This window comes from Mucilaginibacter sp. GW822-FHT03E02, assembly GCF_058801545.1.
The window spans coordinates 173,014-230,684 of record NZ_JBXANJ010000003.1 but is presented as its reverse complement, the minus strand read 5'-3'; the positions used below and the strand labels follow the sequence as shown (position 1 = coordinate 230,684).

The window sequence follows — 57,671 nt, the reverse complement described above, 5'->3', positions numbered from 1 at the left end:
GAATTTGCCTGCCGAACTACCAGTTAGTTAGCGATAGCAAATGGTTGAAGTCAGCTGTTTATAAAATACTCGATACAGTCTTAGGCGAGAAGGTATTTGCTTTAGATATAGATTATATTGAAATTAACGGAATGCCGCCGGGTAAGCCGGAAGATTTCGGATTAATTGAGCTTAAGGATTTATCCGCTTTTGTTAAATGGAAAAAGAAAAAGCTTGCTGCTTTGTAAGCGTTTCCTAATCGGCTCAAATTTATTACATCCCATATCCCCAATTTAATTAATTTTGCCGCATGGATTTTATTATTGAAGCGGCCGTTAAAGCCATTAAACATTTGTACCAAACAGATGTAGCCCCGGTCGCTATAAGCTTACAGGAAACCCGTAAAGAATTTGAGGGACAAATTACCATAGTCACATTTCCGTTCACCAAATTTTCCCGAAAAGGCCCCGAACAAACCGGTACCGAAATTGGCGACTACCTTAAAAATGAGTTAAAAGAGGTTGCCGCTTTCAACGTGGTTAAAGGTTTTTTAAATATTTCGTTAAGTGACGAATATTGGATTGGCCAGCTATATAACCAGATATTACCTGATGATTTTGCTGTTGCTAAGCCTAATGGGCAAAAGGTAATGGTGGAATATTCATCGCCAAATACCAATAAGCCGTTGCACCTGGGCCATATCCGCAATAACCTTTTAGGCTTTTCGGTAGCGCAAATTCTGGCAGCTGCCGGCTACGACGTTGTGAAGGCGAACCTGGTGAACGATCGTGGAATCCACATTTGTAAATCTATGCTGGCATGGCAAATGTTTGGCAATGGCGAAACACCTGAGTCATCCGGCCTGAAAGGCGATCATTTGGTGGGTAAATATTATGTGCTGTTTGATAAGGAACTAAGAAAACAATTAGTGCCGATCCTGGAACGGGTTTACGAGGAAAACGATCTAACGCCATTTAATGATAACCAAAGAGAAAAAATACAGGCGCTGCTTACCAGTATCGATAAACTAAAAGCAAAGAAATACGCTACATCCGAAACTGAAACCAAACTTATTGCTGAGTTAACAGACAAAATTGGCGCCGAGGAAGATAAGATTAAAGAAATAGCAAAAAATGTTACCTCGCTGATGGTTGAAACTCAGCAGATGCTCCAGAAATGGGAAGCCGGGGATGCCGAAGTTCTCGATCTTTGGAGAACCATGAATGGCTGGGTTTACGTCGGCTTTGCCGAAACGTATAAGCAACTGGGTGTTGATTTTGATAAGTATTACTACGAATCGAACACCTATTTGTTAGGTAAAGATATTATTGATGAGGGCCTGGAAAAAAGAGTTTTCTTTAAAAAACAGGATGGTTCGGTTTGGATAGACCTGACTGCCGACGGGCTGGATGAAAAACTGGTTTTACGCGGAGACGGAACGTCGGTTTACATAACCCAGGATTTAGGTACGGCCCAATTAAAATATAACGACTTCCACATGAGTAAATCCATTTATGTGGTGGGTAACGAACAGGATTATCACTTTAAAGTACTTTTCCTGATCCTGAACAAATTGGGCAAAGCCGGAGCTGATGGGCTGTTCCACCTGTCGTATGGTATGGTTGATTTACCTTCCGGCAAACTGAAATCGCGTGAAGGAACAGTTGTTGATGCAGATAACCTGATAGCCGAGATGAATGCTACAGCTAAACAAAAAACCGAGGCCATGGGCAAAGTGGATGGTTTTAGCAACGAATATAAGCTGCAACTATACCATACTATAGGCATGGGCGCGCTAAAATATTTCCTGCTGAAGGTCGATCCTAAAAAACGCTTGTTATTTGATCCTAATGAATCGGTAGAGTTTGAGGGACATACCGGGCCGTTTATTCAATATACCCACGCCCGTATCAAATCGGTTTTAAATAAAGCAAATTATCAGCGGGCGAATCAGGTATCAATATCTGAAATTGAAGGGGTAGAGCGCGACCTGATTGTACTATTAACCCAATTCCCAACGGTAATAACAGATGCCGCCAATGGCTATAGCCCTGCAATTATTGCAAACTATGTTTATGAATTGGCCAAAACTTACAATAAGTTTTACCACGAAAAATCGATACTACAGGCAGAAAACGAGGTGCTGAAACAATTTAGATTGGAACTATCCGCTTCGTCGGCCAAAGTAATCAGCAAAGGAATGGCTTTGTTAGGAATAGATGTACCGGAGAGAATGTAGAGGCTCCGGCCCCTGGAAGGAGAATTTAAAAGCAAAACGCATAATCAATCAAATGACTATGCGTTTTGCTTTTAAAACTATTGTTCCCCCTTTAGGGGGTTAGGGGGCTTCGCTTACCTCCAATAACCCCTGTGCCATGCATAGCCATGGCGAACGGGATGCCAGTAGCCTTGTACGTAAACACGATTGGCACGCGGCCTTGCGTAGTACCCGTTTACATAAACATAGCTGCCGCCCCGCCAGGCCCATTCGCCAGGTACCCAATAGGCGCCCGGATAGGGTGCTGCCGGGCGTACATATACAGGTTCGGCAGGGCGTTCGGCCACATAGTAATCTGCTGCGCAGGATGTAAATAATGATGCTGATAAGGCTAATACCAATCCGGTTTTCGCAATTGTTTTCATCTGTAAAATGTTTAATAGTTACTTACAGATGTTTGACAGTTTCAGATATTATTGGTTTAATGAGGATTTGGTGAACTTGTTTGCTACTACCAACTCTTTACTGCCCGCTGTATATTTATAAAATCCACTTCCGGTTTTTATGCCGCGGTGGCCGGCTGTAACCATGTTTACCAGCAGGGGGCAAGGGGCATATTTTTGATTGCCGAAGCCATCGTACAGTACTTTTAAAATGGCCAGGCAAACATCCAACCCAATAAAATCGGCCAACTGTAGCGGACCCATGGGGTGTGCCATGCCCAATTTCATAACGGTATCAATTTCTGTTACTCCGGCCACACCTTCATATAGGGTATAAATGGCTTCGTTAATCATTGGCATTAAAATGCGGTTGGCAACAAAACCGGGGTAGTCGTTTACTTCAACAGGGTTTTTATCCAGTGTTCGGGCCAGTTGCATAATGGTTTGCGTAACCGAATCAGATGTTGAATAACCTCTGATTACTTCTACCAGCTTCATTAGCGGTACCGGGTTCATAAAATGCATGCCAATTACATTGCCTGGATTTTTGGTAGCAGCCGCAATTTCGGTTATTGATATAGATGATGTGTTGGAGGCGAGAATAACATCGTCCGAACAAATTTCACTTAGTTGTTTAAATAGCTTGATTTTAATTTCCCGGTTTTCGGTAGCGGCTTCAATAACTAAATCGGCGGTTGCAGCCCCCTCTTTCAGATCGGTATACGTTTTGATCCGGCTTAGGGTAGTTGTTTTACCTTTCTCATCAATACTGCCTTTTTTTAGTTGCCTGTCAAGATTATTGGTAATTGTTTGTACGGCTTTTGCCAGTGCATCGGCATTGATGTCAACCAGCGCTACCTCAAAACCATATTGCGCAAAGGTGTGGGCTATGCCGTTACCCATAGTTCCGGATCCAATAACGGTTATGTTTTTCATCATTTATCAGTTTATACAATTACTAAATTGATTCAAATTATTGGTTTTGCAAAACCTGGCCGGCTTATTATAAGCTAATAAGAGCGCAGGCATCTGTAATTGCCTTCCTGGTTAGATTCTCAAAAGTGGGTATGGTGCCCAATTCCGGCACATCGGAATAATTTAGAATATAGCTTTTTGAATAAATATCCTTGGCCCCGTTAAATATTATACCCATAACCTCTATGTTGTATTTTTTAAGCGCGTGTATGGATAGCAGGGTATGGTTAATACTGCCAAGGTAATGTTGCGATACCAGGACCACTTTTGGATTAAGCTGTTTAATCAAGTCGATCATTAAAAAATTGTCGTTCAACGGCACCATCAAGCCACCCGCCCCTTCAATCACCAACTGGTTATCTGTTTTAGGTAACAGGATATTTTCCATTTCGATAGTAACCTTATCAATTGCGGCTGATTTATGAGGTGAAAATGGCTGTGTTAAGCGATACGCTTCGGGATGAAATTTTGTGTCAGGATTAGAAACCAGCTTTTGCACTTTCATAGTATCGCTATTATCCAAATCGCCGGATTGTATAGGTTTCCAATAATCGGCTTTTAATTTTTCGGTAACAATTGCCGATATTATAGTTTTGCCAATACCGGTGCCAATGCCGGTAATAAAAATGGGTTGTTTAGCGGGCATTAATAAAATTATTTACTGTATTGCACAGCAAAGCTAATTCATTTAAGGTATTAAAACTATGCAGGCATATTCTTATACGTTCTGTTCCGGTCGCAACGGTAGGGCTTAAAATGGGCCGTACATCTAAACCGGCTGACTGTAAGGTGTTTGCTATCAGCCGCGCTTTGTCATTGGTTTTTAAAATAACGCATTGGATAGCGCTATCGCTTTGCAACAAAGGGTAATCACTATTGACGTTGGTATGGTTTTTAAAATATGCGATGTTGTTTTTTAGGTCGATAATTTCCTTTTCAACATTATTTAATAGCTGATAAGCCATCTTTATCGAAGCTAAGTGATGAAATGAGGGGGCCGTACTGTAAATAAATGGCCGGGCAAAGTTGATGAGGTATTCCTTGAGCATCTTGCTGCCCAGCACAATCGCCCCATGACAACCAAGTGCCTTACCAAAAGTGACAACGGTGGCGAATATCCGATTTTGGAGGCCAAGTTGGTTTGTTAAGCCTTTTTTGTACAAGCCAACTGCATGTGCTTCATCAACAATTAAATGCACACCGTACTTTTCTGTTATATCGGCGATATCTTTTATTGGGGCCGAATCGCCGTCCATGGAGTATATACTTTCAACAACCACATAGCAATTGCCTTTTGATACCTTTAATTTGGCCTCCAGGCTTTCAATACTGTTATGTTTGAAGCTATACCGGTTGGCGTTACTTAGCCGCGCACCGTCGATGGCCGAGGCATGTATTAATTCATCAAGAATAATAGTGTCGCCGCGTTGCGCCAGGGACGAGAGCAGGCCGAGGTTGGCGTCATAACCTGAGTTAAATAGTAAACCGGCTTCAAATCCATGAAATGCAGCAATTTCCTGCTCCAGGTCTTCGGCATATCGTGAGTTTCCTGAAAGCAGCCTTGATCCGGTTGAGCCGTTTAAGCTCAATGGATGACTATCGAATTCGGCTTTAACATCTTCTTTTAACACTGTCGACCGGGCAAAACCGAGGTAATCGTTTGAACAAAAATCGACAAGGCTGTTTTCTGGTTTCAGGCTGCGGTGTATACCGGCCTCCTTTCTCTCGTCAAGTTTTTTTTTCAGGTGTTCGCTGGCTGATGTCAATTTATAGGGTGCTTTAATAGAGTGTATCTAACGCTGAGCTTTTGCTTTACTGTGCAAAAATAAAAAAAGCGGCTCATCGCCGCTTATTTTGTAGTATTATATTGAATTAGTTTTGGGAGCCTCCTCCGCCGCCACCTTGCCTCATCCTATCCATCATATCCTTCTGCATTTTGTCAAATGCGGTAGCCTGGTCAGGTGTTAAAATAGCTTTCACTTTATCGTTGGTCGCTTTTCTCATAGGCATCATGGCACTGCGCATGGCATCCCTGTCGCCATTGGCTGCAGTACGTACGCTATCCATTTTTACTGCCTGTTCTTTATAAATGGCCGTAACTTTGGCGGTTTGGTCGTCAGTTAATTTTAACTGTGTCTGTAAGTCTTTAGCCCGGTCTTCGGGGCTCTTTCTCATACCGCCACCTTGTGCATGGCTTACAGCTGCAATCCCCATCAGGAAACAGCACATCAACAGAAATTTTTTCATAGCTCTTTTAATTTATTTACGTTTTTAATCTTAAGATAAAGATATAACGTAAAGGTTTAAGAAAGCTGTTGTAACTTAATTGTTGCTTTGCTGTAAGTTTGATATCGAACGCTGCATCTGGGCCATCATATTGGTAAGGCTTTCCATGGTTGGCTCGGGTGTAGGTTGCGGTAACTGGGTTGATATATAGCCTTTTGCCTTCCAGATTTCCAGTACGTCCTCGCCGTTTATTTCATACGGCTCATATACCGGGTTGTCTGATATCAGCTTTAGCTTTTTATTGTCTTTGAATTTGTTACCTATCCTTTTATATACAACGCCATCATCCTTTGATATTACCACGTAAGTTTCGCCGGGTTTTACATCGGCCCAGTTTTCAAGGTATTCGGCAATGATGATATCACCTGATACTATAGGCAGCATCGAATCGCCTTTTATTTCAAAAGCACGGTAGGTGCCCTGCTTAAACATCGGCAAATAAAACTTAGGCAGCTTGGCCACATATTCCGGGTCGGCGTAGCCGTTTAAATACCCGGCGCTGGCCTTAAGTGGCACCATTTCAATGTTTTCGTTATCCTCTTTATCAACAGAAATACTTAGCACGCGCAGGTTTGCCGGGTTACCTTTTGGTTTTGGCGCCCACTTTTCATTAATGGTTTCATTAATAAAATCATCAATACTAATGTCAAAGTAAATTGCTAATTGTTTTAGTAATTCATATTTCGGCTCAGCCCGCTCTTCTTCGTAAGCACCTACCAGTGAGCGTTTTATACCTACTTCATCAGCGAATTGCTGTTGGGTAATTCCCTTCTTTTTGCGAAGGAACTTAATATTTTGTGAAATTATTGACATAAAATTTGCATTTGCTAAATTTATTAGTAATTTTATGCTCATAAAGTTAGTAATATTTATTCGTTCACCAAATTTTTTATCAAAAAATGAAACGTTTTGTATATATCATCACCGACAGAAACAGGAAAAACCTTCACGTAGGCTTATGCTCAGACCTGGTAAAAACGCTGCAGTTTTACAGCGATATGCCAACTTTGTTTTTTGATAGCGCACAGCAGCTGAACCGTTTAGTGTATTTTGAAGAGATTAATACCGAAGAGCAGGCGATGGAACGCTTTAAAACTGTAAGCACCTATACAAGGCCCCAAAAAGAAAAAATGATCAGACCGGTTAACCCTGATTGGGTAGATCTGACCATTGGTTTAAAATATGAAAGCGGAATACATACCAGGCCGCAACTGCGCCCATCGGTAAACGCCAACAGGCGGGCTATTACTTTTTAATAAATTTTAAAGCACCCGAATTCATGCAAAAACGTTTGCCGCCGCGGTCGGCAGGGCCATCGTCAAAAACGTGACCAAGGTGCAGGCCAGTGCTTTTTTCGATAACTTCATCGCGGCTCATGCCGTAACTGTTATCGGTAACAATAGCAACTTTTTTGGGGTCGACGGCTTTTACAAAGCTTGGCCACCCTGTGCCGCTATCAAATTTATCCTCAGAACTGAATAATACCTCGCCTGTGGCAGCGCTTACATAAACACCCTTTTCGTGGTTGTTCCAGTATTCGTTTTTAAAAGGAGGTTCGGTGCCGCTTTCAACCATAATGTAGTATTGGTTGGGCGTAAGTGTTTTTTTCCACTCCGTAGCTGGTTTACTGAGTTTACGTTTTGCCTGGCCGTTGCTACTCTGGCAGCCAAAAGCTGTTATAACGCTTATTATAGCTATTGCAAAAATTGATTTTTTCATTACCTTATTCATTTCGTTTTTTTTGAACTATGATTTTGCCCTGTTAGTCGTGAGGTTGGATTTATCCTTACAACTAAATATAGTTAAATACGAAATTGCAGTTTAGGTGGTTTGTCATCTCATAATACAATTTATATAACTTTTGCCTTAGGTAGCAGTACCTTGTTTACCAGATGTAACATGCCGTTATTTTGCTCAATATCAAAACGGCTAATAATGCATTCTCCTCCATTTTCATCAATCAAAACAATATTACGGTTTGCATCAATCTTTGCTTTCAGTTTATAGCCCGCCAGGGTAGTAAATGTAGCTGCACCTTTACTCTTATTAATCTGTTTTTCAATATCTTTCGCTTTAAACCAACCGGCTATAGCGTGGTAACTCAAAATACTGGTAAGTTCCCAAATATGCGATGGTTTCATTAACGAATCGAGCCTTCCTGCAGGTAAATTCTGAAAGGCACCATTCACAGGGACAAATATGGTAATAGGTCCGCGGCTTTGGAAAGTTAGTGCAAGGTTGGCGGTTTTAAGAAAGTTATAAAACACAGACAAGTCCTTAGATAATGCCAAATTTTTAACAATGTCGTTTGCCGGTAACATACCATCGCCCGCCGCAACTTTTAGCGGGCCAATAGTTTTGGGGTTTACAGCCTTTGTTTGTGCAAATAATGTGGAACCTAATAAGAACAAAGCAGCAAGCAATATCCAATTTTTCATAGTGGGTTGGTTACAGGTATAACAATCAAACAGTTAACTGTTTTTGCTAATTTAGGTTTTTTAAGTCAACCTCAAATAAAAACAGATAATTAGCTTGCAGGCTTGATCTATTGCTTCTAACCCCTATTTTCTTTTACTCACTGGTTCAATAAATAACTTTCCTGGGTTTAAAGTCATTTGGTTTAGTCGTTTTTCAATATCTTTCCAATTGTAGCTGCCTCCTTTCATTTCTATCTGTTCCTTAAAATTGATATCATGGTGATAGTCTAACGCTTTTATTACCATAGCGGGATTCCTTGAACTGTATTTTTCCTGATAGGCGTTTATCATTTCTGAGAGCGTAAGTGTCGACGAAAGATAAGCGATGTCTATGAAGTCCTTTAGCCTCGTTCCGTTGCCAACAATTGCGTTAAGTTTCATGGCAGCAATATCATTAGGTGTAGCCATACGCACTCCATCAACCAGTAATAGCGGTTTTGTTAGTGGATAATTATGGGTAATGAGATCTACTTTTACCCCTTCAATTTCTCCTTTTAAGGTATTTTTTGATTGATAATCTAATTGAAAGCCATACTGATTTTCCAAAAACGAGAGCATCATATTTTCATCAAAAGAAACAATCGCAAATAAATCGAGATCAATGCTAATGCGGTGGCCTATCTGCAAAGCAAGTGCTGTGCCACCAACAAGAAAAAAATCTTTCAGGGCATCGTCATACATTAATGTTTTTAGGAGTGCCAGTGTTGGTTCACTGACTGTTTCTTTTCGTAGCATTTCATCGAAGTTAAGGGGATGCCGAACTGATGGCTTACAAAGTTCATGTCTTTATCATTAAGGAAGGGCAGGTTCTTAATAGCCAGCTTAACACCATCAAACCCATATAAATTCAAAATAAAATACCAATCATTTGGCCATCCACGCTCAACTACCCGCTGTACCACAACATCGCGCATGTTATTGTAGTCAAAATTATTAAGGTTATATTCCCATAATAATTTGGGATTCAGCGTGGCACCTGGAAACTTTTTAAAGTCATCAAAATACATTTTTCTTCATCAAGTTATTGAACAAAAATACGCAATATCGACATGAACAACAAATTATCCAAGGTAATGTGCACGTTTTCAAATGTTTAAATGGTATTTGCCTGGTTAACTATACGTTCGTTTAATATGCAAACCTCATTACCATCCTGGTGTAAAGCCCAGCCCAAACACCGGTTTTTTAACATCAGTGCGGTTAAAAGGAATGGCCAGGTAAGGCTCCAGTACAAAGGCCCCAAAAACATTTACTCTCAAAGAAATACCGGCGCTTAAAGCAGGTACCCGGCCGTAAGTTGTATTAAATACAGGGTTTCCGTTGCCATCAACCTGCTGTACACCATTCTCGTCAACAACAGCTGTCCGGCTTAAAACCGGAGGGTTTTTCTGGAAATAGATATGCTCGCCGGCATTCCAGGCCAGGCCTGCGTCAAAAAACAAGTTCAGATCGGTAAACAGGAATTTAGATTTGATTTGTGCCAGCTTTTCGGGTCCGGTAAAGGGCAGGCGTGTTTCAAAATTGAATACGGCCATCCGGCTACCCGATAATTGGTCGATATTAAAGCCGTTTGATGATTTGCTATTGTTATTGTAAAAGGTTTGCCCTTCATAGCCCCTGATGTAAAAGGGATAACCTATAAATAAGGGATAAATGCCGTTTGAATCGCCAAAGCGGCCGTAGCCATAAAAGCGGGCTGCAAATGTAACCGGCTCAACACGTACGTATTTACGAAGATCGATAGTTGGAGAGAAGAATTTGTAGGTGCCAAAATTGTAACCGGCTTCTAATCGGTACCTAAAACCATTCAAAGGAGCGGTCACCCCAAAAAAGGAGTTGTCGCCAACCAGGGCTGTCGACAGTTGGAAAAGCGCGTATGATTTTAAATTATAATTAAGCAGGGCGCTTTCTTCGGCATTAGCAATTTTCTTTTTATCCGAGTTGAGATAGGTGTAGTTTAACGTGGTATTGTTATTGGCGTCGGTTAATGTATCAATTTTATAGGTATCGCTATACCGGTCAACACGATAAGAGTTATAAGAGGCACCGGCGCTTACTTCAAAACGGTTTGTTTTATTGATAGGATAGGAGGTAAATACCCTGGCGGCATCTTCAAAATTGCGGATAATATCCGTATTCTGCGATAATACTTTTACATTTTTGCCGCCTACATTTTGTGTTGGGAAGGTTTCCGTTTGTAAACCAAAAAGGTAGGGAATATGTGATATTCCTGTACCCAAATTCCACCTGCCGGTTTGGTTTACGTATGTTACGGCAGCGCCGGAATCGTAAATTTGCCCGTTGACGGATGCTGCAGCGAATATTTGGTTACGGCCCAATATATCGCTGAACACACCCTGGATACCACTTGACAGGCTGGTACCGTAAAAACTGCTTACGCCGATGCCAACACCGCTGCCGGCCAGGTAATCAAGCTTAAACTTAGGGCGATACGGGATTTCTTTTACAGAATCGGTTGGTATTTTACGGTAGGCCAGGAAGTTGTTCAGGTTTGAATTGATCAGATCGACGCCCACGGCGCGTGGAGGGGGCAGCATAGCAGCGCCGAAATCTACAGCCTGGGGCTGTAAAGTAATTGGTTTAAACGCTGACGCTTTGGCATTGTACAAGGCGTATTTTTGTGCCCGATAATAGGAGTAAACCACATCATCATTAGCAGAGATACTTAATGCCGGCGAAAACTCAGTTATACCGCAGATTCCTGTAAACAGGTCGGTCATTTGTTCAACCTGGCCTGTGCTGATGGTGTATCGGTACATATTGCGGAAGCCATCCCGGTTGGACAGGAAATAAATTTGAGTTCCATCGGCCGAGTATTGCGGGTTTAAATTGTTGGCCCCGTTAAATATTTTTATATCGGTCACTTTGCCGGTGGCCAGGTCAAGTTCGGCCAGGTTAAAGGTGATAGCCTGCTCTAATGATTGGTCGTAAGTGGAGCGGTCACTTGAAAATAGAACCTTTTTGCCATCCCTTGAATAGGTTGGCTGGTAATCGGTATACTTATCGTTGGTGAGCTGCGTAATCTTCTTTGTATCGAAATTATAGGAGTACAGGTCGCTTTGTCCTTCAACAAGGCCGGTAAAAACAATATCCTTACCATTGGGCGACCAGGATAAGTTACTAAACTGCTCTGCCTGTTCCATTGATACATCATCAAGGATGCGCCCATTGTTGATGTCAACAACTTCCATACGGTTACGCCCTTTGCTAAACACGCTGAACGCAAACCGCTTGCTATCCGGCGACCAGGCGCCGGCCGATTCGATGAAGTTAAACTCATCTATATGTGTGTTGGATACCTTGCTGGTCAGCTTTCGTAAAATTTTACCCGTGCGGGCATCGGCCAGGTAAAGGTCGATACTGAACAAACTTTTGGCAGATAGAAATGCCAGGTATTTACCATCGGGGCTTACCGCCGGGGCTACCACAAGATCGCCACCATTGTCTTTATCTACCAGTTTTAAACCAACAGGTTTTTGTACTGTATCCTTTAAAAATGGCTTATAAGTACTTTCTATCGAGTTTTTCCACAGGCGGGATAGTGTCTTATCGTCGTACCCAAAAGTACGCCTGATGCCATAAGCAAGGCCATAGCGGGCGGTATTTTTGAAGAAGGGCACAATCACAGTATCGCCATAAGTCGATCCTAAAAACGACCAAAAGGCTTCTCCGTAGCGGTAAGGGAAATACTTGTTACTTTCTGTAAGATCGCGAACGGTGGGGATATCATGGTTAAGATAGGCATCGCGCATCCACATAGCGGTGTAAGCATCTTTTTTTCCCAAGGAAAGATATTCGGCCATACCTTCTATCATCCATAAGGGGATATTATTGATGTTCTCAAAATTCTCATTCTGATTTCCGCCTAACAGGGCGTGGTACTGAAAAGCGTGCACCAATTCGTGCCCTATTACGTGGCGTGTCATTTGGTTTGTTTCCATTACCGGCATTACTACCCGGTTTTTTAAACCTTCGGTAATACCACCTGTACCCACACCAATTTCGCCATCGATGGCTGTGGTTTGCTGAAAATCGGGATGATTGGCATATAAAATAATGGGGTTGGCTGTTTTAAAGGTATCCTTAAAAACCTGTTGATGCAAGGTGTACCACAATTCGCTTTCCTGGGCAAAGCGTTTGATCATACTATCATTTTTGATGTAATAGTAGATTTCGAAATGTGGTGTTTTATAAACTTTAAACTTGAGGTTTTTGTACCGTACTTTATTTTGACCGAAATATTGTGCCCTGGCGCTATTGCTGATAAGCATCGAGCCGATAAGGCACATCAATATAAGGCTGAACTTTTTAGTATTGTTTAACAATGAGTAGGTTTTATTCATAATTCAAACTAAATAGAATACGGCTAATTTAATGAATAATCGGCAGGCTGTGGGCCCCTGCCGACTGATATTTAAAACTTGTACATGCATATTTTTACCCTAAAATGCCTTTATTTTTGATTAGCAGGCGTTGTTTCAGGATTTTCGGGTGCAGTAGTTGGCGTTGGTATAACGTTGGTAGTATCAATTGGGTTGCTTGTGCTATCTACCTCCGTGGTATCGGCGGCAATATGCGGCGACGGACAATTGTAACTTTTAGTGATCTTGCTCCACGGTTTTGGGAAAGAACCATAAGTATATCCCAGTTTCGGATCGGCATAAACCTTCTCCATAAAGCGGCCAAAAATGGGCAATGCCGTGTGCGATCCTTCGCCGGTTTCGGACGATGTAAAGTGTACGCTGCGGTCATCGGCGCCAACCCATACACCGGTAACCAAATCTTTGGTGATCCCCATATACCAGCCGTCAACATAATCTGATGATGTGCCGGTTTTTCCGCCAATCTGGTTGTCCTTTTTCCAAAGGCCAGGGTACTCCCACAAGGCCTGCGAGGTGCCACCCGGTTCTTCCATACCACCACGGAACATGTAAAGCATTAACCAGGCGGTCTCTTCGCTCAATACTTTTTCTTGTTTCAACTCAAATTCGTCAATTACATTACCCTGTTGGTCTGTTATTTTAGTTACCAGTAAAGGGTCTATCTTTTGGCCCTTATTCAGAAAGGTGCTATAAGCCCGCACCATTTCATAAACCGAAACATCATTGGAACCCAATGATACCGATGGAACCGATTTTAAAGGGCTTTCGATACCGCATTTGTGCGCGTACTGTACAATTTTATCCCATCCAACTTTTTCGGTAAGCTGCGCGGTAATGGAGTTTACCGATTTACCCATAGCCCACCTTAGCGACATTTCCTGGTACGAAAAATGAAAATCGGCATTATTAGGCTGCCATACTTCGTCTTTGCCGTTGTCTTTATATTTTATAGTTACCGGCTGGTCTGTGAACTTATCGCAGGGGGTATAGCCGTTATCAAGCGCCGTTAAGTAAGCAAATGGTTTAAACGTAGATCCTGCCTGCCTCCTTGATTGGTTTACGTGATCGTAGTTGAAAAAACGATGGTCGATGCCGCCAATCCAAACCTTTATTTTACCGGTTGATGGTTCAAGCGTCATCATGCCGGTATTTAACAGTTTGGCGTAGTATTTAATGGAGTCAATGGTCGAAAATGTGGTATCTTGTTCGCCATGCCAGGTAAAAACGGTCATCCGTTTTTTAGTTTTAAAGTACTCGCCAATCTTAACGGTATCACCGCCAAATTTTTTATCCAGCAATTTGTAAATGGGGAGTTTTTGTTCATTTTTTAAGATGAAATCTTTTATTTCGACACCCTTCGAATCGCGCCATGGGTTTTTATTGCCCCATAGATTGTAAAAACGCTTTTGCAGCATTTTCATTTTTTCGGCAACGGCCTCTTCGGCATATTGCTGCATCCGCGAATCTATGGTGGTATAAATCTTCAACCCGTCTTCGTACAGGTCATATCCATTTTCTTTACACCATTTATCAAGCCATTTTTCAACTGCGCGGCGAAGGTAAGAGTCGCCGTGCGAATCCTCCTCTACATAACTTAAATCGAGTTTTATGGGCGATTGTGTACTTGCCGTAAACTGATCTTTAGTAATGTACCCATACTTTTGCATCTGGCTTAAAACGGTATTGCGGCGGTCTGTAGCCCGTTCGGGGTTACGAATGGGGTTGTAGCTCGATGTAGCTTTCAGCATTCCAATTAATAAAGCGGCTTCGGCCGGGTTAACCTGGTCGGGCTGTTTATTAAAGTACTTTAAAGTGGCCGTTTTAATACCGTATGAGTTATTGCCAAACGGCACGGTGTTAAAATATAGTGTAAGAATTTCCTGTTTGCTATAAACGTGCTCAATTTTAAAAGCGGTAAGCCACTCTTTACATTTATAAACAATAGTGCGTATGAACGGCACATGTTTTATAAACCCTTCTGATTTACGTTTGCGGGTTTCAAACAGGTTTTTGGCCAACTGCTGGGTAATGGTACTTGCCCCACGACGGTCGCCTTTTGCAGTAGAAAGCAAGCTTGTAAAAAAGGAGTAAAAATCGACACCACCATGACTGTAAAACCTTACGTCTTCGGTGGAGACAAGCGCATTTACAAGGTTGGGAGAGATGTGTTTAAGATCAACAGGAGAGCGGTTTTCTTTATAATACTGGCCTATTAATTTGCCATCGGCAGTATAAACTTCTGATCCTACGGACAAAACCGGGTTTTTAATGTCCTGCATGTCAGGAGAGTACCCTGATAGCCAAAGGAAGTTAAGCTCGATGGAGCAAAAAAAGATGATAACGAAGTATATGAAAATAACAAGGAATCGCAGAAACCGGTTTCGTATTTCTCTGAACATTGGGTAAAGATGTAAAATTATGGCGCTAATTCATAGCCCGAAACAAATATTAATATATGTAGTTAATATAAAGCTAAAGCTATACCAACCGCCTGCCTTTTTATTTAATAAAGGCATGAAATTTCCATGATATAATTTAATGTTGCCTCAAAGGGGAACTTATATTTAGGTTTAAACGGTGGCGTAGTACATTAGCTAAAATAAACTTTTTATTATCAACGCAATTTTAATACCTAAATTTCATGTTAACAACGTGTAAAACAAATTTTTTATCATGAATAATATCATCAGCAAGTTTAAAGTCGAAAATGGTAAAGGGTTTACACTAAAGGATTTTGATCCGGCATATTCCGACGGGTTTAAAAAAGAGGATGCCCAAAAGATATTAAAAGAGCTGATAGCCGAAACATCCGACCTGCAGACAGAGCTTTACGCAGCCAATAAATACGCCCTGCTCATTATTTTCCAGGCGATGGATGCCGCCGGGAAAGATAGCGCTATTGAACACACATTATCGGGCTTAAACCCGCAGGGCTGCCAGGTTTATAGTTTTAAACAACCGAGTGCCGAAGATTATGAACATGATTTTTTATGGCGGCATTACCGCTCGTTACCCGAAAGGGGCAGGATAGGGATTCATAACCGGTCGCATTATGAAAATGTGCTGGTAACCAAGGTACATCCCGATTTGTTGCTAAAAGAACATTTGCCAGGGATTAACGATGTAAAAGATGTTGATGGGAAGTTTTGGGATAAACGTTACGAAAGTATCCGTGCATTTGAAAAGCATCTTACCGATAACGGTACGGTAATAATCAAATTTTATTTGAATGTCTCCAAACAGGAGCAAAAGCTGCGTTTTTTAAAGCGGATTGATGATCCCAAAAAGAACTGGAAATTTTCGGCTGCCGATATTCAAGAGCGGGAAAAATGGGAAGATTACATGAATGCCTATGAAAAGGCAATAAAAGAAACCGCTACCAACGATTGCCCCTGGTATGTAATCCCCGCCGATAAAAAATGGTTTACACGAATTGCCATTTCTTCGGTTATTCTTAACACCTTAAATAACTTGAAGCTAAAATACCCGGTGCTTGAAAAGGCAGAAAAGGATAAACTTCAGGAATCAAAAAAGCTACTTGAAAAGGAGTAGCCCAATAGCTACTCCACCCTTAAGTTATTGATCGCTCAGATTCCGGAAAACAGCGACTGGGCCTTCTCGCCAATAAGCGGCATTGGTTTTTGCTCGGCTTGTAATGCCCCAATAAATCCAATTATCCAGATTATCAGCAGCCCGGTCCTCACAATCCAAAATAAAATACTTCCTAACGAGGCGCCGAGTGAAAAAAAGATAGCCCCGGCCGCATAGTAAATCACTATAGAAGCCAGGTGAAACAACAAGGTTTGCCTAAGCTGGTAACTTGCCAGGTAGGTTTTTTTATTTTGATAAAGCGCGAAGTAGGATATAAGCCATCCTAAAATAAAAAAATAACTAACGATACCTGCAATCTTGTTATCGTCATTTGATGAGTAATTGGTCATAGGGCAAAAGGTTAATGTAAGTAATAATTAAATTTTAAAGCTAACCATAATTGCGCGCAAATGTTTGCATCATTTATGTTAATTATTGCATTTTTATGCATCATAAATGTTAATATTTATTGCTTTATTTTTGAGTTTCAGCATTTCTGGCGGCACACTTGCCACGCTCTTTTTACCGGTATCCGACAGGCACTTTCAAAGTTTGACAAAGCTGGCCTCATCAACAAAGCTGCTTTTACCATTATTAACGGCTATAGCCTTAACCGTGGTGCTGCCCGAAATGATAATTGACCCGGTGTACTGCATCGAACCCGTGGTAGGGGTTGTTCCATCTAAAGTGTAGTAGATCCTCGCCTCGGTATCTGAACTTTTTATTTGTATGCTGATGGGTTCTTTGAATGATTTGGCGGGCGCAATAATGTAAGGGTTAGCCACAATCAAGCTATCGGTGATTTTTGAAGTTGGGCGTTCCAAATCCTGTACAAACAGTTTGTTGGCCAGTTTGCCTGCAAATACTTCAAACTCGCCGCCATTGGCTATATCGTCAAAATTGAGGTATAGTTTGTTATAGGTTTTCTTGGCCAGGCTCATGCCCTGCAAATAAATATTGCCTTTGCCTATGCTTGCCCCGGAGTTAAGGATGGTAAATTGCTTGCCGTTTTCTAAATTAATAACCGCTTTATCAAACTGTGGTACACCTACCTGGAAAGCCTGCTGCCCGGGCGCGATATTGTATATGCCCATTGAACTCATCACATACCAGGCCGACATTTGCCCGCAATCTTCATTTCCTGCCAGCCCATCCGGCTTATTGCTGTATTCCTCGCGTAATATCCTGTCTACATAAAATTGTGTCTTCTCGGGCGATGCGGTAAAGTTGTACAGGTAAGCCATATGGTGGCTCGGTTCGTTACCGTGTGCGTATTGACCTATCAAGCCGGCCACATCCGGGATATCGCTGCCTTTGAGCTTCGATTCTGTGGTAAACAATTCATCCAGTTTGGCTTCAAATGCTTCCTTGCCCCCCATTTTTGCCATCAGGCTTTCTACATCCTGGGGTACAAAGAAGGAGTATTGCCAGGAATTGCCTTCGGTGTAATTACCGTTAATCTCGGCAGGATCAAATGGGCTAAGCCAGCCGCCATTGCTGCGGGCCTGCATAAAGCCATTTTGGTTATTGTAAACGTTTTTCCAATACTGGGCACGTTGAATGTATTCGGTGTAATCGTTAGGCTTATCCAGCATTTTGGCCATCTGGGCTATACACCAATCGTCATAGGCATACTCCAGGGTTTTGGACACCGAAGCATCTTCCCGGTCGGATAATACCGCGCCGTTTTTACGGTAAACATCCAGCCCAAACCGGTTGCGGTTCACCGCGGCTTTCATAGCGGTAAATGCTTTTGCCGCATCAAAATCCCGGATACCTTTTACATAAGCATCTACAATAACCGGGATGGAGTGGTTGCCAATCATGCAATAGGTTTCGGTACTGGCCAGTGGCCAAATGGGCAACAAACCGCCCTGGTCATGCATCGCCAGGAATGATTTGATAAAATCGAGTGTGCGTTTTCTATCTATCAGTGCAAGCAAGGGATTTTCGGCTCGATAAGTATCCCACAACGAAAAAACAGTATAGTAGTTAAAGCCTTGCGCGGTATGTACTTGCTGATCCATACCCCGGTATTGGCCGTCAACGTCGCTATAAATGTTGGGTGCCAGCATGCAGTGGTATAAAGCGGTGTAAAATATGGTTTGTTTTATACCTGCATAGTCAATGGGTTTTGTCTTTTTACCGGCAGGGGCGGGACTATCAGGGCTGTTAACCGTCCCTTCATCATTAAGCGCTGATTGTTGTGACGAGGATGGGCCGCCGCCTTCAACCTGTATTTTATTCAACTCGGTATTCCAGGTAGCCTTGGCTGCTTTCTGGATTTTTTTAAAATCGAAATCGGGTACTTCGGCATCCAGGTTTTTTAAGGCACCTTCGGCACTTACTGCCGAAATACCTACTTTGGAAATCACCTCGCCGGGATTGTTAAACTGCAGGTACATTTTAATGTTTTTGCCCTGTACTTTGTTTTTCCTTTCCTGTAACTCGTTGTTACTGGCTATACCGTAAGTTTTAAATGGTTTAGAGAATTTGGCGTAAAAATAAACCTGCTGCTTATCGGCCCATGATTTTGATTGCCGGTACCCGCGTATCTCATGGTCATTTACAACTTCAATCCATGAATCCAGCACCTCGTCGCGGTGTTGCAGGTCTATAATAATGTTGGCTTTTTCGGCATCGGGATAACTGTAACGATGTACGCCTACGCGGGTGGTAGCTGTTAATTCGACGCCGATATTGTATTTATCCAGCAAGGTTTTATAATAACCGGGTGTGGCAATCTCATTTTTCTTTTTAAAACCAGAGCGATATTCGGTGTTTTTAAACTGCGGCTCGCCGGTGGTAGGCATAAACAACACATCGCAATAATCGGGAATGCCTGTGCCGCTTAAATGGGTGTGCGAGAAGCCATAAACCACTGTATCGGTGTAATGATAGCCCGAGCAGCCATCCCAGCCTTCCAATCGAGTATCAGGGCTTAGCTGCACCATGCCAAAAGGCATTACCGCGCCCGGGTAAGTGTGCCCGTGCCCCCCGGTACCAATAAAGGGGTTAACCAGTTGGGCGTAATCTTTATCTTTTCTTTTTTGTGCCGATGAAATATGGGATAACAAAAGGATTGCAGCGATAGAAAAACTGCTTACAATGGCGCGCGACGATGGCATATTCTTAACGTGTGGTATGATAACGCAAATTAAAACTTAAAAGCATATAAACGAAAAAAACGCCCGGTTTATTAGCCGGGCGTTTAGTTTAGCAAGGGGTATTATGCGTTACGTACAACGCCTATTTTTTTTAACAGCTTACGGTTTTCCCGGCGGTGGGTTAGACGGTGAACGATAGCATATATGATAGGTAAAATTAATAACGTTAATATAGTAGAAGTTACCAGGCCACCAATTACTACAATAGCCAGGGGCTTCTGCGTTTCGGAACCTATTCCTGTTGATACAGCTGCAGGCATTAAGCCGATAGCAGCCATTAACGCAGTCATCACTACCGGCCTTACACGGCTGATTACGCCATCTAAAATCGCTTTATCCAGCGGTATATGTTCTTCAAGGTTCTTTTTAAATACAGATACCAGGATTACACCATTTTGGATACACACACCAAATAAGGCGATAAATCCAATACCTGCAGAGATACTAAAGTTTGTGCCTGTTATATGCAAAGCCAGTATCCCGCCAATTAAGGCGAATGGTACGTTCATAATAACCAATGTGGCATCTTTGGCATTGCCAAATGTGATAAACAAGATGAGGAATATTACCAGTAAGCAAATAGGCACTACATGGGCCAATGTATTTGATGCACGGATCTGGTTTTCAAACTCACCTGCCCAAACATCAGTGTAGCCATGCTCAAATGTTACTTTCGAGTGCACTTTGCTTTGTGCTTCGGCAATGGTGCTGCCCAAATCGCGGCCGCGTACCGAGAATTTTACGGCAATGTACCGGGTATTATTATCCCTGTAAATAAAGGCAGGTCCGGTAATGGTTTTGATGGTGGCAATTTCTTTTATTGAAATTTTGGAGCCGTTAAGGGTAGGCACCATCAGGTTTTCTATTTTATCCTGGGTATTGCGGTATTGTTGCTGGTACCTAATCCTGATATCAAACCTGCGCTCGCCCTCATACAATTCAGTTGCGGCTTTACCCCCTATAGCCATTTCGATAACCGAGTTGGCATCGGCGGTGGACACGCCATAAAGTGCCATTTTGCGTTGGTCAAGTTCAATTCTGAATTCTGGTTGCCCTAAATTGCGAAGCACCCCAAGGTCTTCAACGCCCTGTACCGTTTTTAAAATTCGCAGTACGCTGTCGGCTTTTTTATCAAGCGTTTGAAAATCGGGGCCGAAGATTTTTACAGCCAGTGCGGCGTTAACGCCCGCAACCGCTTCCTCTACGTTATCGCGGATAGGCTGCGAATAGTTGAACACCGCACCCGGGATTTTACTGAGTTGCTTATCCATCTGGGCAATAAGTTCATCCTCGGTAATGCCACTGGGCCATTCCTTTTTGTTTTTAAGATCTACCTGAATTTGTACATCAAAGAAGCCTTTAGGGTCGGTACCGTCATTGGTACGGCCAACTTGTGCCAAGGTTTGTTTTACCTCGGGAAACTTATCTAATATCTGCATCATTTTTTGATTGATGCTTTCTGCTTCTGACAATGAAACACTCATAGGCAATTCAGCCTCTACCCAAAGCGCTCCTTCATTTAAATCGGGTAAAAACTCTGATCCTAAGAACCTGGCAGAGAAGAATGTGATCGCCATAAATGCAACCGCAACCAGCAAACTTAATTTTTGATTTTTATAGGTGAAGTTGAACATCCGGCGGATGCCATTCTCGAAAAAGATAACAACCGGATTATGCTTTTCCTTTACGTTTTTCTGTAACAGGATGCTGGACAGGGCAGGTACCAGGGTAAGCGTGAATATTAATGCCCCGAGTAAAGCAAAGCCCAAAGTATAGGCCAAAGGCGAGAACATTTTACCCTCAACCTTCTGGAAGGCAAAAATCGGGATTAAACAGGTGATGATAATCAACTTGGAGAAGAAGATGGCTTTACCCATTTCGGCACCTACATTTTTAAACAAGCCCAGTTTGGCAAGGCCGTTAAACTTTTGCATGCCTACTTCTTTAGCCTTATGATCAAGGGCAACAAAAATCCCCTCAACCATTACAACCGCGCCATCTATAATAATCCCAAAATCCACAGCACCCATTGATAACAGGTTGGCGCTCATTCCTTTTATGCGCATACATACAAATGCAAACAACAAGGATAGCGGGATGATAATAGCAACGGTAAGGGTTGTACGCCAGTCGGCCATAAACAGGAACACGATGACGGTTACCAGGATAATACCTTCGCACAGGTTATGAATAACTGTTTCGGTACAAAAATCCATTAGGTTTGTACGGTCGTAAAAGGTATCAATCTTCACGTCCTTAGGCAGGATGTTTTCGTTCAGGTCTTTTACTTTATCGCGGATACGATTTAGCACTTCGGCCGGATTCTCGCCTTTGCGCATTACAATGATACCTTCAAGCACATCTTTCTGCTTGTCGCGGCTTACCTGCCCTAAGCGGGGTAGGCCGGCCTCTTTTACATCGGCAATATCTTTTGCCAATATCGGTACGTTGTTTACATTTTTGATGATGATATTCTGGATTTCGTCAATATTATTGATAACCCCAATACCGCGCACTACATAAGCCTGGTCATTTTTTTCAATCACATCGCCACCCACGTTGATGTTACTGCGGTTTATGGCGGTATAAACATCCAGGGAGGTAAGCCCATACTTTTGCAATAGGGCAGGGTTAACGGAAACTTCGTAAGTTTTTTCCTCGCCGCCAAAGCTGTTTACATCGGCAACGCCGGGCACAGATTTGAATTGACGATCGAGCACCCAATCCTGAATGGCGGTAAGCTCGTGAATTGATTTGGTGCGGCTTTTAAGTGTATAACGATAAATTTCGCCGGTAGGGCCGTATGGTGGCTCAACCTCGGGTTTTACGCCATCCGGCAAATCGGCATTACCCAGGCGGCTTAATACCTGTTGGCGGGCAAAAGCATCATCCACATCATCATCAAAAATGATGCGCACGTACGATAAGCCGAAGGCCGAGGTTGTACGCAGGTTGGCCTTTTTTTGTACCGAGTTTAAAACGGTCTCCATTGGGATGGTGATCATTTTTTCAACTTCCTCGGCGCTACGGCCCGGCCATTGGGCAATAATGATGATTTGGGTATTAGTTACATCAGGAAACGTCTCGATGGGCGTATTCATGTAGCTCCACACACCAAGCACAACCAAAACCAGTGTCATAAAAAACACAAAGTAGCGGTGCCTGAGTGAAAAGTAAATTATATTTTTAATGAATTTATTCATTGGAGTAATAGTATCAAGTAGTAAGTATCAAGTAGCTGATTAGTAGTAAGTATCAAGTAGTAAGTAGTAAGAATTTCTTATCTGAGAATCTTGAATAGTGTTAAGTATCATGGTTGTGGATTAAAAAAATCTTGATACTTACTACTTGATACTAAAATTAGTCTCCCGCTAATGCGTCATATAAAAGCAGGCCGTTTTTGGAGATCACTTTGTCGCCGGCGTTTAGGCCCGATGCAATGTAGGTAATATCATCAACTGTTTTGATAACGCTTACCTCGCGTACTTTTAAATCGCATTTGCTGTTGTAAACCACCACAAAATTTTTGCTGCTATCGAAGATTACCGCTTTGGCAGGAATTGATACTGATGTTGCAGCATCGTTATTGGTAATCACTACGTTGGTAAACATTTCGGGTTTCAACAACATATCGGTATTAGGTAATACTACCTTTATCTTCATTACCTTATTATCGGGGTCAAGTACCGAGCTTACAGCATCAATTTTACCTTCGAAAACCTTACCGGGGTAGGCCAGGGTGGTTACTTTTGCGCTATAGCCGGTTTTCACTTTACTGATGTCGGATTCAAACACGTTGGCCCAGATCCAGACATCTTTCATGTTTGATATGGTGAACATGCTGCCATTGTTATCCTGGCGGATGAAGCTGCCAGTGGTAACATTTTTTTCGACTACATAACCGGTTTCGGGTGCCCTGATAATCAGCGTGCCGCCCGGGTTGGTGTTACCACCACCATTAATGGCTATTTGCTGCTGGATTTTATGGTTAGCTGCTTCGGCTTTATTATAGTTTTCTTTGGCTTCGGTGTAATCACGCTCGCTGGAGATACCGTTTTTGTACAGGTATTCGGCCTGCTCCAACTGGCGTTTTGATATAGCCAGGTCTGATTTTGTGGCTGTTAAGTCGGTGTAGTTGCCGGCAACATCGGCGCTGCGCATTATAGCCAGGGTTTGACCCTTGGTTACTTTATCGCCAAGGGAAACTTTAACATCCAGTATTTGCCCGCTGGAAAAAGGAAAAACTTTTACAACGTTATTTTCGTCGTTTGAAACCTCGCCCGATAGGGTAAGCTCATTTTTTATGGCAGTAGTTTTCGCAGTATCAATGGTTATAATTTTTGCCATCGAATCGCTTACACAAACCTGCTTATTTTCGGCTACGGGTTGCGGCTTGCCCTTGCAGGCGGCAAGCAATAGTAAAGCGGAGATGCCGGATAACAGCGTTTCTCTTTTCATCATTATATATGTTTTATAAGGTGTTTTACGATTTAATTATAGTAGTACCGGTTGCAAAGTTCAGGTCGGCAATGGCTTTTTGCAGGTTGTATTGCTGTTGCAGTATTTTTAGCTTGGTATCTTTATAGGTGTCAAAAAAATCGACAAATTCAATCAGGCTGATTTGGCGTTGCTGAAAACTTTTGAGCATGCTGTTAAACAGTTTATCGTATTGCTCATTAAACTCCAGTTGCTGGGTCGAGAACAGTTGCTGGTTTAATTTGTACTGATTTACAGCCGCTACCACATCGTTTTTAAGCTGAAGTTCATTCTGTTTTACAGTAGCTTCCTGGCTTTGAATATTGTATTTGGCCGATTTAATATTGCCCTGGTTGCGGTTAAAAAAGGGTAGGGGCAAGCCAATTTGCAGGCCGTAGTAGTTGCGTGCATAACTGCTGTTTTGGTCGTAAGCAGCACCGATAGTAACATCGGGCACAGCCAAGGCTTTTTGGTAGGCCAGGTTATGCGTGGCCGAGCTTAGCTGGTATTGGTTTGACAGGTAATCGGGTCTGTTTGTTTTGGCCTGCTCAATCAAACCTGGGATATCGAGGGTTACCGTCTCAACAGGTTTATCGCTTATCACTGGGTACACAAAAGCTGTTTCTTTGGTTTGCAGCAGGGTTTTTAACTCGGTTTGTAAATCGTTTACCTGGCGGTGATTTTCTACCATATCATTCTGCAGGCCAAAAAGCAATGCTTTAAGGCGGATCAGATCTTTCATGGAAGTATTGCCGGCATCAAATGATTTTTGGATAGCCGCGACCAGGTTCTGGGCCGAACTGATTTCATTCTGATAAACTTTTTCCTGGGCGTTCAATGTAGCCAGCTGGCTGAAATCCAGCTGAAGGTTATAGCGCAGGTTGCGCATCAGGTCGGCAAAGGCTGCTTCCTGAACTTTGGCATCATCTTCGGCCACTTTTACCTGTTTGCCGCGTTTGCCGGCGGTGGCAAATACCTGGCTTAGCTGCACAAATACCTGGCCGCTGTTATTGCCGTGGTAAAAGAATTTTTTACTGCCGCCATCCCAGATGTTTTGGTCGGTGCTTAGTACGGGGTTATCCCAGAGTTTGGCTTGCTGTATCAGCGCTTTTGAAGCCTCAATATTATACTTCTGTGCCAGTAAGGCCAGGTTGTTTTCCAAAAACTGTTTTTCGGCATCCTGGAAGTTAATTTTGAGTGTGTCGGTTTGGGCGGTGGCCCGGTTTGTATTACAGCAAAAAAATACAATTAATAAAAATAGCAGGGTTTTTATTTTACACATAGTCCTCTTTCAATTCAACGGGGCAAAAATTCATAATGGTTATGAATTTTCTATGAAGAGGGTTGTCGGGTGAAAATTATATATGCGAACATCACCACAGGGTGTTCGCTTTTGCAGGGTTATCCGTTCGGATTGGAAAACGCGAACACTTAAGTTGTTATAAATCAGGTTTTTAAGTGTGCTGGTGTTTGAAAGATGACTTTGGGTTGTTTTTATATATACTGATTATCAGTTAGTTATTATTTGATGGTGTTCGGGCTCGGGCAAACCCGAATACCCCATTTTTAAAAATCGGAGCACAGAACGGCTATACACTAAAAGATGTCAAAAAACATGAAGTTTTTCACAAAAAAATACCGTAATGCTCAACAAATACACCTAAAGTTTTAAAGAAAATTAACATTTTTAAAACCAAACAGCCCAAACCCAATTCTCACCAATGACCAATGACCAATGACCAATGACCAATGACCAATGACCAATGACCAATGACCAATGACCAATGACCAATGACCAATGACCAATGATCAATCGCCTAAAGATTTATTTCAAATTTATCCGCATCTTTCAAAAACGGCAAGGCACGGCGGGCTTTTTGTACCTCATCGGCGATGATGGAGAACGTGTATACATCGTCCTCATCGCGCTTGTAGTAAACCACGTTGCCGTTTGGATCGATACAGGTTGAGTCGCCTGAATGGTAAACCTCGTTGCCATCATGGCCCACCCGGTTTACACCAATTACATAAGCCTGGTTTTCAACAGCGCGGGCGGGCAATAAGGTACGCCAGTGCGGAGCCCGGCGTTCGGGCCAGTTGGCTACAACTATCAATAAATCGTAAGGGTTATCGGCAAGGTTGCGCAACCATACCGGGAAACGCAAGTCGTAGCAAATCATGGGGCATATTTTCCAGCCGTTTAGCTCCACCATGATTTTTTTGGTGCCGGCAGTGTAAGTGTTATGTTCTTTGCCTAAAGCAAACAGGTGGCGTTTATCATAATACTCATATGTGCCGTCGGTACGCATCCAAATGAGGCGGTTGTAGTAATGGTCGTTTTCTTTAATGATGATACTGCCTGTAACCACGCAATCGTGTTGTTTGGCAGTTTGGTGCATCCATTGCATGGTTTTGCCTTCCATTGGTTCGGCAAGTGCAGCGGCATTCATGGTAAAGCCGGTGCTAAACATTTCGGGCAAAATAATAAGGTCTGTTTTTTCCCTTATTCCGCCAGATAAGCGTAAAGTGATATTTTGTAAATTTTTATCAGTATTTTCCCAAAAAAGGTAGCCTTGAAAAACGGTAATTTTAAGATTATCCATACTTTTTAGTTCATAGTTGATGGTTCATAGATCATGGTTCATGGAACTTTTTTATCATGGTCTTGAAACCCGATGAAACAATAGCAATCCGGCTATGATCCATCAACAATGAACCATGAACCGAAGTTAAAACAATAGCAATCCGGCTATGATCCATCAACAATGAACCATGAACCAAAATTACACTTTCAATAACCTATCAACGGCTTTATCCAAAGTTTCTTGCCTTTTGGCGAAACAAAACCTTAACACATGATGGTCAATCCCCTTGCTGTAAAAGGCCGAAACAGGTATGGCTGCCACCCCAAACTCCTTAGTAAGGCGCAGTACAAAATCTGCATCTTTTTCGTCGGTTATATTGCTGTAACGTACTGATTGAAAGTATGATCCGTAGCAAGGTAACAGCTCAAACCGGGTTTGTTCCAGTCCCTGGCGAAAGTAGTCTCGTTTTTGCTGAAAAAACTCCGGTAAACCCGTATAAGTTTCTTCATTTTTTAGATGCTCGGCAATAGCATATTGTATGGGTGTATTAACCGCGAAAACCAAAAACTGGTGAATTTTCCTGAATTCATGCATCAGGTAGGCCGGCGCCATACAGTAGCCCACTTTCCAGCCGGTAGCATGAAAAGGCTTGCCAAATGATGCTACGATAAAGCTGCGCTGCTGCAAATCGGGGTAGCGCGCCATACTGTGGTGTGTTTGGCCGTCATATATCAGGTGTTCGTAAACCTCGTCACTTAGTATTAAAATATCCTGGTTTTTAACCAATGCACTTAACTCGTCAATATCCTCCTTGTGCAAAATAGTAGCAGTAGGGTTGTGCGGCGAATTAAGGATAATCATTTTGGTTTTATGGTTGATGAGCCTTTTCACCATATCCCAGGCAATGCGGTAGTTTGGCGGTTCAAGCGGTAATGATTTTACCACGCCGCCCATCAGCTTTATAGCAGGGGCGTAGCAATCAAATGCGGGCTCAAAAATTATAACCTCGTCATTGGGGTGGATAACCGCGCTTATTGCTGTAAATATAGCCTGTGTGCCGCCGGCGGTTATGGTTATTTCGGTTTCGGGGTTGTAAACAGCGCCGTAAAGCTTCTCGGTTTTTTCGGCAATCCGCTCCCTTAAGCTCATTACGCCGGCCATAGGGGCATATTGGTTATGGCCATCTGTCATAGCCTTGTTAACCAGCCCGATAAGGTCGGCCGAGCAATTGTAATCGGGAAATCCCTGCGACAAGTTTATAGCACCAACCTCGCTGGCCAGGGCAGACATTACCGTAAATATGGTAGTGCCCGTTTGGGGTAATTTTGAAACTACAGAAATCATCTAAGGGCTAAAGTAAGCAAAAAACCACGAACAGGTGAACGTAATAATACGTATTTTTAGTTTTTTGAAAGTATTTGGCGTTGTAAGAAAAATAATGGCGCTGTTGTAAAACTGTAGAAATGGGGCATATTAATCTATACGGATGCCTGCACTTTAAGGCCGGTTTGCTTCTGTTTTAGCAATAATTTTCTGGCCAATATCGATTTTTTTGTGCAAATCACCTTTTTTTGCCCGTCGTATCGAACGTCAGGGTGTGATATCTGGAGTTTCATGATCTTATTAAAGAGCTTACCGGAGAGGCGGTGAAAACGCCTGCCACAGGCTAAAGTTATATACCATTGCTCCCTACTCAATTTGGGTATAAATATGATATCTGCGGCATAATTGCGTAAGCCTCTATATTATATTATCAATTACTATTGCCTCCTCGTTTGAAAATATTATTTTTGATAGACAAGTAGTTGCAGTATATTTTTATGTATAGAAGGAATATTTTTCCATATAAGTACATAAGTTATTGCACGTTTTTTACGTGCCTGGCATTATTGTGCCTTGTAAACCGGGCCGGCGCGCAGCATGTAACCATAATACGCGGCAGTGATTTTGGTAAAAATAACCAGATCTTCCTTGATGATTCGCTTTGGTTTTTTCACTCCGGCGATTTTGCCGCGGATAAACAGGCTGTAAGCACCACAGCTGGCTGGGATACCCTGCACCATACCATTTTTGGTAAAACCGATGCGCCGCGGCGATGGCGGGGTATGGGCTGGTTTGGCTTATGGGTAAGGGCGGATACGGGGCTGGTGAACAGGAAACTTTTTATCGCTATTAATCACGATGGCGCTTCTGAAATATTTATGGATGGTAAGCCCATGGGGGGGTATGGCAAGGTCGGCCACTCGGCGCAGCAAATGGAGGCTATCCGCGCCCCAAGAGAACTGATCCCGCTTTGGTTTGCCGATACCCGGCCCCACCTGCTCACTATCCGTTATTCAAATTTTTTTGGTGTTTTTCCTGATTTTTTTGGGTTTCAGCTTTCAATAGGCGATTATGTAAAACGTGCCGAAAGAGCAAGCGCAAGCAAACAGCTGTTTGATTATTTACCCATGTTTGCTGCCGCGCAGCTGATACTGGGCCTGCTGCATTTCCTGTTTTTTCTTTTTTACCCCAGGCAAAAGCTCAACGCGTATTACGCGTTGTTTGTGCTGTTGGTAGGCATTAATGGCATTGCGGTTTACCAGTTTTACCTAACGCCGTATCCTTCAGTTCAATATCTTGCCGATTTTACATCCATTGCCTGTAGGGTATTGATCATGTGGTCGGCAGTGTTATTGCTTTACGTACTCAATTATCGCCGGATGCCCAGGTTGCGGACGGTGGCCTTAACAGGTATTACGCTATTTTACCTGATAAGGTACATTTTAAAGTATTGGGTTTTTAAGGTGGAGCAGGGGGATGATTATTTTTGGATAACCTACTTTGTTTGTATGGCGGATGGCTTATGGTCGGTAGCCCAGGTTATTAAAAGAGGGCAAAAGGATGCCTGGCTTATTGGCATTGGAGTAAGCACTATTATATTGGTTTATGTATTTGCCTGGTCGGATATGTTTCACATTTGGCCTTATCAACGTAACTCGCTGCGCCTGTTTGTAATGGGTGCGGGATCGTTAGTGTTGCCGCTTTGCCTGTCACTTTACCTGGCGCTTGATTTTGCCCGCACCAATCAAAAACTTACAGCAAAACTGAGGGAGGTTGAAAACCTATCGGCCCGGGCCCTTGCTCAGGAGGCCGAAAAAACCGAACTGGTAGCCACCGAAGCCCGGCGGTTGGAGCAAATTGTGCAGCTGCGCACCGCCGAACTGAAAGAACAGGCCGATAAGCTGCTGGAGTTAGATGCGGTAAAATCTCGATTTTTTACCAATATTACCCATGAGTTTAAAACGCCGCTCACGCTGATCATGAACCCGGCTAAGGAGTTATTATATACCCCTGCCGGGGATACTGATAAAAACCTCCGGCTGATCATTAGCAATGCCGAACGTTTGCTGCAACTGATTAACCAGCTGCTGGATTTAAGCAAAGTAGAAAGCGGACTGATGGATGTAAACCTGGTACCGGTAGATTTGGTAGCACTTGTGAAATTGCACACCCTCTCCTACGAATCGCTGGCTTTACAAAAAGGCATCACCCTGCATTTTACCACCGGCGAAGATGCTCTTTGGATATTGACCGACCGGGATAAAATGGACAAGGTGATCCTCAATATACTATCAAACGCCCTAAAATTTACCGACGAGGGAAAGATAGAAATTGCATTAAATCAAAATAAGGATGCGCAAAACAGCGTATTCACGCTTACCATTAAGGATACAGGTAAGGGGATACCCGCCGCCAAGCTGTCGTACATTTTTACCCGCTTTTACCAGGCCGATCCGTCGGATACGCGGTCGGCAGAGGGTACGGGTATCGGACTGGCGCTTACTAAAGAGCTGGTTGAACTGATGGGCGGGCAGATAGCGGCCGAAAGTGTTGAAGGCTTGTATACACAGATCCGCATAGATATGCCGTACCGGGTTGCCGAAGCGGTCACCGAACCGAACGCGGAAACATCATTTGTTGGGTTATTTACACCGGTGTCCGGCACAGTTGAAGTGTTGGTTGCCGATGAAAGCAGCCCGCTGATCCTGCTGATTGAGGACCATCACGAGCTGAGGGAATTTATAAGGCAGTCGCTGGCCGGCAGGTACCGCTTAATTACCGCGGCCGATGGCGAGGAAGGCATAGCACTTGGCCTGCAACACATCCCTAACCTGGTTATTACCGATCTGATGATGCCTAAGGTAAGTGGCTATGAATTGAGCGAGACGCTTAAAAAAGACGAAAAAACCAGCCATATCCCGGTAATCATCCTGACCGCCAAAGCCGACCTGGACAGCCGCATACAGGGGATTGAGACCGGGGCCGATGCCTACCTGGCCAAGCCCTTTGATCAGCGGGAATTGCTTGCCCTTATCGAAAACCTCATCAGCGTACGCGAGCAGTTACGCCTGCATTACAGTACCCGCGACCTGTGGCTTAAGAATACTATCGTTCTGCCATCCATCGAGCAGGATTTTATAGCGCGCATCCGCCAGGCTGTTGAAAGCCATCTGAACGAAGAGGGTTACAGCGCCGATCAGCTCGCTGCCGATATGGGGCTTAGCCGCACGCAATTACATCGTAAATTAAAAGGCCTTATTGGCCAGGCCCCGGGCGAGCTCATCCGCATCGTTCGCCTGCAATATGCGCATGACCTGTTGGAACGCCGTGTGGCAACGGTATCCGAGGTGGCATATATGGTTGGTTTTGGCAGCCCTGCCAGCTTTTCGGCAAGTTTCTCGCGCCATTTCGGCTTCGCTCCAAGTAAGGTAGTAGAGGTGTGATATTTAACTCCTGATAATAGTTTTTAAGCAAAATTGTTTCCTGACGATAAAAATTGCAACAAAATCGAAAGTATTTGCAACGTACGCGAAAGTAATTTTTGGGTGGGCTATGTTTATTTGTGAACGATTTGTACCAATGTTATAGCCCGTATAAATAAGGCCTGGCGCGGTTTCAGATCAATGCATCTTAATCTATCTGCTTATGAAAATTTTTAAATCTGCTTTTGCGGTTGCACTTCTGGTGGCAATCTTTTCAACTTGTAGCAAAAATAGCGACAACATTGATAATACTTCGGTAACCCCGTTAGTGAAAACGATGGCGTTTACTACCTATTCCGGACGTGGTATTTTTAACTGCACGTATGACGATCAAAAAAGACTGGTCAGTACCGGCTTTGATAACCATCCTAATCCAATAACTTATAATCTTGGTGGCTTTCAAATTGTAAATACAACTGAAGCTAACAAAAAAAAGGTAATAGATTTCAATTTAGAAAACGGGAGGGTAAAATCTGTTATCTATAACGAGTTTATTAACCAGGTGAACCAAAATCTGCCGGTCAATGCCGCGTTTAGTTACGATGCCAAAGGGCGTTTAATCAAAATCCAGCAAACAATTACCCTTGGCGCCGCTCCCCCGTACCCATCCCGTACTATTATCCATACCTTCACATGGGACGATAACGACAACCTGGTGGCTTCAAATAGCTATGATCCGGCCCAGCCAGGGAGTGAATACAAAGTAGCCTACTCGGGCTTCAATGCAGAAAATACGAATACCCTAACCGGTAAAAACTTCGGCTTTGATTACTTTGGAACGGCGAGTTACACAGGTGAGTTTTATCCGGGCGGAGATGGATCGAGCAACGGTATTTTACCATTTATATATCCCGGCAAAATTTTACCATCTGTACGGAAAGTAAGCAACTTAACCCTTAATTATACCTATCACAAAAACGCCCAGGGGTATATAGACCGGATAGAAGAAACCGACACAAGCGATCCAAAAGATTTTGTATACACTGATATTGCCTACCAGTAACAGGTGCCCATTCCTCAAAAGTTTTTTTCATAAAAACAACCCGAACAATACTTTACCAATGAAAAATTTAAAAAAATGCTCAGTTCTATTGCTTATATGGGCAACATTCACATCCTGTTCAAAAGATAACAACAATACTGGTCCTGCTATAGCGCCTTCGCCATTAGTAACACAAATGGTAGTAACCTACTCCAATTTAAGGGTTGTGTACAATAATACTTACGACGATAAAAAAAGACTTGCCACAGTAGGAACTACTACCAATGTAATAACTTACAATGCCGGCGGATTTGAAATAGTACGCCCGGATGGCCCTAATGATAATATAATTACGGATGTAAATTTAACAGATGGAAGAATTGGCGCTGTATTAAGTTATTACGCTGCCGAAAGATATAATTCTGCATTTAGCTACGATAGCAAAGGGAGGTTGATAAAAATAACGCAAACCCGCACGGCCAACGGGCAGGTTATAGGCCATTTTAGTTATGCTTACTCCTGGGATGATAATGACAACCTGGTATCCAACACCTCCACTGATAACAGCGGAAATACTTACACCACCACCTATTCCGGTTTTTCTGCCGATAACGTAAACACGCTCAGAGGCAAAAATTTCGGGTTCGATTACCTGGGAACTGCCGATTATCCAAGTGATTATGTGCCTAACAACAATGGTGGCAGCGGGTATATTTTCCCCAATATTTATGCCGGCAAGCTTTTACCATCGGTAATAAAAAAGCCAGGCCATAGCTATAATGTAACCTATCATAAAAACGCCCAGGGTTACATAGATAAAATTCAAGAGGTTGACCCAGCCGATTCTTACTATAATATTATTACCGATATCGCTTACCAATAACAGGAAGAAATTGCTCATAAACATTAACGTTGATCAGATCACGGGAAGGCTAAACACTACAATATCACCATGAAAACTTTAAAAACAACTTTTGCAATACTGCTTATTATTGTAAATTTTATATCCTGTTCAAAAAATAGCAAAACCACAGATCCCACCGTCGTCGCTACACCATTAGTAAAGCAAATGGTATTAACCCTCCCTTACATTACTGTAGTAAAAAACAATACCTATGATAGCAACAACAGGCTGGCCACTGTGGGTAGTCCAAATAACATCATAACTTATCGTGCCGGCGGCTTTGAAATTGTGAACCCCTATGATAATGGGGATAAATTAATTACCGATGTTAATTTAGATAACGGGCGGGTAAGCACTGTACTAAGTTATTCGTCTGAAACCGAAAGGTATAACTCATCATTCAGTTACGATAGTAAAGGCCGACTGGTGAAAATACACCAGACCAGGACATTTAACGGGCAAAATATCGGCGATTTTGATTACACCTATACCTGGGATGATAACGACAACCTGGTAGCCGCCACCGTTCCCGATAACCAGGGAGGTGGCGTTAAAACAACTTATTCTGGTTTTGACCCCTCCAACGTAAATACCCTTACCGGCAAAAATTTTGGTTTCGATTATTTTGGAACTACCGGCTATTCCAGTAATTACACCCCCAATTCTAACGGCGGCAGCGGCAACACTTTTCCAACTATATATGCCGGCAAGCTTTTGCCATCGGTAACAACATCCTCAGGGGCTTCCTCAAGTGCAACCTACCATAAAAACGCGCAAGGCTATATAGACAGGATTGAACAAGTAAATGCCAAAGATGGAACCAAAATAGGGGTTATTGATATTGCCTATCAGTAATCTACTTAGCAAGTTCCCTCAAATTCAATGCCTTATAATTTTACCAACAACCCTTAACCAATCCATAGAAATGAAAAAACAACACATCATCACACTGATATTAGGCTGCCTTGCATTTGGAGGGTGCAGCTTTAGCAAAGGCACCAAAACAGACCTGCGCACCGGCCTATCGTTCAGTTACAATGGCTTTATAGTTCAGGACATGTTATTGATAGATGCGGCCAATAAACGGATGACCGATAATAAAGTACAAATTAATACCCGCATTGCTATAGTAGCGCTCGGGCTAAACAATTATGGTATTAAGGATGGAAAGGTTTTTCCGGGGATGATGTTGCTGATAACCGATAAAAAGGGCGCCCAGGTGCTTAAAGCCGATGACCTTTTTGCCAACGACCAGGGGCACCCACCGGCTGCTGCTTCGGAACTGCGCGGGGATATTACCATTGCCAAACCTATGGTAGCCGGCGAAACCTACCACGTTAAGGTGCGCATTTGGGACAAGGTTAAAGCCGATAATGAAGTTGATGCCGACGTAGACCTGGTTGTACAATAAGTTATTATACCACTAAAAACCTTTTAAATTATTTACCATGGCCATTTTATTGCCGAGAAAACCAACCCTTATTTGCCTGACCGTGCTGGGCCCCATTTGCGTGGCCGACGGCATTGTCAAAAAAAACACCCAGGAGATTCTGGCAATGTCGGCCGTATTCATATTTGCCGTAGTAACCCTGATTATGGACAGCAGAAAAAAGAAAAAGCTTATAAATAAAAATGGGCGGGACTATAGCAATCCCGCTAACCCAAACCGATAAACCTTAATAAAATATCATTATGCCTGATGAAAAAAACTTTTGGACCACCGTGCCGGGAATTATTACCGGCCTTGCTGCTGTAGTAACTGCGGTTACAGGTTTAATTGTAGCATTAAACGGGGCAGGTTTATTCAGCAAATCGGCGGCATCAAACAAAATAGCTACCGAAACAAAACAGGAGGAAAAAAAAGAGGCGGATACTTTGCCGGGTAAAAAAGATGAACTACAAAAGCCGGTCGAAAACCTTAAGCCGGTATTTTCAATGACCAGGGTAAAGATTGAAGATCATGAATATACAATCCTTACCTCATCGCTTGAAGCCATCACTCCGCAAAGCAATTCGCTGGAAATTAAAATAAAATACAAAAACAACAGCAATTACTCGCCCGCCACATTTTGGAATGAGGGTTTTAGGCTTGCTATCGACGGGGCACTTACCCCGCCAACCGGCGATTTAAGTGAATTAGTGGAACGTCATGCCGAGAAGATTGGCGCCGTAACTTTTGAAGTCCCTAACAACACTAAGAGCCTTGCTTTACACATCCTTGATGTGGGAAAAGATATCGCCATCCCTATAAAACTGGAGCCCGATTGAACGCGGCATTCTTTTAAGCATTTTATAAAACTACAACAAGAAACCTATAAATCTACCAGGAATGAAAACACTTCAAAAATACATTGCATTTACCTGCGGGCAAAACATCCCTAAAAGGTTCGGACGAAATGAGAACGCAAAAATCATCGCCAAATTCCCGTTTGTCGCCTTATTCATATTTGGCTTGCTTATTATTTTGTTTAGTTGCGGGAAACCCTCCAATAACCCTATTCCGCCTGTAGTAAACCCTACGGGTTGCGCTATTGCAAGCGATTTGGACCAGGCGCTTGGCGTACGTAATTTTGAGTATGATGATAAAGGCTATTTAGTAAAAATGACCGGCCCCAATTACTATTACGGACCTTTTGTCAGAACCATTACACCTACCAAGACTATTGACGCTTATCCCAGCGCAGGTGTTGACGGCCAGGGAAATCATTTCTACAGCAATATTAACATCACCTACACCTATAGCGGTGGCAGCGGCAATATTTATGATGGCAATCCTCAATTTATGCATTATTTGTTTACTGCTTCAAACCCGCCTTCTTCAATGAGGACAGATTCCATGTATCAATTTTTGTATGATGATGCAAAAAAACACCTGACTACAGTACTTGCACCTGGTAACGGATCGCAGGACGCCCAGGGCTTTACGTTTTTTAGAACCGAACTCGTTTTTGCTTATGACGCCAACGACAACGTAACCCAGGTAAAAATTGTATATGACTACGAGCGGAAGTTCACCGTTCCTCAAACTGGTGAAAGCCGGATCGATTACAAGCAAATCTCTGATGAAACGCTGAATATAACTTACGACGATAAACTTTCGCCATACACGGCTATCGCCAAATATTGGAAATTTATAGGCAACGATTTTAGTGGAGCTGGCGCCTATAACCTGGATAAGCTTCGTTTTTGGTTAGGCCGATGCGCAATCCTAAGCAAAAATAACCCAATCAAAATTACCGGCAAACTAATAACGGTTGACGGCCAGCCGGCAGCTACCATTAACTCAACTATTACCTACCAGTACAACGAGAAGAATTTACCGGTTAGCATGGCACTTGATGGCTCGGGCATAAACGCTTTTACTTACAACTGCAAATAGGCGCGGGTAAGTAAGATAATGATTCCATACCTGAGTTTGCGGGAGCAGGGAATTGTTAACTATGGAACAAACTCAAAAGGATTTGCAACAAACGCGAAAGTGCTTTTCCGCCTATTTATGTCTCTTTGGGTTTCCTGTCAGGCTCCCCCGTGGTTAACAGGGTTCGATTAATAATTAAACAACAAATACCTACTACCTATGAAAAAAAATTATAAATCCGGTATTTGCCGCTTTGCGGTGAATGCGTTAAAATTTACCAAAATAATGGCTGTTGCCGGCCTGCTGCTTTTTGCCGGCTGCGGTAAAGATGCGCCTTCAGTAACTAAAACGGATACAGGAACAGGAACAGGTACTGGGACTGGAACTGGTACGGGAACCGGAACAGGCACCGGAACAGTTGTTGATACCCTTGCTGCCAGCAAAGTTGCTGTTGCTGCATTGGATGATGAGGTGAATGCCTTTATGACTACTTATAACGTTCCGGCAGTATCTGTAGCCATTACTAAGGGCGAAAAGCTGGTCTATTTGAAAGCTTATGGCATAAGTGATAAAGCGAAGGCCGCCAAAGCTGTAATCACAGATCGTTATCGTTTGGCAAGTCTTTCAAAACAGTTCACTTCCGTTGCCCTCATGAGGCTGCTTGATCAGGGTAAGATAAAGCTGAGCGACAAAGTATTTGGCGATGGCGCTATATTAGGCAAAACTTACGGTACTAAAGCCTACGGCCCGCATATAACCGATATTACCGTTGATGAACTGTTGCATCATACATCCGGAGGTTGGACTAATGACGACAAAGACCCGATGTTCTCCAACCCCGCAATGACAGCCGCGCAACTCATCACCTGGACTTTAGATAACCGCCCGCTTGACCATGTGCCGGGCGCCAACTATGCCTACTCGAATTTTGGTTACTGTATATTAGGACGAGTGATAGAAAAAATAACCGGACAGACGTATGAAGAAGCTGTGAAAACATTGGTATTGACACCCATCGGAATTACCGATATGACCATTGGCGGTAATACACTTGCACAAAAACTACCAAAAGAAGTTACTTACTATGGCCAGTATGGCGAAGATCCTTTTGCAATGAATGTAAGCCGGATGGACTCGCACGGAGGATGGGTTGCAACAGCCGCCGACCTGGCCAGGTTCCTGGTTTATGTTGATAAATTTCCGGTACGTACGGATATTCTTACACCATCAACCTTAAATATAATGTATACCGGCTCAACAGCCAATGCCGGTTATGGGTGCGGTTGGGGTATTACAGGCAATAACTATGTTCATACGGGAAGCTTGCCCGGTACAGAAACTGAGCAAGCCCGTTTGGATAACGGATTTAACTTTGTGATTTTGACCAATACCCGCAGTTGGAAAGTCAACTTCGACTATGACTTAGACCAGATATTCTGGAAGGCTTACGCCAAAAATCCAACCTGGGCTACAGAAGATTTGTTCACTAAATAAGCCGCGAGGCAAACGCGATGGCTCCCGGAAGATACTTGCCGGGCAAAATGCTAAACTGGAAAAAGGACTAAAATAATTGAGATGTATAACGATTCTACTTCATTTAAACAAAAACTGAGCCTGGCATACCTATGGCTTGTTCCACCGGTAACCATGGTTATTGCTTTTGGCATAGGTTCGGTAAGTTATGAATTTTATTTACCCGTTTGGGGCTTAAATGCCTGTCTGATGATTTTCTCCGCATATAACCTTGGTGCACACCGGCTTTGGAAACAAGATGGAACAGGCGGGCAACAGGTTATTACCGCGCTGTTACTATTTATACCATGGTTGTTATTTTCCATCTTTGCGGGCATGGGGCCGCCGCCCTCGTCATTGCAGGGCTGGGTTAACACCGCTGCCGAACAGCAAACCCGTTACACCATCCTTATAGCAGGCGGAATTTTACTTTTGTTGGGTGCCGCCCTCCTGAAAACCCGTTTACAGGAAGCAGGCGAAAACCTGTATTCGGTATTAGCATTTGCAGCGCTGAGCATAGCAATGCCCCTGTTTATTATCAATATGGCATTCTGGGGTTATTACCTTACCGATGCTTTCCGGCTGTTTGCTGCAAATCCGGCCGCAAAACGCCCGGATTTGTACGTTGCCGTAAAGAGTTTATTTTATGTGATCAGCGTGGCCGAAGTTGTATTGTTTTACCTGGGTACACTTCTTTTTGCGGTGGCGCTCAAAATAACGGGCTCACTCAGTAAACCTGCATGCCGTTGGTATGTGGGCTGCAGTTTAATTGCTATTTTACTGGAACTGATACCTTCTTCCTGGCCAGATCCTTTTGGTACAGCAGGCTACCTGGTGGCTATTCCCGCTATTACGTTTGTGATGTATTATCTTATTGGGGTGCGTTTGTTAAAAACAGCTTAAGCCGAAAAAGCAAGGCATCAATTCGAGTTAAGGTTAAGTTCACCGGCCAGGTCATAGGCTACCGGTTATGTCATCAGCCCAATAAATTACTTAAAATCCCACCATATTTTGGTCCTGAGCGGATCGCCCAACGTATAAGGTTCCCCGATACGCGGAACGTTTACTTCAACCCCCAGCTTTTCGGCTGCCGGCAGCAGCTTTTCAATAGATTCGTTCCAGGGGTGGTTAGCTTCTACAAACTTACCCCAGTGGATGGGTTGTATCAAACAAGCCTGCAGGTCAACGGCAGCCTGGGCGGTTTGGCCAAGCTGCAGATGTGTCCATGGCCAATTCGGGCTGTACTGCCCGCATTCCAGCAGCGCCAGGTCGAACGGGCCATATTGTTGGCCTATTTTTTTAAAGTGTGGTCCATAACCACTATCGCCGCTGTAAAACAGCCGGTAATGGCCTGCCTGTATTACGTATGATGCCCAAAGCGTTTTATTTTCTTGCGTATATGTACGGTTGCTGCGGTGCTGCGCGGGGGTAGCGGTAACCTGGAGGCCACCAGGCAATGTGACCGATTGGCCCCAATTCAGTTCAGTGATCTTTTTGGGATCAAATCCCCAGTATACCAAATCCGAGCCTACACCCATTGGCACTATAGCCATTTTGATTTTATCTTTTAATTTTTTCAGGGTGCGGTAATCCAGGTGATCATAGTGATCATGGGAAATGATCAATACGTCAATAGGCGGCATATCCTCAGCATGGTAATTCATTGTGCCGGCAAAAGCGGTAATCAACCCAGGTACCGGCCCGGCATGGTTGCTAAAAATAGGGTCGATGAGTATATTGCCCTGCCCGGTTTTGATGAGCAAAGAGGAGTGCCCAAACCATACGATGGTTGGTGCAGGAGCAGCCAGTGTATTCAAATTAGTTTTAACCCAGGGCAGCGCGTGAGAAGGGCGGATAGTTTTAGGGCGGCTGTGGAGAAAAAGAAATTTACGTTTGATAGTGGAATCGGAACGCTCGGCCAGATTTTCGAAACTCCCGTTTTTATAATTTGATAAAGTATCCAAACGGGCAAGTTCTTCTCCTTGCGGACTTTTACCCATTGACCTTACCAAGCCACAGCTTGCTGTTGCTATCAGCAACAACACGGCCATCCCACCCCACAAATTACGCTTCATAACCCTAAAAATACACATAATATTTAAGGTAGCAATGGCCCGGCAGTCAGCAACAGTCTAAACCCGTTAGCAAATTAGTCCAGCCGAATAAAACAAAAGGTATATAAGCCCTATAATAGGAGTTGGCCCTTTACAATCTTATTATTAAAAAGAGACGTGGAGTTTAGTGTAAAAATGAACTTTTCATGACTCGTTTTCCTGTACAATGTTTGTGTTGTAAACTTTTTAAGCAAAGTGTTGTTGTAGATGCTATGCTGCCCATAAATAATTATGGCCGGCTATTAAACATTTACAGCTATGAAAATTTATCATCTATTACCGTTGGTGCTCATTGTAGCAACGGTAACCCAAAGTTGCGTTAGCAACAAAAAATACAAGGAACTCGAGGGCAATTACACGCAATTGCAAAACAGCACACAGGACCTTAGCGTAAAATATCAAAGAAGCGAGCAGGCGCTTGCCGTATCAAACGGGCGTATCGTCAGCCTTGAAGAACAGCTTACTTCCGAACGGTCAAATAACGCAGCGTTAAAAGATGCCTTGAATAAATGTTTGGCCGGCAATAACCAGGGTGGCGCAAACATTTCAAAACTGGTTGATGAGATAAACGCTTCCAACAAATACATCCAATACCTGGTAGCTACCAAAAACAAAAGCGACTCGCTTAATATGGTGTTAACCAATAACCTAACCCGCTCATTAAGCAGGGAAGAAGCGCAGGGTGTTGATGTACAGGTACTTAAAGGTGTTGTGTATATCTCCTTGTCTGATAATATGTTATACAAATCAGGTAGTTATGAAATTTCAGATAAAGCAGGGACAGCCCTGGCTAAAATTGCTAAAATCATTACCGATTATTCAACTTACGATGTGTTGATTGAAGGTAATACCGATAATGTACCAATCAAGCAAACCAACATCCGTAACAACTGGGATTTGAGTACGCTGAGGGCTTCATCAGTAGTACAAGCCTTGCAAAATACTTATAACGTTGATCCTAAGCGCTTAACTGCAGGGGGGCGCGGCGAGTATAACCCAATTGCCGATAATACAACACCATCAGGTAAAAGCCAAAACAGGCGTACACAAATTATCATTACACCAAAACTTGATCAGTTTATGGATTTGATAGGTAAAGCACCCGATACTACCCCGGTTAAACAGTAAAAAAAGAGTCAGGAGATAAGAATCGGGATTCAAGAGAAGAAACGGGCTTAGCATTATTGTTAGGCCCGTTTTTTGTGTGCGTTAATTATTGTCGTTGAAATGTTACCAATGGCCCGGAAATCAAATTGCAGATTACGATTGAAATTAATAACTTTAATTTCTTAACTAACCAATTAGTAGACTGATGTTCCGGAAGTTGTATTTAGTGTGGCTTGTAATAGCCGCCTGTGTTTTGTATACCCTGCATGCCTGCAACCGTGCCGGTAAAACAGATGCGGAGCAAATGCCTGATGCCATCAGCTACAATTTCAACATCCGCCCCATATTATCTGATAAATGTTTTAAATGCCACGGGCCCGACGCCGCACACCGCCAGGCCGATTTAAGGCTTGATATTCCCGAAAGTGCTTTTAAAGCGCTGAAAGATAACCCGACAGCCCATGCGCTTGTAGCAGGCGACCCGATGATGTCTGAAGTTTACCGGCGCATCTCAACCAAAGATACTTCCGAACAAATGCCCCCGCCGTCATCCAACCTCAAAAAATTAACGCCTTTTGAAGTTGATCTAATCAAGAAATGGATAAAACAAGGTGCCCGTTATGAAAAACATTGGGCTTTTGTACCGCCCCGTTCGTACCCGGTGCCGCAGGTGCAAAATACCGCGTGGCCAAAAAATCCGATAGATAATTTTGTGCTCCAAAAAATGGAGCAAAAGGGCTTTGATCCCAATCCCGAGGCCGATAAAGAACGTTTGCTAAAACGCGTATCGCTTGATTTGACGGGCTTACCGCCAACATTGCAAATGATGGATAACTTTTTGGCCGATAACAGCGCCAACGCTTACCAAAAGGTAGTTGACCAGTTGATGGCAAGCCCGCAATACGGCGAAAAAATGACCCTGCATTGGTTGGATGTAGCCCGTTATGCCGATTCGCACGGTTACCAGGACGATAATTACCGCAGCCAGTGGCCCTGGCGCGATTGGGTGATACATGCCTTTAACGAAAACCTGCCTTACGACAAATTCATTACCTGGCAAATAGCCGGCGACCAGCTGCCCAATGCCACTACCGAGCAGCTACTGGCAACTGGCTTTAACCGCAACCATAAAATTACCGAAGAGGGCGGCGTAATTGACGAAGAGTACCGGGTAAGCTACGTAACCGACCGTACCAATACCTTCGGCAAAGCCCTGCTTGGGGTTACGTTGGAGTGTGCCCATTGCCACGATCATAAATATGATCCGTTTTCGCAAAAAGATTATTACCAAATGTTTGCGTTTTTTAATAATGTAAAAGAAGTAGGCATCGAGTCGGTTGTGGGCGGGCCCGAAACTTATGCCAAACGGCCATTGATGCAGATAAGTAACGATGAAGTTAAAAAGGTGATGAAGTTTATCAATAAGCAGGATACAGATAAGCTCATTGTATCTATCATGACCGATAGCGATAAAGTACGGCCAACCTATATCCTCAAACGCGGCAATTACGATGCCCACGGTGATGTTGTTGAGCCGGGTACGCCTAAAGCTATATTGCCATTTGCAGCCAGCTATCCTAAAAATCGCCTCGGTTTGGCCGAATGGCTGTTTAATAAAAATAACCCGCTCGCGGCAAGGGTATTTGTAAACCAGCTTTGGCAGGAATTTTTTGGCAAAGGCATTGTAAAAAGTTCGGGCGATTTTGGCATGCAGGGCGATTTGCCATCGCACCCCGAATTATTGGATTGGCTTGCTGTTGATTTCAGGGATCATGGCTGGGATATCAAACGGCTGGTAAAACAAATTGTTATGTCGGCCACGTACCGGCAATCAGCAATAATCAGCCCGGAAAAGTTAAAGGACGATCCTGAAAATACCTGGCTGGCGCGCGGCCCCCGTAGCCGCTTGCCTGCCGAGTTTGTGCGCGATTTGGTTTTGGCCAGCAGCGGGTTACTTAACCATACCATTGGCGGCCCAAGTGTTAATCCGTACCAACCGCCCGGCTTGTGGGAAAACGCGACATCCGGCCGCGGGCAGCTGGCCAGCTATAAGCAGGTACATGGCCCCAACCTTTATCGCAGGGGCATGTATACACTCATCAAACGCACCGTGCCGCCAGCCTCGCTGGGGATATTTGATGCCAGCAACCGCGATCAGTGCGAAGTAAAACGCCTGCGCACCAATACGCCCTTACAGGCTTTAGTGATGCTTAATGACCCTACAGTGCTGGAGGCAGCCCGTGTTTTAGCAGCAAGGTTATTGCAGGATAACGGTCGTCCGCAGGATAAAATAACCAAAGCTTTCCGCTTGATCATGTGCCGCCATCCGCAGGAAAAAGAATTGGCCATACTTACAGCCTATTACAACGATGAATTGAAGGGGATGAACAAGGCCGATGCCCAAAAACTGTTAAGCGTTGGCGAATACCCGATCCCCGTCAACCTTGATAAAGTAACGTTGGCAGCCATGATGAAAGTGGTTGATGCTATGTACAATGTAGAAGAAGCGATAACAAAAACCTGATATGGAAAAAGATTTTTTAGAGAGCAGGCTCAATATTAACCGGCGCAAGTTCCTGTCCAGGTTAAGCCTGGGGATAGGCAGTGTTGCGTTAGGCTCATTACTTATTCCCGATCTTTTTAGCGGCAGCGGTGCTGATGCCGAAGCTGATTTTGTACCGGGCATCCCCAATTTTGCGCCCAAAGCAAAAAGGGTGATCTATCTTTTCCAGGACGGCGCACCTTCACAACTGGAATCATTTGATTATAAGCCCAAATTGCGCGAAATGATGGGGCAGGAGCTACCTGCTTCGGTGCGGGGCAACCAGATACTTACCGGGATGACGGCTAAGCAGGCCTCGTTCCCGCTGGTAGGTTCATTTTACGATTTTAAACAATACGGCGAATCGGGGGCATGGGTGAGCGATCTGTTTCCGCATATAGGCAAAATTGCCGATGATATCTGTATCATCCGCTCGATGAACACCGATGCCATAAACCACGATCCTGCGCTTACTTTTTTCCAGACCGGTGCACAGCAGGGTAACCGCCCAAGCATGGGGTCGTGGGTAAGCTATGGCCTTGGCAGCGAGAATAAAAACCTGCCTGCATTCACGGTATTGTTATCCAAGGGGAAAGGCAACGGGCAAGGGGTATACTCCAAATTGTGGAGTAATGGCTTTTTAGATTCTATTCACCAGGGGGTACAATTCAGCAGCGGCGAAAACCCGATATTGTACCTGAACGATCCCGAAGGATTAAACCGGTACGAACGCCGCAAAATGCTGGATAACCTGGCTGCTTTAAATGATATCAACTATAAACAATTCGGCGATCCGGAGATAAACACCAAGATACAGCAGTACGAAATGGCTTATCGCATGCAAACGGCGGTGCCCGAAATTATGGATGTATCCAAAGAATCGGACGACATCGTGAAAATGTACGGCCCTGAATGTTTGATTCCCGGTACTTACGCGGCCAATTGCTTGCTGGCCAGGAAGCTATCAGAAAACGGCGTTCGCTTTGTGCAGCTTTACCACCAGGGATGGGATCAGCATAGCAACCTGCCCCAGGAAATGGCCGGGCAGGCTAAGGATGTAGACCAGGCTTCGGCGGCTTTGGTTATCGATTTAAAGCAACGGGGCCTGTTGGATGAAACCCTGGTGATATGGGGCGGCGAATTTGGCCGTACCAATTACAGCCAGGGTAAGTTGGAGAAGGCAAACTATGGCCGCGACCATCACCCGCGCTGCTTTAGTGTTTGGATGGCCGGCGGCGGTATTAAACCGGGAATGGTTTACGGCGAATCGGACGATTTTGGGTATAATATTGTTAAAGATCCGGTGCATGTGCATGATTTTCATGCTACCATGCTCAACCAGTTAGGTATCGATCATAAAAAACTTACCTTTAAAAGTTTAGGCCGGAGGTACAGGCTGACGGATGTGGCCGGAAATGTGGTAAAGGGGATTATCAGTTAACACGATTTTAGGATTTTACAGGATTGACAGTATTTTGATTTTTACGGCTGATATCTTTTTAGTGATATGCTTAAAACGTTTTAGCTTATCCGGTTTTGATAGATTTGACTGCTGATATCTTTTTATCGATGTGTTTAAAACGTTTTAGCTTATTTGGTTTTGATAAATAAAATATTGTTGCTGGTATGAAGGGCAACCACAGGGCTTTCGCAGACGGGGCATTGTTTGCGCTTAATGTTTTCATTTTAGTTTTACTGATAGCCGGTGATAGCCTGGTTGTGCCGCAATGGTTACAGCCGGTTGGGCGGTTGCACCCCTTAATTTTGCATTTCCCTATCGTGATACTCATGCTGGCTATGGTGCTGGAGTTTTTCCGGTTCAGGGCCGGGTTTGTTAACGAGAAGTTTTATCAAAACTTTACCAATTATTTACTGGTGCTGGGTGCGCTTTTATCGTCGTTAACGGTAATTATGGGCCTGCTGTTATCGCGCGAGCCGGGTTATGAAGGGGGCAATTTGTTATGGCATAAGTGGTTTGGTGTCAGTGTGGCGTTTGTGGGTTATGGCGTTTACCTTATTCGTAGCACAACAAAATACACCGCTACGCTGGCCAAAACAGGGGCTTTGGTCACAGTTTTCTGTTTAATAGTGGCCGGGCATTTTGGTGCAAACCTTACCCATGGCGATGATTTTGTTTTAGGGCCGGTGATGGATAAGGAAAAAAATAAAGTGCCCCTTGATAAGGCCTTTGTTTACCAGGACGTTATCAGGCCAATTTTTGAAGCCAAATGCCAAAGCTGCCACAATGCAGATAAAATGAAAGGCGGACTAATGCTCACCAGCCAGGCCGCAATATTAAAAGGCGGCAAAAATGGTAAACTCTTTATTCCCGGCGATCCGGCTATGAGCCTGCTGCTACAGCGGGTACACATGCCCGAATCAGAAAAGAAGCACATGCCGCCTACCGGTAAACCGCAACTAACCGACGAAGAAAAGGTACTGCTTTACCTTTGGGTAAAAAACAAGCCCGATTTTAAGAAAAAGGTTCTTGACCTTCCCGCAACCGATTCGCTGCGGATGATTGCGGCAACATTATTGAAACCCGCCGAAAGCGCGGAGGCGGCATACGATTTTTCGGCAGCTGATGATCAAGAGATTAAAAAACTCAACAATAATTACCGGGTAATTTATCCGCTGGCTAAGGAATCGCCCGCTTTGGCCGTTAATATTTACAACAAAAGCACCTACAACATTAAGTCACTTGACGAGCTTAGCCCCATTAAAAAACAGGTGGTATCGCTCGACCTGAATAAAATGCCGGTGAAGGACGCCGATTTGAAAACTATAGCCCAATTTGAAAACCTGCGCAGACTTAACCTGAATTTTAGCGATGTCACAGGCGCTGGGTTAAAAGAGCTGGCTTCGCTTAAGTTGCTTAAAAGCCTGTCGCTGGCCGGCGTAAAATTGAATGCTATGGATGTTAGGCAGTTGGCAGCCATTAAAAGCCTTACCGAACTGGCCATTTGGGATACCGGCCTTAAAACCGCAGATCTTGCGCCACTACAAAAAGCAAATAAGCACGTTGCCCTTTTAACGGGTTTTAAAGATGATGGCAAGCCTTTAAAACTTACCAGTCCGCAGTTAAAAAACACTGCGGTAATATTTAAGCAAAGTTACCTGTTGCAGCTTGGCAACCCGATCAAAGGAACCGATATCCGGTATACTACCGATGGTAGCGCGCCGGATAGTATTCATGCTACATCCTATAAACCCGGTGCATTATTCACGCAAAGTACGGTAATTCGCGCCAGGGCATTTAAAGCCGGTTGGATAGGCAGCGACACGGTTCAGTTTAACATTTACAAATCTACCTATACTCCTGATAGTATCAGTTTTTTAACCTATCCCGATAGCAAGTACAAAGGTGAGGGGGCCAAAACAATGATAGATAAAGAATTGGGCAGCGGTAATTTTGGCGATGGCAAATGGCTGGCCTCACAAAAAGACCTGAAGCTGCTGATGTGGTTTAATAAACCTGTCGATTTGCATACTGTTAACCTGAACGTGATGCGCAATACTGGCCCCCAGATATTTTTGCCGGCGAAGGTAGAGGTGTGGGGCGGCACCGATCAATCCCATCTTAAATTGTTAGGGAGTGTTATACCCGTCACGCCGCTTAAAAAAGATACTTACAGCATCATGAACCTGGAGTGTAGATTGAAAAGCGGCCAGCCCATATCCTGTATAAAACTGGTTGCCAGGCCGCTTAAAAGTGTTCCAGCCTGGCATCCTGCAAAAGGAAAACCAGCCTGGGTTTTTATGGATGAGGTTTTTTTGAATTAGGACGACTGATAAATACACAGCTTACCACCACTGCTTAACTGTAACCGTTGGTGTTATTGATATCGGCGATGCTGAATTTTATGAATATTAAAAAATCTATAAATAATTGCCGGTTTTGTTGAATATTTTACTGTAAATAGGCTATGTTTATAACATAAAACATAGCCGATGTCAATAAAAGTAGCAATTCGTCATTTTACAAGTTACAAGTACGATAAACATATCACGCTTTCGCCACAAGTTATCCGTTTACGGCCTGCCGCGCACTCGCGTACCATGATTAAAGGTTACTCGCTAAAAATATTACCCGAAAAGCACTTTATAAACTGGCAGCAGGACCCCTTTGGTAATTACCTTGCCCGCATTGTTTTCCCGGAGAAGGTAAATGAATTTGTGATTGATGTAGAGGTGATTGCCGATATGGTGGTGATAAACCCCTTTGATTTTTTTGTGGAGGAGTATGCTAATCACTATCCTTTTGAGTATGAAGATTCATTAAAAAAGAACCTGGTGCCTTACCTGGAGATAACCGAGCGTGGCCCGCTATTAATGGATTTAACAGAGAAAGCCGCCGAGTTACTCAAGAAAAATGCAGTTACCCAGGATTTTTTGGTTACCCTTAACAGGCTACTTTATCTTGAGATTTCCTACAATATCCGGATGGAGCCGGGCGTACAATCATGCGAGGAAACGCTGGAGCTTAAGTCGGGATCATGCCGGGATACAGCGTGGTTGTTTGTTCAATTGTTAAGGCATTTTGGTTTGGCCGCCCGTTTTGCATCGGGCTACCTGGTGCAGTTGAAACCCGATATTAAATCATTAGACGGCCCATCGGGCCCGGAGCAGGATTTTACCGATCTGCATGCCTGGACAGAGGTTTACCTGCCTGGTGCGGGCTGGATAGGGCTCGACCCGACATCCGGCTTGTTTGCCGGCGAGGGACATATTCCATTAGCCTGTACGCCTGATCCGCAGAGTGCGGCCCCAATTAGTGGTGGCATCATCAGCGATACGAAAGATCCTATCGAAACAGAGTTTCATTTTGAAAATACCATTACCCGTATTGAAGAAAAACCACGGGTAACCAAACCATTCTCTGACGAGCAATGGGAAGATATTATGGCCCTTGGCGATAAGGTTGACGAAGAATTTGCCGCCAATAACGTACGCCTTACCATGGGCGGCGAGCCAACTTTTGTATCGGTAGATAATAATGAAGCACCTGAATGGAATTCGGCTGCCGATGGTGAGCATAAACGCCGCCTGTCCAACATCCTGTTCCACAAGCTTAAAAATGAGTACGGTGAAGGCGCGCTAATGCAGTACGGGCAAGGCAAATGGTACCCCGGCGAGCCATTACCCCGTTGGAAACTGGCCTGCTATTGGCGTAAGGATAATATACCCTTGTGGAACAACGATACCTTAATGGCCGACCTGTCGAAAGACTACGGCCTTGGGCCTAAGGATGCAAAAAGCTTCATGAAGTTGCTTACCAAAGAATTGCACATCGACCCTAAAAATATTAACCCAACCTACGAAGATCCGTTTTACTTTTTGTGGGAAGAGAGTAAAACGCCGATCAATGTCGACCCACTGAAGGTTGACCTGAAATCTCCGCTGGAGCGACAAAAACTGGCCGAGCTGCTGAATACCGGCCTGAACGAGCCAGTTGGCTATGTGGTGCCCATTAAATGGGACCTGGAACAAAATAACTGGCAAAGCTGTAAATGGTCGTTCAGGCGGCAAAACCTGTTCCTGGTGCCGGGCAATTCGCCCGTGGGCTTGCGCCTGCCGCTTGATTCGGTGCAATATTTTGATCCGGCAGAGCAGGAAGAGTTACCGGAAAGAAGCCTTTTTGCCGATGTGGATGCTTTGCCCGATGGTGATCATTTGATTCCCGAAACAGGGGCCAAATTCAATAACAGTAAAACCATTTTTAAAACGGCGATGGTGGTTGAAGTGAGGCAGGGCAAGTTGTTTATATTTTTCCCACCTACCAGCTATTTTGAGCACTATTTATACCTGGTGAATGCTGTTGAGCGCACAGCCGAGAAGCTAAAGATGCCGGTATTGATTGAAGGATACGATCCGCCAACAGATAATCGCGTCACCAAAATGATGATAACGCCCGATCCCGGTGTTATCGAGGTGAATATTCACCCCGCGGCAAGCTGGCGCGAACTGGCAAAAAATTACGATGTGCTGTATAAAAAGGCGGCAGAATCGCGCCTGGCGACAGAAAAATTTAACATTGATGGCAGGCATACCGGTACCGGTGGCGGTAACCACGTAACGCTGGGTGGCGAAACGCCTTCTGATAGCCCGCTATTGCGCCGACCCGATATTCTGCGCAGTTTTATTACTTTCTGGCAGCATCATCCTTGCTTGTCATACCTGTTCTCTACCCAGTTTATAGGCCCCACCAGCCAGGCGCCACGGGTTGATGAAGGACGGATGGAAACATTGTATGAACTGGAAATAGCGTTTCAGCAAGTTCCCGACCGGGCCGAAAATGAAGTTCCTTTTTGGCTGGTCGACAGGATCTTCCGTCATTTTTTAACCGATATCACCGGCAATACGCACCGGTCGGAGTTTTGTATCGATAAGCTTTACTCGCCCGATTCTTCAAGCGGCCGTTTGGGCATCCTGGAGTTCCGGGGATTTGATATGCCGCCGCATTACCGCATGAGTATGGTACAGTTCCTGCTCATCCGGACGTTGCTGGCCTGGTTCTGGAAAACTCCATACAATCATAAACTGGTGCGTTGGGGAACCGAGCTGCACGACCGTTTCCTGCTGCCGCACTATTGCTATAAAGATATGACAGAGGTGGTAAACAGCCTGCGCGATGCCGGTTATGGTTTTGATATCTCGTGGTTTGAGCCTTTCTTTAGCTTCCGTTTCCCTTTCCTGGGCGAGTTGCAGGTGGATGATATCAATATCGAAATTAAGATGGCCATTGAACCATGGCATGTATTGGGCGAAGAAATGTCGAGCACCGGCACATCGCGCTTTGTGGATTCATCGCTGGAGCGTATCCAGGTAAAAATCTCCGGCCTTACCGATTCGCGTTACACCTTTTTGTGTAACGGTTTAAAAATTCCGCTAAAAAGCACAGGCGTACAAGGCGAGTATATTGCCGGCGTACGCTACAGGGCATGGCAACCGCCATCGGCGCTACATCCAACCATCGGTACAGATACGCCGCTGGTGTTCGATTTATTTGACACCTGGACGCAGAAATCAGTGGCTGCATGCCAGTACCATGTGTCGCATCCCGGAGGCCGCAGCTATGATACCTTCCCTGTAAATAGTTATGAGGCCGAATCGCGCATAATTTCCCGCTTTTTTGATTTTGGCCATTCGGTTAACCTGGTTGAGCCGGCCGTTGCCCAGCAAACAGCAGGAGGGAGGTTTGTTACCAAAATGAATATACTGCCGCAATATACCATCACCAATGAAGTAGTTAGCCCGGAATATCCGTACACTATGGATTTGAGGCGGTATAAAAATGCCAAGAATTTGTAGCAGAAAAATCAGACATTTGGAAAATGATTGAAACTTACCTGGAGCGGAACGGTAAAACTGCCAAACCTTTTTTTGATGAGCTTGCCGCACCCGAGGGCGTGGTGCGCGAGCATTGGAAAAAGCTTGCCCATGCTTATGACGAGCTGGGCCTTGAAAAAATGGAGCAGCGGAGCCGGGAAATTAGCCAGGAGTTGCGCGACAATGGTGTTACTTATAACGTGTACAGCGATCCTGACGGCATTAACCGCCCCTGGAAGCTTGACCCGGTGCCTATGGTCTTCAGCCAACAGGAATGGGAAAATATTGAAAAAGGCCTGATACAACGTGCCGAATTGCTTAACCTGATCATAGCTGATATTTATGGCGAACGAAGGCTGATTAAAGAGGGTTTTATTCCCTTTGATTTGGTATTTACCCATAAAGGTTTTTTAAGGCAGGCTGATAAAATTAAAATCCCCGGCAAATTCCAGCTTATCCAATACTCTGCCGACCTGGTACGAGGGCCGCTTGGCAAAATGTGGGTGCTGCATGACCGTGCCGACGCGCCGTCAGGTGCCGGATACACGCTTGAAAACAGGGCAGCCATGACCAGGGTTTTCCCGGATCTGATCCGCGAAAACCAGGTGCGTAAAATTTCGTCCTATTATCAAACATTAAAAAATACCCTTACCCGGCTCGCTTTACAAAATAAAGAGAACCCACGTGTGGTACTTTTATCGCCCGGTACGGCCAATGAAACTTATTTTGAGCACGCCTACCTGGCATCATCTTTAGGTTTTACCCTTGTTTTTGGGCAGGATTTAACCGTCAGCGACGGCTATGTGTGGTTAAAAACCTTAAAAGGGTTAGAGAAGGTAGATGTTATTGTACGCCGTGTTGATGATATATTTTGCGATCCGCTTGAGTTTTTGGGCGATTCGCACTTGGGGGTGGTTGGGTTGATGGAAGCCGTACGGCAAAAAAAAGTGACCATCATTAACCCATTAGGCGGCCGCATATTGGAAAACCCGGGCCTGATGGCTTTTTTGCCGCGCTTATGCAAGCACCTGTTAAACGAGGAACTGATATTACCATCGGTAGCCACCTGGTGGTGCGGGCACGAGAAAGAGAAAAAGTATGTGCTGGATAACCTGCCCTTCCTTATTATCCGGTCTATTTACCGGAGTAACGAGAACCGCCCATACATCGGCAGCGAACTGAGCAAAAAGCAGATAGATGATTTGAGGACCGAAATAAACACCCGGCCTTATTTATACGTGGCACAGGAGGTAGTAAGCTTCAGCACCACGCCATCATTAATTGGCAACAACCTGGAAGCCTGTAACGCCGTTTTCAGGAGTTACATTGTGGCCGATATGGATAAAGAGGTTTACCATGTAATGCCGGGCGGCTTATCAAGGAGCTTTCCTACAAAAGGCGAGTTTATTATTTCCAACCAATCTGGTGGTATCAGTAAGGATACCTGGGTGCTGGGTCCATCGCCGCAAAGCCAGGCTAAGCCGGCAGTTAATCAACCTGTATTACGGCAGGTAAAAAATATATTGCCCAGCCGCACCGGCGAAAGCTTATTTTGGCTGGGCCGGTACCTCGACAGGGCAGTGACCAATGTGCGGCTAATGCGTATCGTGCTTAAGATTTACAATGAGCGCGATGACGAAATTCACCCCGAAACTAACCAAACGCTGGTGATACTGCTTAAAACTTTAAGCGCGGTAACGGGTACTTTACCCGGCTTTGCCTCGGTCGATCAGGCCAAATTACGGCAACCCGAAAAAGAATTATTGTCGCTGGCTGTTGAAACCGGCAGGGCGGGTACTTTGGCGCAATCCCTGCAATCATTTTTAACAAACGGCTATGCTGTACGTGATCGTTTAAGCCTGGATACCTGGAGGATTTTGGATAGCATATCCGAAGAGTTTGAGCTGATGAAGGAAAACGGCGATGATTTACGCAAGATTTACCACAACCTCGATCAGTTTATCATTAAGCTAATGGCTTTTATCGGCCTTAATAATGATAACATGACCAGGGCATCCAGCTGGCGGTTACTTAACATAGGTCGTTTTTTAGAATCATCGTTAAATACATGCATCATTTTACAGGCGGCATTGGCCAACAACGTAACACCCGAGGTAGAGAAGCAACTGATGGAACTGGTGCTGATGTGCAACGAGAGTTTGGTTACGTACCGGTACCTATACCGGTCGACGCTGCAATTGCCTGGTGTGCTTAATTTGCTGCTGGTTAACGAGGATAATCCAAAATCGGTGGCGTTTTTAATTGCTAAAATTGATGAACACCTGGCACACCTGCCAGATAACCATAAAGAAGGCGGCCTTAGTCCGGCGCACAAAAAACTACTGGAGGCATTAACCATGATCAGGCTTTGCGATGTAAACATGATGGTGCCATCGGCCAATGCCAATGGTTTTGGGAAAAGGGAGCTTAATGGCTTTTTACACCACCTGATTACCTTATTGAGCCAGGCATCAACCATTATTTTTGAAAGTTATTTTAGCCCTACGCAAAGCCAGTACAGTTTTGTGAAAAATAATAACGCGCTACCCGAATTATGAGAACCGCTAATACAAAGCCATTTTTTAACAGGTGTTTTCACAACAGCCAAAGCTTATGAAATACCAGGTAACCCATATTACCAAATATGAATACCAGTTGCCGGCGTCGCTATGCCATAACCTGGTATACCAGGTGCCGGTTAACCATAGTTTCCAGGAGGTGGAAAAGGTGAACTACCAAATTCACCCTGTACCACATTTGGTAGTGACCAGGGAGGACTTTTTTAGTAATAAATTTATCTATTTTTCGATAGAAGAGTTTCATCAACGGTTAACCGTCGAGATAAAAAGCGAAGTTAAAATTTCGGAGCCGGTATGGACAAGCGCTGCGCCCCAAAATACAGCGCCCTGGGAAAACGTGGTGATCTGGCTGAAAAGTACCGATGCTGAAAGTGACATCAGGCAATTTTACCTTGAATCGGATCATGTGGTGTTTATACCGGGCATCAGGGAGTATGCATTAAAATCATTTACGCCCGGCAGGCCAATTATGGAAGCCATGCTTGATCTTAATTCGCGCATATTTAATGATTTTGATTTCACGCCCGGCTTTACAGATGTTACCACCAAGTTGGAAGAAGTTTTTTTACATAAAAAAGGCGTCTGCCAGGATTTTGCGCATTTCTCGCTGGCCTGCTTACGCTCGATAGGCTTATCGGCCAGGTACGTAAGCGGATACATCGAGACGCTGCCGCCGCCCGGAAAGCCGAAGCTATTTGGCTCGGATGCCTCGCACGCCTGGATAGCATTGTACATTCCCGATATCGGGTGGACGGAGTTTGACGCCACCAATAACCTGCTGGTTAACGACCGACACATCCGTACTGCCATCGGCCGCGATTTTGCCGATGTAGTGCCATTAAAAGGAGTGGTTTACAGCGGCGCCGGCCAACGGATGTATGTAAATGTGGATGTGCGGAGAGTGGAATAGTACAACTATGCCACCAAGTGTTTTCGTCTTACACGAACATCGGCTTTGAACGCTGGCTACTACTCACCCCGGCTACGCTACGCTGGCCGACTCTCTCTCCGGCTGAAGCCGCAAAGAGGGTGTAGCTCATTTTTTTATATTTTTAGCCCCTCTATGCGCGAAGCGGAGAGAGGGGCAGACGGGCGTAGCCACGTCGGGGTGAGTCGACTCGCCGACATGCGATAGACGTCATTGCTTCTTCATTACCTCCAGATTTTACTATTCAATTATATTTTAAAGCCAATTCCTTTACTAACTCACTCTTGAAGCATAACAAACCTTATGTATAAAGCTCAGTTTTTCTACAACCTTTGGTGGTATTACAAAAGGGTACAAATCCTTGTTGCCCATGCTGCGGTTCATGCTGTTCATGGCAAAAGTTAATGGCAGCCATAAACTAAGCAGGGTTTCAAAACTTTGCTGCTGATAAGGGCTCACGTTGATGATTGCCTTTAGGTTGCTTTTTTTATCGGCAAGGCGGGGTGATACCGTCATCCCGAAGGCATCGGCGGTTTCAAGCGTATCCATAATGTGCAGGTAATGGGCCCAGGTTTCGGCCCAGTCTTCCCATGGATGCGAACTTGCGTAGTTGCTAATGAAATTTAAGTTCCAATCAGCGGGTGGTCCCTGGTTATAATTCCGTTCAAGTGCCTGGGCGTAATCCTGGCGTTCATCGCCAAATAATTGGCGGTATTCGTCAATAAATGTGCTGTTATCTATTAGCCTGTCCCAGTAGTAATGCCCCACCTCGTGCCTGAAATGGCCTAATAAAGTACGATAAGGCTCGTTCATTTGCTTGCGCGATAACTCACGTTTATCATCATCGGCTTCATCAACATTCAGGGTAATTAAGCCATCTTCATGTCCGGTTAAAACATGTTGAGCGGCATCCGCCTCCGTAAGGAAATCAAAACTCAGTCCTTTCACTGCATCCTGAATTTTACTTACCAGGAGCAGTTTCATTTGCAGCAAGGTATAAATAAGCCTGTGCTTGGCAAATTCTATTAGCCGCCACTGCCTCAAATGATCAGGGTCGGCCAAATTGGGTACAATGTGGTTTAATTCACATGCGCGGCAAAATATATCCGGACTATCTGCCGGTATCAGCCAGTTGCAAACATCAAATTCATGGTTTTTGCAATATTTAAATAACGGCTTTTTATTGCTGATCAGGCCGCCCAATAACGGCTTTTTATTGCTGTGCAAACGATAAACGGCGTTATTATCCTGGACAAGTGTGGCCAGATTGAGATCACCGGCAATAAAACCCAGGGGACTTTTGCAACATTCACATATACTGTTTTCAAAATATAATAGCTGACCGCAGTTGGTACATTTAAACAATTTCATAATCTGTATTAAGGCTGTTCATTGTTGAATAGCTTGTGAGTTAACAGATTATAGGGCGGTGGGTTTTGAGTATTTAAACAAAAAACCCAGCCAAATTGACCGGGTTTTTAACTGCTGTGCGGAAGAAGGGACTCGAACCCCCACGCCTCGCGGCGCCAGATCCTAAGTCTGGTGCGGCTACCAATTACGCCACTTCCGCATTAGGATTTTTAACAGGTCGCAAAGATAGTGTTTTAAGCTAAATTATAAAACATAATTTCAGTTTTTTGTTTATCTGCCTCATTACTTTGTTGTTAATTTAATGTCACCAATAAAAAAGACGGCAGGTACTTGAATTTAGTTTCTTTTGATGCCTTATCCGCCCGAACAATTTCCGCGCTAAGTTGTAATACAATTAATAAACAAAAACTAAACTATGCCACGCACAGTAAGCTATCAAATTAATAAAGACAACGGAAGCCCTATAAGTATTATCATTGAACCGGTACAAACCCAGTCATCAAACAACAGCCTTGATTTTACCGGCGTTTACGCATTATACAAGGGCGACAGCCATGGTGTAGCCCACTTACTGGAACTGCAGGAGATAGCGCCCGAAATAGGGGATAGCCTACCGCTGGTAGAAGATGTACTTAACCCGGCTTTTTTAGGACGGCTGACCTACGATAACAACAAATTAAAGTGGGACTATACCGGCGGGCCCCTTTCGGCAAATGAACAGGCGCAGGTGGTAGCGTTTATACAAAGCACAAAATAATCTATAAATTCGCCGCGTAATAAATATAACAACTATTGTACTCGCGCGATCAGGCTTCACAAATTAAACAGGCATTCTGGACAGCTTTTGGCCAATATATTGCGCCGCAACCATCGGCCGATGGTTTGCGCATTAACTGGGTTAATTATAAAACCGGCATCAAGCACCTGCATTTTAAAATGCAGGCCGATAAAAGGTCGGCATTTATTGGTATCGAAATTTCGCACCCCGATTTGGGCATACAGGAACTAATTTTCGACCAATTTAAAGAACTTAAATTAGTATTTGACGCCGGCATAGGCGAGGAGTGGGACTGGCAACTACACACCACCAATGACAATCACAAAACAGTAAGCCGTATCATTAAAACCCTGCCCAACGTAAGCGTTTTTAATCAAAACGACTGGCCAGCCCTAATCTCCTTTTTTAAGCCCAGGATCATCGCCTTAGATGATTTCTGGAGCACCGCAAGTTATAGCTTCGATTTGTTTAAGTAGATTTCAGATGTGCAGATGAAGGATAGTCTGAATCAGAATTTTCAGAGTTGGTAGAATTAATCTGGCATCTTGTCAATATCGCCTGCACATCCGTAGCTCATCTGCACATCTGGAATTTGAAATCTGCACATCCGCAGCCCATCTTTCTACAATTCGTATCAATTAATCGTCTATTTGACGCTTTTTCGTAAAAGCGCTTATTAATTAAAAAGAAAACCAAATATTTACCGCCGGTACTTATCAATTATATAATAACACTACTAAAACACATGAAGAGGTTTCCATT

Annotated in this window: 46 protein-coding genes and 1 tRNA gene (2 of these 47 only partly in view); 24 read left to right on the top strand and 23 right to left on the bottom strand. The window is 44.0% G+C overall.

Annotated elements, in window-relative coordinates; all coding sequences use genetic code 11:
* Positions 1 to 227, top strand: the end of a protein-coding gene (locus tag AC1RM2_RS33500; protein ID WP_492989475.1) for a hypothetical protein. Its footprint begins 403 nt before the window's first position; only the last 227 of its 630 coding nucleotides appear in the window; the start codon falls outside the window, past its left edge; its stop codon occupies positions 225 to 227.
* A 62-nt stretch (positions 228 to 289) separates the two neighbouring features.
* Complete coding sequence (gene argS / locus AC1RM2_RS33495) at positions 290 to 2,218, top strand: arginine--tRNA ligase (protein WP_492989474.1); 1,929 nt, start codon at positions 290 to 292, stop codon at positions 2,216 to 2,218.
* Between the two features lie 113 nt (positions 2,219 to 2,331).
* On the opposite strand, the gene AC1RM2_RS33490 is transcribed toward argS, so the two are convergent.
* The 6 genes from AC1RM2_RS33490 to AC1RM2_RS33465 all read right to left on the bottom strand — a co-directional run bounded on the left by AC1RM2_RS33490 (position 2,332) and on the right by AC1RM2_RS33465 (position 6,714).
* Complete coding sequence (locus AC1RM2_RS33490; RefSeq protein WP_477361711.1) at positions 2,332 to 2,622, bottom strand: hypothetical protein; 291 nt, start codon at positions 2,620 to 2,622, stop codon at positions 2,332 to 2,334.
* Between the two features lie 48 nt (positions 2,623 to 2,670).
* A complete protein-coding gene (locus AC1RM2_RS33485) occupies positions 2,671 to 3,579 on the bottom strand; it encodes a 3-hydroxyacyl-CoA dehydrogenase family protein (protein WP_492989473.1) in 909 nt (302 codons plus the stop codon).
* Between the two features lie 64 nt (positions 3,580 to 3,643).
* A complete protein-coding gene (bioD, locus tag AC1RM2_RS33480) occupies positions 3,644 to 4,261 on the bottom strand; it encodes a dethiobiotin synthase (protein ID WP_492989472.1) in 618 nt (205 codons plus the stop codon).
* Complete coding sequence (locus AC1RM2_RS33475; protein WP_492989471.1) at positions 4,251 to 5,381, bottom strand: aminotransferase class I/II-fold pyridoxal phosphate-dependent enzyme; 1,131 nt, start codon at positions 5,379 to 5,381, stop codon at positions 4,251 to 4,253. Before AC1RM2_RS33475 ends, bioD begins: the two co-directional genes overlap by 11 nt.
* Before the next feature lie 106 nt (positions 5,382 to 5,487).
* Entirely contained in the window at positions 5,488 to 5,862 is a 375-nt protein-coding gene (locus AC1RM2_RS33470) for a DUF4890 domain-containing protein (RefSeq protein WP_492989470.1), read from the bottom strand.
* A gap of 75 nt (positions 5,863 to 5,937) precedes the next feature.
* Positions 5,938 to 6,714 (bottom strand): XRE family transcriptional regulator, encoded by a 777-nt coding sequence (locus AC1RM2_RS33465; protein WP_090651060.1) that lies wholly within the window; start codon positions 6,712 to 6,714, stop codon positions 5,938 to 5,940.
* 86 nt (positions 6,715 to 6,800) lie between these two features.
* On the opposite strand from AC1RM2_RS33465, the gene AC1RM2_RS33460 reads away from it, so the two are divergent.
* Positions 6,801 to 7,157 (top strand): GIY-YIG nuclease family protein, encoded by a 357-nt coding sequence (locus tag AC1RM2_RS33460; protein WP_492989469.1) that lies wholly within the window; start codon positions 6,801 to 6,803, stop codon positions 7,155 to 7,157.
* On the opposite strand, the gene msrB is transcribed toward AC1RM2_RS33460, so the two are convergent.
* The 6 genes from msrB to AC1RM2_RS33430 form a co-directional block, all read right to left on the bottom strand.
* Positions 7,147 to 7,620: a peptide-methionine (R)-S-oxide reductase MsrB gene (gene msrB, locus AC1RM2_RS33455; RefSeq protein ID WP_492989468.1), complete on the bottom strand. Its 474-nt coding sequence runs from the start codon at positions 7,618 to 7,620 to the stop codon at positions 7,147 to 7,149. The two genes, AC1RM2_RS33460 and msrB, sit on opposite strands and share 11 nt — an antisense overlap.
* A 131-nt stretch (positions 7,621 to 7,751) precedes the next feature.
* Positions 7,752 to 8,339 (bottom strand): fasciclin domain-containing protein, encoded by a 588-nt coding sequence (locus AC1RM2_RS33450; protein ID WP_492989467.1) that lies wholly within the window; start codon positions 8,337 to 8,339, stop codon positions 7,752 to 7,754.
* A gap of 123 nt (positions 8,340 to 8,462) precedes the next feature.
* Positions 8,463 to 9,113, bottom strand: coding sequence for a nucleotidyl transferase AbiEii/AbiGii toxin family protein (locus AC1RM2_RS33445; protein WP_492989466.1), 651 nt, complete (start codon positions 9,111 to 9,113; stop codon positions 8,463 to 8,465).
* Positions 9,068 to 9,385 (bottom strand): DUF6922 domain-containing protein, encoded by a 318-nt coding sequence (locus AC1RM2_RS33440; RefSeq protein WP_492989465.1) that lies wholly within the window; start codon positions 9,383 to 9,385, stop codon positions 9,068 to 9,070. Before AC1RM2_RS33440 ends, AC1RM2_RS33445 begins: the two co-directional genes overlap by 46 nt.
* Before the next feature lie 138 nt (positions 9,386 to 9,523).
* Entirely contained in the window at positions 9,524 to 12,742 is a 3,219-nt protein-coding gene (locus AC1RM2_RS33435) for a tolB protein precursor (RefSeq protein ID WP_492989464.1), read from the bottom strand.
* Positions 12,743 to 12,852: 110 nt separating this feature from the next.
* Positions 12,853 to 15,180, bottom strand: a complete 2,328-nt coding sequence (locus AC1RM2_RS33430) for a penicillin-binding protein 1A (RefSeq protein ID WP_492989463.1) — start codon at positions 15,178 to 15,180, stop codon at positions 12,853 to 12,855.
* Positions 15,181 to 15,454: 274 nt separating this feature from the next.
* Here AC1RM2_RS33430 and AC1RM2_RS33425 point away from each other — a divergent pair, with 274 nt between their 5' ends.
* Positions 15,455 to 16,333, top strand: coding sequence for a polyphosphate kinase 2 family protein (locus tag AC1RM2_RS33425; RefSeq protein WP_492989462.1), 879 nt, complete (start codon positions 15,455 to 15,457; stop codon positions 16,331 to 16,333).
* A gap of 35 nt (positions 16,334 to 16,368) precedes the next feature.
* Here the strand turns inward: AC1RM2_RS33425 and AC1RM2_RS33420 are convergent, their stop codons facing one another.
* From AC1RM2_RS33420 to AC1RM2_RS33385, 8 genes are all read right to left on the bottom strand, one after another.
* Positions 16,369 to 16,722, bottom strand: coding sequence for a magnetosome magnetite crystal formation protein family (locus AC1RM2_RS33420; RefSeq protein ID WP_492989461.1), 354 nt, complete (start codon positions 16,720 to 16,722; stop codon positions 16,369 to 16,371).
* Positions 16,723 to 16,917: 195 nt separating this feature from the next.
* The gene (locus tag AC1RM2_RS33415) at positions 16,918 to 19,500 is read right to left on the bottom strand and encodes a GH92 family glycosyl hydrolase (protein WP_492989460.1); all 2,583 of its coding nucleotides are present in this window, start codon (positions 19,498 to 19,500) and stop codon (positions 16,918 to 16,920) included.
* 101 nt (positions 19,501 to 19,601) lie between these two features.
* Positions 19,602 to 22,742 (bottom strand): efflux RND transporter permease subunit, encoded by a 3,141-nt coding sequence (locus AC1RM2_RS33410; protein WP_492989459.1) that lies wholly within the window; start codon positions 22,740 to 22,742, stop codon positions 19,602 to 19,604.
* 157 nt (positions 22,743 to 22,899) lie between these two features.
* Positions 22,900 to 24,000: an efflux RND transporter periplasmic adaptor subunit gene (locus AC1RM2_RS33405; protein ID WP_492989458.1), complete on the bottom strand. Its 1,101-nt coding sequence runs from the start codon at positions 23,998 to 24,000 to the stop codon at positions 22,900 to 22,902.
* Positions 24,001 to 24,022: 22 nt separating this feature from the next.
* Positions 24,023 to 25,297 (bottom strand): TolC family protein, encoded by a 1,275-nt coding sequence (locus tag AC1RM2_RS33400; protein ID WP_492989457.1) that lies wholly within the window; start codon positions 25,295 to 25,297, stop codon positions 24,023 to 24,025.
* Positions 25,298 to 25,832: 535 nt separating this feature from the next.
* The gene (locus tag AC1RM2_RS33395; RefSeq protein ID WP_477363745.1) at positions 25,833 to 26,618 is read right to left on the bottom strand and encodes an amidohydrolase; all 786 of its coding nucleotides are present in this window, start codon (positions 26,616 to 26,618) and stop codon (positions 25,833 to 25,835) included.
* Between the two features lie 180 nt (positions 26,619 to 26,798).
* On the bottom strand, positions 26,799 to 27,944 hold the full coding sequence (locus AC1RM2_RS33390; protein ID WP_492989456.1) for a methionine aminotransferase: 1,146 nt from the start codon (positions 27,942 to 27,944) through the stop codon (positions 26,799 to 26,801).
* A gap of 134 nt (positions 27,945 to 28,078) precedes the next feature.
* Positions 28,079 to 28,216 carry a hypothetical protein gene (locus AC1RM2_RS33385; RefSeq protein ID WP_492989455.1) on the bottom strand — a complete coding sequence of 46 codons (138 nt, stop codon included), beginning with the start codon at positions 28,214 to 28,216 and terminating at the stop codon, positions 28,079 to 28,081.
* 204 nt (positions 28,217 to 28,420) lie between these two features.
* On the opposite strand from AC1RM2_RS33385, the gene AC1RM2_RS33380 reads away from it, so the two are divergent.
* The 10 genes from AC1RM2_RS33380 (at position 28,421) to AC1RM2_RS33335 (ending at position 39,064) form a co-directional block, all read left to right on the top strand.
* Entirely contained in the window at positions 28,421 to 31,366 is a 2,946-nt protein-coding gene (locus AC1RM2_RS33380; protein ID WP_492989454.1) for an ATP-binding protein, read from the top strand.
* Between the two features lie 202 nt (positions 31,367 to 31,568).
* A complete protein-coding gene (locus tag AC1RM2_RS33375) occupies positions 31,569 to 32,408 on the top strand; it encodes a hypothetical protein (RefSeq protein WP_492989453.1) in 840 nt (279 codons plus the stop codon).
* A 58-nt stretch (positions 32,409 to 32,466) separates the two neighbouring features.
* Entirely contained in the window at positions 32,467 to 33,270 is an 804-nt protein-coding gene (locus tag AC1RM2_RS33370) for a hypothetical protein (RefSeq protein ID WP_492989452.1), read from the top strand.
* A gap of 69 nt (positions 33,271 to 33,339) precedes the next feature.
* Positions 33,340 to 34,146 (top strand): hypothetical protein, encoded by an 807-nt coding sequence (locus AC1RM2_RS33365; RefSeq protein WP_492989451.1) that lies wholly within the window; start codon positions 33,340 to 33,342, stop codon positions 34,144 to 34,146.
* A 70-nt stretch (positions 34,147 to 34,216) separates the two neighbouring features.
* Positions 34,217 to 34,702: a hypothetical protein gene (locus AC1RM2_RS33360; RefSeq protein ID WP_492989450.1), complete on the top strand. Its 486-nt coding sequence runs from the start codon at positions 34,217 to 34,219 to the stop codon at positions 34,700 to 34,702.
* 37 nt (positions 34,703 to 34,739) lie between these two features.
* Positions 34,740 to 34,964 (top strand): hypothetical protein, encoded by a 225-nt coding sequence (locus AC1RM2_RS33355; RefSeq protein WP_492989449.1) that lies wholly within the window; start codon positions 34,740 to 34,742, stop codon positions 34,962 to 34,964.
* Positions 34,965 to 34,983: 19 nt separating this feature from the next.
* On the top strand, positions 34,984 to 35,559 hold the full coding sequence (locus AC1RM2_RS33350; RefSeq protein WP_492989448.1) for a hypothetical protein: 576 nt from the start codon (positions 34,984 to 34,986) through the stop codon (positions 35,557 to 35,559).
* A 61-nt stretch (positions 35,560 to 35,620) separates the two neighbouring features.
* Positions 35,621 to 36,670, top strand: coding sequence for a hypothetical protein (locus AC1RM2_RS33345; RefSeq protein WP_492989447.1), 1,050 nt, complete (start codon positions 35,621 to 35,623; stop codon positions 36,668 to 36,670).
* A gap of 198 nt (positions 36,671 to 36,868) precedes the next feature.
* Positions 36,869 to 38,143 (top strand): serine hydrolase domain-containing protein, encoded by a 1,275-nt coding sequence (locus tag AC1RM2_RS33340; RefSeq protein ID WP_492989446.1) that lies wholly within the window; start codon positions 36,869 to 36,871, stop codon positions 38,141 to 38,143.
* An 81-nt stretch (positions 38,144 to 38,224) separates the two neighbouring features.
* A complete protein-coding gene (locus AC1RM2_RS33335) occupies positions 38,225 to 39,064 on the top strand; it encodes a hypothetical protein (RefSeq protein WP_492989445.1) in 840 nt (279 codons plus the stop codon).
* 86 nt (positions 39,065 to 39,150) lie between these two features.
* Here AC1RM2_RS33335 and AC1RM2_RS33330 read toward each other — a convergent pair whose 3' ends face one another.
* Positions 39,151 to 40,236: an MBL fold metallo-hydrolase gene (locus tag AC1RM2_RS33330; RefSeq protein WP_492989444.1), complete on the bottom strand. Its 1,086-nt coding sequence runs from the start codon at positions 40,234 to 40,236 to the stop codon at positions 39,151 to 39,153.
* A gap of 297 nt (positions 40,237 to 40,533) precedes the next feature.
* Between AC1RM2_RS33330 and AC1RM2_RS33325 the strand changes: the two genes are divergently transcribed.
* From AC1RM2_RS33325 to AC1RM2_RS33295, 7 genes are all read left to right on the top strand, one after another.
* Complete coding sequence (locus AC1RM2_RS33325) at positions 40,534 to 41,403, top strand: OmpA/MotB family protein (protein ID WP_492989443.1); 870 nt, start codon at positions 40,534 to 40,536, stop codon at positions 41,401 to 41,403.
* Positions 41,404 to 41,587: 184 nt separating this feature from the next.
* The gene (locus AC1RM2_RS33320; protein ID WP_492989442.1) at positions 41,588 to 43,906 is read left to right on the top strand and encodes a PSD1 and planctomycete cytochrome C domain-containing protein; all 2,319 of its coding nucleotides are present in this window, start codon (positions 41,588 to 41,590) and stop codon (positions 43,904 to 43,906) included.
* Between the two features lies 1 nt (position 43,907).
* Entirely contained in the window at positions 43,908 to 45,365 is a 1,458-nt protein-coding gene (locus AC1RM2_RS33315; RefSeq protein WP_492989441.1) for a DUF1501 domain-containing protein, read from the top strand.
* Between the two features lie 185 nt (positions 45,366 to 45,550).
* A complete protein-coding gene (locus tag AC1RM2_RS33310) occupies positions 45,551 to 47,707 on the top strand; it encodes a c-type cytochrome domain-containing protein (protein ID WP_492989440.1) in 2,157 nt (718 codons plus the stop codon).
* Between the two features lie 168 nt (positions 47,708 to 47,875).
* A complete protein-coding gene (locus AC1RM2_RS33305; protein ID WP_492989439.1) occupies positions 47,876 to 51,235 on the top strand; it encodes a transglutaminase family protein in 3,360 nt (1,119 codons plus the stop codon).
* A gap of 23 nt (positions 51,236 to 51,258) precedes the next feature.
* Positions 51,259 to 53,811, top strand: coding sequence for a circularly permuted type 2 ATP-grasp protein (locus tag AC1RM2_RS33300; protein WP_492989438.1), 2,553 nt, complete (start codon positions 51,259 to 51,261; stop codon positions 53,809 to 53,811).
* A gap of 55 nt (positions 53,812 to 53,866) precedes the next feature.
* Positions 53,867 to 54,742: a transglutaminase family protein gene (locus AC1RM2_RS33295; RefSeq protein WP_492989437.1), complete on the top strand. Its 876-nt coding sequence runs from the start codon at positions 53,867 to 53,869 to the stop codon at positions 54,740 to 54,742.
* A 291-nt stretch (positions 54,743 to 55,033) separates the two neighbouring features.
* On the opposite strand, the gene AC1RM2_RS33290 is transcribed toward AC1RM2_RS33295, so the two are convergent.
* Positions 55,034 to 56,131 (bottom strand): zinc-binding metallopeptidase family protein, encoded by a 1,098-nt coding sequence (locus AC1RM2_RS33290; RefSeq protein WP_492989436.1) that lies wholly within the window; start codon positions 56,129 to 56,131, stop codon positions 55,034 to 55,036.
* 117 nt (positions 56,132 to 56,248) lie between these two features.
* Positions 56,249 to 56,330 (bottom strand) — tRNA-Leu (locus AC1RM2_RS33285).
* Between the two features lie 216 nt (positions 56,331 to 56,546).
* Here AC1RM2_RS33285 and AC1RM2_RS33280 point away from each other — a divergent pair.
* The 3 genes from AC1RM2_RS33280 to AC1RM2_RS33270 all read left to right on the top strand — a co-directional run.
* The gene (locus tag AC1RM2_RS33280; protein WP_274212955.1) at positions 56,547 to 56,888 is read left to right on the top strand and encodes a hypothetical protein; all 342 of its coding nucleotides are present in this window, start codon (positions 56,547 to 56,549) and stop codon (positions 56,886 to 56,888) included.
* Positions 56,889 to 56,923: 35 nt separating this feature from the next.
* Positions 56,924 to 57,385, top strand: a complete 462-nt coding sequence (locus tag AC1RM2_RS33275; RefSeq protein WP_492989435.1) for a DUF4268 domain-containing protein — start codon at positions 56,924 to 56,926, stop codon at positions 57,383 to 57,385.
* Positions 57,386 to 57,654: 269 nt separating this feature from the next.
* On the top strand, positions 57,655 to 57,671 hold the 5' end (the start) of the coding sequence (locus tag AC1RM2_RS33270; protein WP_492989434.1) for a glutaminase family protein. The gene runs 2,452 nt beyond the window's last position; the window shows 17 of its 2,469 coding nt (coding positions 1-17); it begins with the start codon at positions 57,655 to 57,657; its stop codon lies off the right edge, out of view.

What these genes read in the sequence shown, in the direction of transcription:
- AC1RM2_RS33445 (WP_492989466.1), bottom strand. Translation starts at nt 9,113, where the DNA reads ATGCTACGAAAAGAAACAGTCAGTGAACCAACACTGGCACTCCTAAAA.
- AC1RM2_RS33420 (WP_492989461.1), bottom strand. Translation starts at nt 16,722, where the DNA reads ATGACCAATTACTCATCAAATGACGATAACAAGATTGCAGGTATCGTT.
- AC1RM2_RS33395 (WP_477363745.1), bottom strand. Translation starts at nt 26,618, where the DNA reads ATGGATAATCTTAAAATTACCGTTTTTCAAGGCTACCTTTTTTGGGAA.
- AC1RM2_RS33390 (WP_492989456.1), bottom strand. Translation starts at nt 27,944, where the DNA reads ATGATTTCTGTAGTTTCAAAATTACCCCAAACGGGCACTACCATATTT.
- AC1RM2_RS33425 (WP_492989462.1), top strand. Translation starts at nt 15,455, where the DNA reads ATGAATAATATCATCAGCAAGTTTAAAGTCGAAAATGGTAAAGGGTTT.
- AC1RM2_RS33415 (WP_492989460.1), bottom strand. Translation starts at nt 19,500, where the DNA reads ATGCCATCGTCGCGCGCCATTGTAAGCAGTTTTTCTATCGCTGCAATC.
- AC1RM2_RS33335 (WP_492989445.1), top strand. Translation starts at nt 38,225, where the DNA reads ATGTATAACGATTCTACTTCATTTAAACAAAAACTGAGCCTGGCATAC.
- AC1RM2_RS33300 (WP_492989438.1), top strand. Translation starts at nt 51,259, where the DNA reads ATGATTGAAACTTACCTGGAGCGGAACGGTAAAACTGCCAAACCTTTT.
- AC1RM2_RS33350 (WP_492989448.1), top strand. Translation starts at nt 34,984, where the DNA reads ATGCCTGATGAAAAAAACTTTTGGACCACCGTGCCGGGAATTATTACC.
- AC1RM2_RS33380 (WP_492989454.1), top strand. Translation starts at nt 28,421, where the DNA reads ATGTATAGAAGGAATATTTTTCCATATAAGTACATAAGTTATTGCACG.
- AC1RM2_RS33290 (WP_492989436.1), bottom strand. Translation starts at nt 56,131, where the DNA reads ATGAAATTGTTTAAATGTACCAACTGCGGTCAGCTATTATATTTTGAA.
- AC1RM2_RS33355 (WP_492989449.1), top strand. Translation starts at nt 34,740, where the DNA reads ATGGCCATTTTATTGCCGAGAAAACCAACCCTTATTTGCCTGACCGTG.
- AC1RM2_RS33365 (WP_492989451.1), top strand. Translation starts at nt 33,340, where the DNA reads ATGAAAACTTTAAAAACAACTTTTGCAATACTGCTTATTATTGTAAAT.
- AC1RM2_RS33450 (WP_492989467.1), bottom strand. Translation starts at nt 8,339, where the DNA reads ATGAAAAATTGGATATTGCTTGCTGCTTTGTTCTTATTAGGTTCCACA.
- bioD (WP_492989472.1), bottom strand. Translation starts at nt 4,261, where the DNA reads ATGCCCGCTAAACAACCCATTTTTATTACCGGCATTGGCACCGGTATT.
- AC1RM2_RS33385 (WP_492989455.1), bottom strand. Translation starts at nt 28,216, where the DNA reads ATGAAACTCCAGATATCACACCCTGACGTTCGATACGACGGGCAAAAA.
- AC1RM2_RS33375 (WP_492989453.1), top strand. Translation starts at nt 31,569, where the DNA reads ATGAAAATTTTTAAATCTGCTTTTGCGGTTGCACTTCTGGTGGCAATC.
- AC1RM2_RS33370 (WP_492989452.1), top strand. Translation starts at nt 32,467, where the DNA reads ATGAAAAATTTAAAAAAATGCTCAGTTCTATTGCTTATATGGGCAACA.
- AC1RM2_RS33490 (WP_477361711.1), bottom strand. Translation starts at nt 2,622, where the DNA reads ATGAAAACAATTGCGAAAACCGGATTGGTATTAGCCTTATCAGCATCA.
- AC1RM2_RS33325 (WP_492989443.1), top strand. Translation starts at nt 40,534, where the DNA reads ATGAAAATTTATCATCTATTACCGTTGGTGCTCATTGTAGCAACGGTA.
- AC1RM2_RS33430 (WP_492989463.1), bottom strand. Translation starts at nt 15,180, where the DNA reads ATGTTCAGAGAAATACGAAACCGGTTTCTGCGATTCCTTGTTATTTTC.
- AC1RM2_RS33310 (WP_492989440.1), top strand. Translation starts at nt 45,551, where the DNA reads ATGAAGGGCAACCACAGGGCTTTCGCAGACGGGGCATTGTTTGCGCTT.
- msrB (WP_492989468.1), bottom strand. Translation starts at nt 7,620, where the DNA reads ATGAAAAAATCAATTTTTGCAATAGCTATAATAAGCGTTATAACAGCT.
- AC1RM2_RS33400 (WP_492989457.1), bottom strand. Translation starts at nt 25,297, where the DNA reads ATGTGTAAAATAAAAACCCTGCTATTTTTATTAATTGTATTTTTTTGC.
- AC1RM2_RS33305 (WP_492989439.1), top strand. Translation starts at nt 47,876, where the DNA reads ATGTCAATAAAAGTAGCAATTCGTCATTTTACAAGTTACAAGTACGAT.
- AC1RM2_RS33315 (WP_492989441.1), top strand. Translation starts at nt 43,908, where the DNA reads ATGGAAAAAGATTTTTTAGAGAGCAGGCTCAATATTAACCGGCGCAAG.
- AC1RM2_RS33410 (WP_492989459.1), bottom strand. Translation starts at nt 22,742, where the DNA reads ATGAATAAATTCATTAAAAATATAATTTACTTTTCACTCAGGCACCGC.
- argS (WP_492989474.1), top strand. Translation starts at nt 290, where the DNA reads ATGGATTTTATTATTGAAGCGGCCGTTAAAGCCATTAAACATTTGTAC.
- AC1RM2_RS33460 (WP_492989469.1), top strand. Translation starts at nt 6,801, where the DNA reads ATGAAACGTTTTGTATATATCATCACCGACAGAAACAGGAAAAACCTT.
- AC1RM2_RS33295 (WP_492989437.1), top strand. Translation starts at nt 53,867, where the DNA reads ATGAAATACCAGGTAACCCATATTACCAAATATGAATACCAGTTGCCG.
- AC1RM2_RS33330 (WP_492989444.1), bottom strand. Translation starts at nt 40,236, where the DNA reads ATGAAGCGTAATTTGTGGGGTGGGATGGCCGTGTTGTTGCTGATAGCA.
- AC1RM2_RS33405 (WP_492989458.1), bottom strand. Translation starts at nt 24,000, where the DNA reads ATGATGAAAAGAGAAACGCTGTTATCCGGCATCTCCGCTTTACTATTG.
- AC1RM2_RS33280 (WP_274212955.1), top strand. Translation starts at nt 56,547, where the DNA reads ATGCCACGCACAGTAAGCTATCAAATTAATAAAGACAACGGAAGCCCT.
- AC1RM2_RS33470 (WP_492989470.1), bottom strand. Translation starts at nt 5,862, where the DNA reads ATGAAAAAATTTCTGTTGATGTGCTGTTTCCTGATGGGGATTGCAGCT.
- AC1RM2_RS33360 (WP_492989450.1), top strand. Translation starts at nt 34,217, where the DNA reads ATGAAAAAACAACACATCATCACACTGATATTAGGCTGCCTTGCATTT.
- AC1RM2_RS33340 (WP_492989446.1), top strand. Translation starts at nt 36,869, where the DNA reads ATGAAAAAAAATTATAAATCCGGTATTTGCCGCTTTGCGGTGAATGCG.
- AC1RM2_RS33465 (WP_090651060.1), bottom strand. Translation starts at nt 6,714, where the DNA reads ATGTCAATAATTTCACAAAATATTAAGTTCCTTCGCAAAAAGAAGGGA.
- AC1RM2_RS33435 (WP_492989464.1), bottom strand. Translation starts at nt 12,742, where the DNA reads ATGAATAAAACCTACTCATTGTTAAACAATACTAAAAAGTTCAGCCTT.
- AC1RM2_RS33320 (WP_492989442.1), top strand. Translation starts at nt 41,588, where the DNA reads ATGTTCCGGAAGTTGTATTTAGTGTGGCTTGTAATAGCCGCCTGTGTT.
- AC1RM2_RS33345 (WP_492989447.1), top strand. Translation starts at nt 35,621, where the DNA reads ATGAAAACACTTCAAAAATACATTGCATTTACCTGCGGGCAAAACATC.
- AC1RM2_RS33485 (WP_492989473.1), bottom strand. Translation starts at nt 3,579, where the DNA reads ATGATGAAAAACATAACCGTTATTGGATCCGGAACTATGGGTAACGGC.
- AC1RM2_RS33440 (WP_492989465.1), bottom strand. Translation starts at nt 9,385, where the DNA reads ATGTATTTTGATGACTTTAAAAAGTTTCCAGGTGCCACGCTGAATCCC.